The following is a 41,703-nucleotide window of genomic DNA, read 5'->3' on the forward strand; positions in this document are numbered from 1 at the left end:
ACCGACGAGACCGTCATGCCCACCGAACTCACCGCATAGCCTCAAAGACGAGATCACCTAGTGGCCGTCAATACACCACTCCAGCGGACGTGACCGGACGGCAACACCCCTTGTCCGGCGACTGTTTCGCAGGCCGAACCCCCTTGTCCCTCCGCACACTTGCTGGCCAGCGGCCGGCCGGCTGACTCCCATCCAGCTGAGGCGACGGGCCGTGGGCCTATGACGGTATACATCTTCCCCCTCGGTGTTCATCACGCGTTGGTGACGTAGAAGGCTGCAGATCACAAGGGCAGCTTTGGCCCTACTGCTGAGCGTCAGCGCCGGCCTTCCCTCCCCCGCTCCCCTCAATGCCGTGTCCGCACCGCGGCGCCCCTCTAACCCAGCCGCAGGCCTGGCTCCGGCGCGGCCAGCGACGAGGTCCAACTCCGCCACTACGTACCGCGTGGTGTCGCAACCGTGGCCGTCCACCTGTGACGGAGTGACGAGGCCTGGAGTGTTCGGTGGTCGGCTGACGGTCTTGAGCGTCAGGTCCAGGTGCTTCTTCGCCCTGGCTACAGAAGCTGTCGGCACTCAGCTACGCCTGCCTGTGATGGGGGAAGGCGGGCGATAGGGTCGAGCGGTGACCTCCGAGACACTGTTCAGCCTGCCCAGCAGCACGTTGCCCGTACCTGCTTCCCTGCAGGAAGCAGTCCAGCACGGCGAGGTCTTCACAAGGCGCTGGGTCGTGGATGCGATCTTGGACATGGTCGGATACACCGCAGAAGATGATCTTGCGGTCAAGCGCTTGGTCGAGCCGGCGTGCGGCACCGGAGCGTTCCTGGGCGCGATTGTGGAACGGCTGAGTGCTTCGTGCCGCGCGCGCGGCCGTGGGCTGCTGGAGGCAATCGACGCCATCGAGGCGTTCGATCTGGTCGAGGCGAACGTGGAGCGCAGCCGGCAGACCATCGCCGGCGTGCTGCGCGCGGACGGGTGGGGCGCTGCGGAGGCCGCGAAGGCAGTCGCTGCGTGGGTGACGCAAGGAGACTTTCTCCTGCAGGAAACCCGTGCGGAGACCGCTGATTTCGTGGTGGGCAATCCTCCCTACATCAGGCTGGAGGACGTTCCTGACGAGCGGATGGCGGCCTATCGCCGGTCCTGCTCTTCCATGGGGGGCCGGGCGGATATTTATGTCGGATTCTTCGAACTGGGAATGCGCCGTCTGAAGCCGGAGGGGCGGCTCGGCTTCATCTGCGCCGACCGATGGATGCGCAATCAGTACGGGCGCGGCCTGCGCAAACTCGTCACTCAGCGCTACAGCATGGATCTCGTGGTGACCATGCACGATGTGGACGCGTTCGAGGAGCGGGTGTCTGCCTATCCGGCCATCACCGTCGTCAGAAACGGCCGCCAGGGATCCGTCATCGCCGCCGACACGACGGGGGCTTTCGGCGCCCGGCAGGCCCGGGAACTGCATGCGTGGTCGGCCCGGAGCGACGAGGCGCTCATCACGGCGCCGGCGTTCCATGCGGCGCGGCTGCCGCACTGGTTTGCGGGTGAGGACTCCTGGCCGCAGGCCTCGCCCGCGCGTCTGGCGATGCTGGAAGATCTCAGTGACCGTTTTCCGCTGCTGGAGGACGAGTCCACCGGCACGCGGGTAGGGATCGGGATTGCCACCGGAGCGGACAAGGTCTTCCTGACCGAGGACAGAGCTGCGGTCGAAGAAGACCGTCTGCTGCCGCTGGCAATGGTCCGCGACACCACCAGCGGCGCCCTTTCCTGGGGCGGCACCTACCTGGTGAATCCATGGGGCCGCGAGGGCCACCTGGTTGATCTCAACAGCTTTCCCCGGCTTGCGAGTTACTTCAAGACGCACCGGGACACCCTCAGCAGACGCTACGTCGCAGTCAAGCAGCCCAGCCGCTGGTACAAGACGATCGACAAGGTCGACGCCCAGCTCACCGCCCGCCCCAAGCTGCTGCTGCCGGACATGAAACTGACCATCCACCCCGTCCTGGACGAGGGAGGCCACTACCCGCACCACAACCTGTACTTCATCGTGTCCAACGCCTGGGATCTGCGGGTGCTGGGCGGTCTGCTGCTGTCGAAAGTGGCAGAGGCGTTCGTCGAGGCATACGCGGTCAAGATGCGTGGTGGCACGCTTCGCTTCCAAGCACAGTATCTGCGTAAGATCCGTGTTCCGGATCCAGCGGGGATCCCGGCGGGGGTTCGCACAGCGCTGGTCAAAGCGTTCGAGGAACGGGACGTGCAGGCAGCAACGCAGGCAGCGTTGCAGGCGTACGGACTGCAGGGCCTTCCGGACTGAACGCAAGCGGGAGGGGCGCTGTGACGGTCAGCCGTCAAGAGTTCGAAGACGCCGTAGCGGCGTACTGGGGAGCCAAGGACGCCCAGCGGGAGCTGTCCGCCATCAAGGACGCCGTCGGCGCCGGCACAGCCGGCTCTGTCCGCGGCGGGAAGCACTTCGACACCATCGCCGCCCTCCTCGCCAAGTTCTTTGTCGATGCCGGCTACCCGCCCGCCGACATCCGCATCAACAAGACGCACCGCCTGGAACTGCCCGGCTACTACCGCCCGCAGAAACAGTGGGACGTGGTCGTCGCCCACGGCACCACCTTGGTCGCCGCCTTCGAGCTCAAAGCTCTCGGCGGTCCCTCCTTCGGCAACAACTACAACAACCGGATCGAAGAAGCCCTGGGAAGCGCTGTCGATCTGCAACGCGCCGCCCTCACCGAGCTTTATCCCGGCGAAAAGCCGTGGCTGGGCTACTTCTTCATCATGGAAGACCACCCCAAGTCCCGTACTCCGGTCCGTATCGCCGACGGCGCCCTCCCGGTGCACGAGATCTGGCACGGTACGTCCTACCAGGACCGCTTCGGGATCTTCTGCGAACGGCTGATGGCCGAGAAGCTCTACGACTCCGTCTGCTACATCACCTCCTCACCCGCCGACCCCACACCCGGCGAGCCCGTCAGCGGCCTGGACTGGCGCCACTTCGCTGCCGCCGTCAACGCGCGCATCTCCTACCTCGCCGACCTTGGCATCCCCGCCACTGAGACCCTCCCCCTGCCATAGGGCCGGTTGGTGCGGAAGCGAATCGCCGCCTGCCCGATCGAGCATGTCTGAAGGACAACGGACGTGAGGATCTGCAACCCGCCGTGCGGGTGCCGACACGAGCCCGCCTTGCCAGAGACAACCCATCCGGGCCAACGCCGCTGTTTGGGGCGGCCGTTGCCCGCTTCCCGACTGCTTGAGGAACAGCACACGTGAACGCAGAATTCTGGGTCGCCTTCAGCACCGGCGTCGTCGCCCTCATCGCGCTGATCACCAGCTCGGCCAGCGCCGCCAGGGCTCGCGTCAAAACTGGCTAGGGCGGCGTTCAGCGGCCCCATCAGGGCGACTCCAACTGGCTCCAGTTGGAGGGGCGTTCGGGAGTATTGAGGGGTGGTGGCGAGGCGAAGTGGCCCCACCCTGGGCCTTGCGGTGCGACGGTGGTTGTGGTCCGCCGAGGGTGGGTGCTGTGGATGTCCTTGTCCAAGCAGGAGTTGTTTGACCGGATCCGCCGGGACAGCTGGCAGTTGAAGCTGTCGGTCCGGGCGTTGTCGCGGAAGTACGGCGTCCACCGGCGTCTGGTGCGGGAGGCGCTGGCCTCACCGGTGGCGAAGCCGCGCAAGCGTCCGGTGCGGACCTCGCCGCGGATGGAGCCGTACAAGAAGACGGTCGACGACTGGCTTCGAGCGGATCTTGAGGCGCCGCGCAAGCAGCGGCACACGGCCAAGCGGATCGGCACGCGGCTGGAGGAGGAGTTCGGCGTCACGCTTCCGTACACCACGGTGCGGGACTTCGTCACCGCCCGCCGCCGGGTGATCGCTGCCGAGGAAGGGGCGCCGGTCGAGGGCTACTTGACCCGGCACAACGTGCCCGGGGCTGATGCCGAGGTTGATTTCGGGGAGGTCTGGGTCGATCTCGCCGGAGAGCGGGTGAAGTGCTTCCTGTTCGCGTTCCGGCTGGCCTACTCGGGCAAAGCGGTGCACCGTGTCTCCCGGTCGTGCGGGCAGCAGGCGTTCTTCGAGGGGCATGTGCACGCGCTGACCGTGGTGGGCGGGGTGCCGGCCGGTCAGGTGCGCTATGACAACCTCACTCCGGCGGTCAAGAAGGTGATCTTCCGCAGTCGGCTGCGGGAGGAGAACTCGAAGTGGACGGGGCTGCACGAGTTCTACGGGTTCACCCCGTTCTACTGCGAGCCGGGCCTGCGCGGAGCTCATGAGAAGGGTGGCGTGGAGGGCCAGGTGGGCTACTTCCGCCGCAACTACCTCACACCCGTCCCACGAGTTCAGACGCTGGAACAGCTCAACCAGCAGATCGGCGAGTTCGAGGAACGCGAGCTGGGCCGCCGCATCGGGTCACGGATCCGCACGATCGGCCAGGACTTCGCCCGCGAGGCACCGCATCTGCTGCCACTGCCGGCCGACCCGTTCGAGACGGCGATGACGTTCGAGCCCCGGGTCGACCGCTACAGCCGGATCACGGTGAAGATGTGCTCGTACTCCGTCCCGGTCCGGTTCATCGACCGCAAGGTCACCGTCCATCTGACCGGTGACACCCTCGTCGTCTTCGAGGGCCGGCGCGAGATTGCCCGCCATGCCCGGCTCGCCGGCCGCGGCCTGGAGCGCCTGGTCCTGGACCACTACCTGGAGGTGCTGCTGCGCAAGCCCGGTGCGCTGGATCGCTCCGAGGCTCTGCACCAGGCCCGCGCCGAGGGCACCTTCACCGCCGCCCACGAGGCGTTCTGGGCCATGGCCAAGCAGCAGCTCGGCGAGAGTGACGGCACGGCAGCCCTGGTCAGGGCCCTGCTGCTGCACCGCCATCAGCAGCACGCCGACGTGATCGCGGGGCTTCGCGCCGCCGTCGCGCTGGGCACCTGCAGCGAGGACGTGGTCGCGCTGGAGGCCCGCAAGGCCGCCCAGGCGGCCGGCCGGGCGCCCACCGTTACCGCGGCGTCGCCGTCACCGCACCGGGCGGAGCCGCCGGACCCGGAACTGCCGCAGGTCAGCCACCTCACCTTGCGTCGTCTGGCCAGGCCCCTGCCCGAGGACGCCCGCCCCCTGCCCCGCCTGGAGCAGTGGGACGAACTGCTCCGTCTTCACCGCAAGGAGTCGCCATGACCGCCGCCCATCACGCGCTCACCGCACAGGCATCCGACGCCGCGATCGACACCGCCTGCCGCATGCTGCGGCTGCCCACCATGCGGGCCCAGGCCACCGACACCATCGCCCGCGCCGAACGCGAAGGGCTCTCCTACGGCGGGTTCCTCGCCGAACTGCTGCTTGCCGAGTGCGAGGACCGCGACCGCCGCCGGGCCGAACGCCGTATCCGGGCCGCCCACTTCCCTCGGGAGAAGTCCCTGCGCGACTTCGATTACAAGGCGAATCCCAACGTCGATCCAGCGGTCGTCCACAGCCTCGCCACCTGCGAGTGGATCACCAAGGGCTACCCGCTGTGTCTGATCGGAGATTCCGGCACCGGCAAGTCCCACCTGCTGATCGGGCTGGGCATGGCGGCCGCCATGGCCGGCTACCGCGTCCGCTACACCACCGCCGCCGCCCTGGTGAACGAGCTGGTCGAAGCCGCCGACGACAAGCAGCTCGGCAAAACCATCGCCCGCTACGGGCGTGTCGACCTTCTCGAAATCGACGAACTCGGCTACCTCGAACTCGACCGCCGCGGGGCGGAGATGCTCTTCCAAGTCCTCACGGAGCGTGAGGAGAAGAACAGTATCGCGATCGCCTCCAACGAGGCGTTCACGGGCTGGAGCAAGACGTTCAGTGATCCCCGACTCTGCGCGGCGATCGTGGACCGGCTCACCTTCAACGCGGCCCTCATCGAGACCGGCACAGAGTCCTACCGCCTGGCCCGCACCAAAGCGAACAAGACCAACGGGACGAAATAGCCGGCCGCCTGAGGGATCAGGAGCTCAGATGCTCATGAAGCATCTTCCACCCGCCCTCCTGCCGCACGATGAGGTTGGTGCCCCGCCCCTGGCCAGACCGCAATGCGCCATCGACGACGCCGGTCCAGGCAAACCGATATCGGCACACCGCGACATCGGTCGTGAGGACGGGCCATTCCAGATCTCTGACTTCATACACCTCGTCGAGGATCTTCGCGAACGTCTTCTCGATCGCGGACCGGATCTCCCCGATGCCCCGATACGAGCCGTCCGAGAACCAGTACGTGGCGCCCTCGGCAATGAACGGCACGACCCGCTCGATGTCGTGGCTGTTGTTGGCCCGCTCGTACTCGCCCATGAACGACGCGAGTTCAGACTCCAAGGAAGTTCGATCCGTCACGACGGCCATCATGCCGAAACTCGCGCACGATCATCATCACGGTCCCCACCTCGCCGCCCCGGTGGTCCCAGTTCAAGCCGCCCTCCGGGGCCGCCACACGCCGCCTGATCTTCACCATTCACCCTCAAACTGAAGCCAGTTGGAGTCGCCCTGATGGGGCCGCTGAACGCCGCCCTAGCCACGTCAAAACCATCGAAGACGCCTACATCGCACGCTACTGGCAGATCCTCGACCAGTTTCCGGCCGAAGCCCTCGTCGCAGAAGAAGGCATGTCATGCGCACCGGAGGAACTCAAAGCCGCGCGCCTGTATCTGCGACTGTGTGAAGACGAGTTGGAACTGCGCCAGCTGGGCTGGGTCAGCCGCAACACCTGGCGACAATGGAGCCCCGGCATCCAGGCCCAGCTCGCCCTCTGGCCCGTCACAGACGAATGGGCTCTCATCCGCGAGGGCCAGCGCGCACCGCACCAATTCACCCTTCTGCGCCAACTCGCCACCCACAGCGACTACGACCCCTACCAGCCCCGCAGCATCGTCCACCGCCTCGCCAAGATATGGCGAGGACTGTAAAACCCGACGGGGCAGGATGCCCCCGGTCGGCCGAAACCTGGCCCCTGTGACTGAGGGCTGAGGGCTGACACAGCAAAGACATCGTCGCCACAGCCAGCGGAGCGACGCTCAACCGCTGCGGGTCAAGCCCGCGAACTGGGTGTGGAGGCGCTACTCGGGCCGCCACCAGCCCTGTCCGGCATGCCAGTCCCTCACCCAGCGCAGGAAATCGCCGCCCGGCTGATCGGACGGGCGGTCGGCGTAGGGTGCGGCGCATCCGTCTCTGAGCCACCACACCCGGCCGCGTTGCGGCCCGGTCACCACCAGCGTCCAGTACTCACCGGGTCTGTCGCTGCCCAGCAGTACCGAGCCGTGCTGGTAGGTCTGGTGCAACAGGGACGAGTGGCGGCCGTGGTCGTAGTAGTCGTACTCCCACTGCCACTCCTCCTCAAGAGGGAAGGGCTGGCCGGGCGCGCGTACGGCGGCGCCATCGAACGGCTGCGGGCTCATCCAGCAGTCCGCTTCCCAGACGTCCCAGCTGTCCGGTTTCTCTCCCAGGGGCAGCAGACCGCCCTCGTCCGGCGGACCATCGTCGGTCCCGTCCGCGATCTCGGTCACGAACGTGCGATACGGCTCAGGCAGCACCACCCCTTGCCTTCGCTCCCACACCCGCAGCTCTTCCCTGCTCAAAGGGCGGTGACGGACCTCTGCCGGAAAGGCTTCACGCAGGACAGCTATCGCACCCGACATCGCATCTTCCACGCCCTACAGGTATCACCGGCCACTGACACTTGGGCCTCGGGCCGGCTGACCCGTAGCACCCTCCACAACGCGCTCAAGGGCCGCCAGCTGCCCAGCGAGCAGATGCGGGTCACCTTCGCGGCTGCGTGCGGCGCCGGTCAGCCGACCACCGATGCGTTGCTCGACGCCCGTCGTCGCATCAAGGCCGGGCCGCGGCCGCTGCCCATGTACCCGTGCGAGTACGTCGAGCGGGCCGACGAGCGTCGCCAGCAGGACGAAGCCGCCCGCCCCTGGATCACTGTCGAACCGGAACCCGACTGGTATGACCAGCAGTTGCGGGACGAGGAAGAGGCCGAGCACCGGCGCATGACCGCCTGGGTCGACGCCCTCAGCGACGACGAGCTCGCGCAGATGCAGGCGCAGGCCGCGGCCGGTGCAGGCCGGGACCTGCGCGCCGAGCCGGCCGCGCTCGCCGCACGATCTGGGACGAGTGGCACGTCGGGCCGCTGACGACGAGGCGTCGTACGGCCGCCGTCCTGGCCGACGGCCGCAACTGATCGCCTCCATCATCGCCAAACTGGAAGGCGCCGATCCGGCGCGCGCCGCGTTCCTGGCCGTCTGGCACGACTCGCAGGAGGCCAGGACCGGCGACGTCAACCACCTCGGCAAGAAGCACGCGGGCCAGGCCGACCCGCAGGCCGTCACCGCCGACCAGGTGGCGGGCATGCCCGGCATCCTCGCGTCCGCCGTCGGGGACCTGATCGCCGAGTACGAGGCCCGCCAGTCACCCGAAGCGGTCCGCGCCAAAGACGCCGACAAACTGGAATGCATGCTGCAGGGCATCGAGTACAAAGCCCAGGGCTACGCACTCACCCAGCGATGGATCGACAACAGCCGCGCCCGCCTCGTCACCAAAACAGCCCACGAACTCGCCGACCAACTCCTCGCGATGGACCCCTTCGACTGGCTCCGCACCGTCCTCGGCGAACAACCCACCTGAGCACACAACGCCGCCCCGGACCCGGGCGGCCGCACACCCACACCACGCTTCTGCATAATGCAGGCTTCCGCTCTAGAATGCAGACATGAGTGTCCTCACCGTCCGGGATGTACCCGAAGACCAGATCCGCGTCCTCAAGACCCGCGCCGCCCAGGCCGGGAAGTCCCTCCAGGCATACATGCAGGAACTGATCGCCAGGGAGACAACCAAGCCGACCATGGCGGACATGGCCGCCCGGCTGGAACGCGAAGCCGCCGCGGAGTACACCACCGCAGACGTCCTGGCAGCGATCGACGAGGGGCGAGGAGGCCGTTGATCGTCATCGACACGTCAGCACTGGTGATCTTCCTGACCCACCACGGCGTCACCGGCAGCGCTGTCCGCAAGCGCGTCAGCGAAGCCGTCACGGCCTACGCACCCACCCTGATCGACTACGAAATCGAATCGGCACTGCTGGGAATGCAGCGCGGCGGCAAGCTCACCGAGAAGCAGGTGACCAAGGCCATGGCCGACTTCACAGCACTGCCCCTGGACAAGCACGACACTCTCGCCCTGTGGGAACGCGTTCGTGTCCTGCACACCAACCTGAGCGCCTACGGCGCCCAGTACGTCGCACTCGCCGAATCCCTCGGCGCCCCGCTGGTCACCTGCGACGCACGGATCAAACGCAGCGGCGCAGCCAAGTGCACCATCGAGGTCTTCAGCTCGAACTGACCCCAGCAGCCTGTGGACCCCCAGGCGCCGCATCGCTCAGGGGGCCCTGCCCCCTGAGCGCCTGCACCCGCCAGAAACTCTCGGCCGCCCAGCTCGCCGGGCAGTACGCCGCCGAGGCGATCGAGCGCCACGGCTACCACCCGGGGCCGGCCGCGGAACTCAGCGCGCAGCACGGCGGCCCGCAGAGGTCCTGGGAGTACGGCATCCGCAAGCTGCCGGGGCCGCAACCGGCATGCGGTCCCGGCACCATCCCCCGTGGAGGCTCACCTCGATGCCCACGCAGCGGCTCACCGACCTGCCTGACACCGTGCGCAGGCTGATCGAGAAGAACACCGGCGCCCCCGTCATCGACGTCGCCGCCATCAACGCCGGCCTCAACAGCGCCATCGCCGCCCGCGTGCGCACACCCGCCCGCACCCTGTTCGTCAAGGGACTGCCCAGCGACCACCCGCGCGTATGGACCCAGAAGCGAGAGGCGCAGATCAGCCCGCAGATCAGCGGTATCGCGCCGCGGCTGCCGTGGCATGCCGAAACCGACGGCTGGAGCCTGCTCGCCTTCGACTATCTCCAGGGCCGCCACGCCGACTACACGCCCGCGTCGGCCGACCTGCCCGCGGTCATGGCAAGCATGATCCAGCTCGCCGACATCCCGGCGCCTGCCCTTGGGCTGAAGACGATGGCGGACCGGCTGCGCGCCTACGTCGGCAATCCCGCGGACCTGGTCTGGTTTGCCGGGGACAGCCTCCTGCACACGGAATGGAACCCGCACAACGTCCTCATGACCGCAGATGACGCCCGGTTCGTGGACTGGGGGTGGGCCTCCACCGGCGCCGCCTGGATCGACCCCGCGCTGTGGCTGCTGTGGCTGATCGCCCACGGCCACACCTGCCAGCAAGCACAGGACGCGGCCACCGCGCACCCGCCGGAGGCCTCCAGGCCCTCGCCCGCGTCCAGCGGCGCCTGTGGGACTCCATCGCCACACAGAGCCAAGACGACTGGGCGACACCGATGCAGGAAGCTACCCGCGCCTGGGAGAAGCACCACGCCTAGCCGACCCCGCGCCGTGCCTGGCTCGCCGAACTGCCCAGCAGGCTACGGACATACGACCCGGCGGGAGCGACACGAGCGGCCCCTCAGAGGGCTTCCGGGAAGCCGGCCGGGGACTGCAGGCCCTCGCCGGGCCACAAGGGGGATCCTGCCTCTGCCCGGGCCAGATGCCTGCCGACCTCCACCAATACCCCCACCCGGTCCGCAGGTCCGTACACCCGCTGCCTGCCCGATGCCGGGTCGAGGGTGCGGACCTCGCTGCGAGGGCCGGCGCACACCAGGGCGCGGGCGATCTCCGGCAGACCCAGGTTCAGGGCGTCGCAGTCGTGGCCGCGGACAAGCTGCAGCAGGTCCTCGGTGACCCTCTCCCAGTCCCCCACCTCCGGCCAGCGTGTGCCGCCGTCCAGTTCGTGGGTGAGCGTGGCCAGCGGCACGATCTCGCCCACTCGGCGGCCGCGCACGAGACGGTCGTGGATGCGGGCGCCGTCCGGCTGCCGTACCCGCGGGTGCAGTAAGGAGGCTGCCACCACGACGGTGGTGTTGATCTCCTGTGCGGCGGCCGGGTAGTAGGGCTCGTGCGCGAACAACAGGTAGACGTCCAGGGTGGAGTCGGCCTGGCCGGGCTGGGGCATGGGGAAGACTTCCTTCGGCGGTAGCAGGGCCGGTACAGGGCGCAGGCGGGGATGGGCCGGCGGCTGGGCGCCGAGCGCATGCGGTCGCACCGGCCGCGCAGGACCGGGGGTCTGGTTCGTGCCGGGTGTGTGGCCGTCGGCGGTGTGCTCGACGATCTGGACGGCCTGGTGGGCGAGTTGGAGCATCAGCCGCTCGCGGGCGATGAGCTCGCCCGAAACGGCGCGGGGATCGCGGGTGTGGAGCAGGCCTGAGGCCTCCCACAGCAGGTGCCGGCCGATCTGGACCGCACGGCGCTGTTCGTGGCGGCGGCTGCCGGCGGCGTCGGTGGTGGCGGCGGCCTGGACGAGCGAGGTGTGCAGGGCGGTCTGACGCCGCAGATAGCGGCATGCCCGGTCACCTTCGACCGTGCGCACGTGTGCCCGGGCCCGGGTATCCAGCCGGCCGGGCAGATGATCGGCCAGGGCCAGGACGAGGAGCATGGCCGGTACCACGACACCGGGAGCAACCCCGCGGCCCGCGGCGATCAAGGCCGCGAGCAGGCTGACGAGGGCGACGCCTGCGGTGGACAGGCGCAGCGATCCAGGGACGTCGGCCAGGGCGGCATAGCGGGCGGGGCGCCGGGTCAGCCAGCGCACGGCCCACCGCTGCAGACAGTTCGCGTCCGGAGCGAGCACGCCGATCTGGTGGGGTATCCCGGGCCGGCTGCCATCGCCTGGGACGGTCCAGGCCAGCCATCCCCATGAGGCGCGTTCGTAGACGAGGACCGTCTCGCAGGCAGACGTGCAGGTGCTGCCCGGGATGTGGCCGGTGCGCAGGGCCCGGTCGCGTTCCTTCACCCACCGTCCGGGGCGGGCGGTGAAGGGGCGCTCGCGGTCCGCGGCTGCGGCTGCGGTTGCGGCTGCGGCCGGCGGCGATGTGCGGGGTGTGTCCGTCACAGGCTGCTTCCTTCCAGAGGGGCGGTGAGGGCGCGGGCGCAGGTGGTGCAGCGGCCGTCGCCGCCGGGGCGGGCGCGGCGGGGGGTGGGGCCCGGGCAGGTGGAGCACAGCGGCCAGCCCAGGCAGGCCGGACACAGGTCTTCGCCGGGAGCTGTTGCGGGATGGCCGCAGGCGGCGCACTCGGTAAGGGCGCGGTAGGACAGGGCCTCACCCACCGAGCGAGCGGCGGCAGACGAGCCGGGTGTGGGCGGCGCGGTGTCCCCGGCGGGCGGGTGAGGGTGGCCGGCCGCGAGGGCGGGCGGCGGGTAGAGCCGGGCGGCACGGAGGCGGGCCGCGATGATCGCGCCGACCGTGCTCCGCACCGGATGGGGCAGAGGCCGGGCAGCGATGACGTGGCGCAGCTGCTCGCGGCTCCAGCCTGTTTCCAGCATCACGCTCACGACGCGGCCCTGGTCGGTCAGCGCCTGCCCGGTCAGCAGCAGCTCGGGGCGAGCCACCCCCAGTTCGAGCAGCAGCACAATCCCCGGGTGCATCTCATCCCCTGCGGGCACCGCCGGCGAGGACCTCGCAGTGCCCGCCCCGTCCGTCCGCTCAGGTGCCCGCGACGCGTCGCGACGGCACGGACGGAGGGGGCTGGTGTTGTGCTGGGTGGTCTTCTTTCTGTTGGTGTTCTTAGTCGACCGGTCAGCCGACGTAGGGTCATCCACCGGTGGAAAACCCGACTCTGGCCCGTACCAGGTGTTTTGCAGGGCGGGCAGGTCGGTGATGACGTAGACGGCCGCTGCGAAGGTGCCGTCCTGGTCGCGTTCGCGTGCGCGGACCAGGAAGCCGCATTTCTCCAGTTCCTTCAGAGCGCCCTTGACGGCCCACTCGCCCTCGCGGCCCCGGCGGGCGATGTCAGTGACGGTCATCCGCCAGCCCTCCCGGTGCGTGGAGAGCAGCCCGAACACTCCCTTGGCCTTGAAGGACAACTGCCGGTCGCGGAACAGCGCGTTGGCGATCTGGGTGAACTGGTCGCCCGCCATCACACCCCGGCAGATCCCCGGCGCCGCCGGTCCGCAGGCCGGCCCGGGCTCGGGGACCGTGACCGCCGCGCCGGCTTCGATCAGCGCGATGTCCGCGGTGGCCGGGCGGTCGGTGATGCAGTAGACGCTCTCGCCGAGGGTGCCGTCCGGGCGGCGCAGACGCGCACGGACCAGGTAGCCGTACGCTTCCAGCTCCTTCAGGCCGGTGCGGACCGCTTCTCGTCCGTCCGGGCCCAGGCGGACGAGATCGGCGATCGTCACCTGCCAGCCGTTGCGGTGCGTGGAGACGTACCCGAAGATCCCCTTCGCCCTGAACGACAACCGGGCATCCCGGAACAAGCCGTTGGCAATCTGGGTGAACTGATCGGCCGCCATCACACCCCGGCGGATCCCGGCCCCCAAACCGCTCACCGCCCTGCCCCCGACACCGGCCGCGCGCGACGGCCACGGCAGCGCACCGGGCGCGCCGAGCAGAGGCCGGCGGCGGTCCGGGGTGGGAAGGCGGGCGGGTGTTCCATACCGCCAGCTCACCCACCGGCCCCGACCAGAACCGCAGCCACCAGCCCCCACAGCGGTCACGATCCGGCAACGCCACCGCCCAGCTGCCATGGTCGGGTTCATGGCCAGCCCGACCACGCAGTGCCCTCCACCGGCATGATGCGCAGCCCCGTTACGCATCCCGGACCGGATGGTGCGCAAAGTCTGCGCACTGGGGCGAGGCTCGTGCGCAGCCGGGCCGGGCGCAGCGACTGCGCAACAGGCGGGCGAGTCCCCGGTGTTCTGGTGCGCAGGCTCAGGGGTCCGCACTGCGCAGACGTCGGGGCCGGCCCGGGCGCATTCGGTCTGCGCATCGGTGTACCGCTGCGGCGGAAGAGCGGCACGAACACCTCGCAGCGGCCATCGGGGCCGCGCCCCTGACGGACAGGACGAACGGCCGCCCCTCTCACCGGGTGAACCGTGGTCGGGGTCATGGTCGGGCCGACCATGACCCCGACCACGGCCTTCGTGTCTCCATCGTGACCGTGGTCGGGGTCTCGTGGTCGGTGGCCGGGTCGGGGGCGCTGAGTTTCCTCAAGGTCAGCACCCCGTTCTGACCTGGGAGTTTGACCATGTCCCCTGACAAGCAGGCCTCGCAGAGCGAGTCCGGCGCCCCGACGGCAGCGGGCGCCCGGCTGGAAAGGATGCGCCGCAGCGCCCGCCTGGCCCGGCTGGCTCTGCTCACCGCGATCGCGGCCGGCCCCATCGCCCTGGGCATCGCCGTGTGGCCCGGGCCGACCACCACGGCGGCCGCCCCTACCGCGAAGCCGACCACCGAGCGCACTGCCGCGCCCGCCGCCAACCCGTCGGGCTATGCGCAGCTGTTCGTCGGCGCGTGGCTGCGCAGCAGCACGGACAACGCGTCAACTGCGCAGGCCCGGCTTGCGCAGGCGATGGCGCCGGACGTTGAGCTGCCCGGCCCGGCTGCCGATGCGCACACAGCGCCCCAGTCCGTGACGGCGGTGCGCAGTGCGCAGCGCGACGCTGGCGTGTGGTCGGTGACGGTGGCTGCGCAATACGCCGACGGACGGTTGCGGTACTACGTCGTGCCGGTGACCGCCAACTCCTCGGGCGCCTCGTTCTCAGTGACCGATGCTCCCGCCGTGGTCGCCGGTCCGGCCCGGGCCGAGACGCCCACATCGCCGTACAGCGTGACCGTCCCCGACAGTGAACTGTCCTCCGCCATCGGGCAATTCCTCACCGCCTACCTGACCGGAACCGGCGAAGTAGACCGCTACCTCGCACCCAAGGTGAAACTCACCGCCCTCTCCCCCGCCCCGTACACCTCGGCCACCGTCCAGCAGATCGTGGCCGTCGAACAGGCCGCGGCCGCCGAAGAGGTACCGGACGACGGGACCAGGGTCCGGGTGCGCGTGGCAGTGCAGGCCCGGGATGACTTCGGGCGCTGGCCGCTGGCGTACGAGCTCACGCTCACGTCCCGCTCCGACCGGTGGGAGATCGCCGCACTGCAGACCGGCACAGCCCAGAACGAGGGTGCGCGGTGAACACGGCCCACCACCTGATGCTCGCCGGACAGCTCGACGACCTCGGCAACTCGTGGATCACCATGCTGAAAAACTGGGCAACCAGAGGCCTGCAGGCCGGTCTGCTCGTCCTCGTCGTCGTCATCATGATCCAGAAGTTCAGCCTCAAGGCGGGCATCGGCGCCCTGCTCCTGATGATCATCGCGCTCGGGCTGTACGACTCCCGCGAGTCCCTGGCGGGCATGTTCCAGGACGAGGTGAAGAACCCGTCCAAAGGCGCCCCCGCAGTCCCCGGCGCCGTTCACTCCGAACTCCCGGCCTCCCCCGGACACTCACCCGACGCCGGCGGCCGGCTGTGACCGCGGCCGCCGGCCGGGTGGCCCGCTTCTACACTGCCGCCCGCCGTCACCCCTGGGTGCTGGGCAGGGTCGCCGACTGGAAGATCCCCCTCGGGCCGTACACCCCCGCACAGATCGCAGTCGCCGTCATCGGCGGCTTCCTCCTGGTGAAGACCATCAGCTGGTGGTCGTGGACGGGCCCGATCCCCATCGGCGCTTGGCTGCTCGCCATCTGGGCCGTACGCCGGCCCAAGGTCCGCGGCCGTGCCCCGATGCAGGCCGCGCTCGGCTGGGTGCTGCTGGGCCGGCAGCCCCGTGGCGGGCGCATCGGCGGCCGGGCCGCCCGCGACCGCTCCGCTCGCCCGCTGACGGGCGGCTTCACGATCGAGGACACGCCCTCCCCCGCGACACCGGCGCGGGCGGCGGGACGGTTCTTCGCCCGGGCACCGCATCGCCCCGCGTCCACCCGCCGTCGTACGGAGCCGACGGTTTCCACAGCGCCGACGGGACCGGTGTCGGGCGTCCAGCAGCTCTTGGCCATCGCCCAGCAGAGCGGGGGTGCACAGTGAGGATTCCGATCCGGCACATCGCCGGGCACCTGATCTGGTCGACGCAGGGCAGCGTGTGGGCCCTGTACCGCCTTCACCCCGGCCCGGACGCGCAAGGACAGCGCGAGGAGACCCTCCAGGGCACCTACGTGCCCGAGGCGGTCCGCGACGAAGAGCTCGCCAAAATCACGCATCTGGTGCGTTCGCTGTCCGGGGCGCCACGGCTGTTCGGACTGTGCGCGCAGGTCGACCCGGGCGAGATCGCCCTGCGCATGATCGAAGGCCTCGAACCCGACTCGCAGGAACCCGGTACGAGCCGGCACCCCTGGGTGGAAAACGTCGAGGCCACCCTGGAGTTGCTGGACGACCAGGAGATGCACCGCCGCACTCTGTGGCTGGCGGTGCCGCTGCAGACCGAGACCGGCGGTCTGCGCCTGTCGGCATCGCTCGGCGCGGCGTGGGCCGAGGTCGCGCCGGTGCTGAGCATGCAGCCGGTCCCCGTCGCCCGGCGCGAGGTAACTGCGTTCCGGGAGCAGGCCTCCCGGGTGGAGGCGACGCTCGCCGGCGGCATCGGTTTGCGCCCCGCCCGCCCTGCCGAGATCGTGTGGATGATCCAGCACGCCCTGCACCGCGGACTGGCCGAACCGCTCCTGGCCGAGGCGGAGTCCAGCCGGCTGTACGGCGCACAGATCCGGAACGGCGCACTGGTCTCCCCCAGCTACGCCGACCTCGGCCAAGTCCGCTTGCAGGAAGGCGGTATCGATCCCGAACTCGACGACGTCGACGAGCTCAAGAGTGCGGGCAGCGTCACGCGCTCGGGGCGCACGGCCTGGTGGCGGCTGAGTACCGGCTCGCCCCTGGGACGGCGCTGGCTGCAGGTCGAAACCGACGCCGGGGTGGGCTACCAGGCGCAGTTGGCGCTGGCCGAATGCCCACCCGCGGTCAGCCAGGATGCTGCGGATCTGTTCGCGCAGCTGGAACTGCTCGACTTTCCCGTCGACTACACCGTGGACCTCACCCTGGTGCCGGCGGAGAAGGCCCGCGACCAGGTGCGGCGCAAGAAGAACGAACTGATCGACCAGGCCGACCAGTACGACGCCCGCCCCACCGGCATGCCCGCCTCCCTCTCCGAGGCGGCCCGGGACCTGGGCGAGCTGGATGCCCGTCTGTCACGCACCTCGGTCGAGGTCGAGGTGCAGTCCGTCACCGTGCTGACGGTGTGGGGGCCCACCGCAGCCGTGTGCGACGCCCGCGCCCGGGCCCTGGCCGCGCTGCTGGGCGGCGCCGACTACCGCGCGGTGCGCCCGGCCGGCCTGCAGGAAGCCCTGTTCGCTCTGGGTCTGCCGGGCACCATGCGGCCCGGCGTGGCGCGCGAGTTCACCCAGCACCAGGTCTCCGAGGACTGGGCGCTGTCCGGGGCCTTCACGACAGCGGAGGTCGGCGACCCGAACGGGATGTTCCTCGGTATCGACCTGGACAGTGGCACCACTCGCCCCGTCATGATCAATGTCGCGGACGCGCCCAAGCAGAACGCGTCCGCGTCGATGGGGATCGTCGGGGATCTCGGCGCGGGCAAGAGCGTGCTGCAGAAACTGATCGCGGAGGCGGTGTGGGCGCGCGGCGGCTGCGCCATCTGCATCGACCGCACCCCCGTACGCGAGTGGGCCACCTACGCCCGCACCGCCGCGAGGGGCCGCGTCCAGATCATTGACGCCGCCCAGGCCGAAGTCTCCATCGACCCGCTGCGCATGTTCCACGGACCCGAAGGACGGCACTATGCCCTGTCCTATCTCACCCTGCAGCTCGGCATCGGTCCGATGAGCACAGGAGGTGAGGTCCTCCACCACGCCGTCGAGCAGGCCGCCGTCGGGCCAAAGCCGTCCATGCACCGCGTCCTTGAGGTCCTTGAGGGGATGGCTGCGAGCGAGGCGGGCAAGCGGCAGGACGCGGCCGCCACCCTCGCCGGCCTCATTCGCATCGTCGCCACCAACTCGCTGGCCCGGATGGTCTTCGACCCGTCGCTGCCGCCGGTCCGGCTGGACGCCTCCAGCACCTCCGACATGATCGTGATCACCACGACCGGTCTGAAGCTGCCGCCGAAGACGGCGTTCGCCAACCCGGAGATCCTTCACCAGCAGCCGCTGGAGGCGCTGATCGGCCGTGCGGTGCTCTACCTGATCGCTGCGATCGCCCGGCAGACCGCGTTCGAGGACCCGGAGCGGTTCACCGCCGTGGTCCTGGACGAGCTGTACTGGCTCACCTCGTCGGCCGAAGGCACTGCCCTCGTCCACGAGATCCTCCACGACGGCCGCAAACACGGCGCCGGGCTCCTGGCGGGCTCGCACGACGCCGACGAACTGGGCCCCGACCGCGGCCTGATGGCCTACCGCGCCCTCGCCCGCACCGCGGATCGCGAACGCGCCCGCCGCGGACTGGAATTCGTCGGCCTCGACCCAGGCGACGACACGCTGCTGCGGCTGGTGACCACCGGACTCTCCCCCGTCGGCCGCAAAGGCCGGGAGGGCGAGTTCCTGCTGACCTGCCCACGGCAGAACACCGGCCGCGTCAAAGTCTCCATCCCCCCAATCCCTCGCATCACCACCTCCATCACCACCACACCAGGACGCCGCACGACCGCCGCCACGATCTCTGCACCTGGTGCCGGAGAGCGCCTGGATGCCCGTACGAAGGAGCACGTTCGATGACCACTCCGTCCAGGGCCCGCTCGCTGCGGGTCGCCGCGGCCGCGAGCGTCCTCACCGTGATCGCTGGTGCGGTCATCCTCGCTCCCAAAGTGCGCGTGCCGCAGGGATGGTGGCCGCGCACCGGGCAGGCCTTCGCCGCTGGCGCCCATGCCGCGCACGCCGATCCCTGTGCCTTGATCGCCGGTCCGGGCAACGCCTACTGCGAGCGGGACACGACCGATGGCGCGCACAGGCTGGTGCCCGCCGGTACGGGGCCTGCGGTCCTGGTGGTATGGCAGCTGCGGTCTCTCGCAGAGCAGAGGCGGCGCTGACGTGTTGCGTCCAGACCGCGCGACTCTGCGCTCGGCCGCCACGGTCATCGTGCTCACCGGCGTCTTCCTTCTGGTCAACAGCCAGGTCGTGTATGCCGCCGGCAGCACCAGCCAGACCGGGGACCTGCTCGCCCCGCTGAACATCACCTCCTCCGAGGGGGTGTTGATCGACGGCTACGACCTCAACGCTTCAGGTGGCTCGATCGTCGACTTCAAGGACCAGGCCCTGGCTTTCGCCCTGTCCGGGCTTTTCACCCTGATCCGGCTACTGGTCGGACTCGCCGGCTGGGCGATCGAAGTCGCGCTCAGGTTCCCGCTGCTGAAGATCCTCACCCAGCCCGCACAGAAAACCGCCGACGCCTACGACCATGTCGTCGTCGACACCCTCGGGTTGAAGGGACTTCTGCTGGCCTGGGCGTTCGTCCTCGCCGGGTTCATGATCGTGCGCGGGCGGGTCGGCCGCGGTCTGGGGGAAATCTTCCTCACCCTGCTCATCGGGGCGATCGCCGCCTCGGCCCTCATCCGCCCCGACACCCTCCTCGGCACCGACGGACCGCTCGGGCAGGCCCAGCAAGTGGCCGCCGACGTCGCCCAGGAGAGCGTCAACTCCTACGCCTGGGGCGGGAAACTCGCCAGCAAGACCCCCTGCGACAGCATGGCCGCCAACGCCGAGACCAAGTGCGAGCAGACCGAGGCGGACAGGCCTGTCACTGCTGCGGATGTGGCCCGCCCCCTGCAGGACTCGATCACCAACGCGCTGATCGTCAAGCCTTACATGCTGCTGGAATACGGACGCGTCCTCGACCCCGCGAAGCCGGCCGACCGCAAGGCCTACACCGTCCACCTGAAATGGGTCACCGGCGGATACAAAGCCTCCGACCCTTCGGACGCGTCCGGGAATGCCGACTGCGACGCGCTCGCCAAGCCGATGCGCAAGACCTGCGAGGAGCAGAACAAGCAGGACAACACCTGCGACCTGATCAAGGGGCCGGGCAAGCAGTACTGCGAGCGGGACACCGGCGAACTCCCCAGCGGCGGCCTGCCGGAGCTGACGCCAGGCGGCGAACTCCTGGACGCCTCCCAGGCGATCGTCACCGACGAGGACCAGGAGTTCGCCGCCTTCCTCGCCGACCTGAACAAGGCCGGAGACGTCGGCAAAGCGTGTGCCGCCTACGCGGAGAAGCCCACCTGGTGGCGGGTCGGCGGCGCGTTCCTGCTGCTGATCGCCGCCCTGTTCATCTGCGGCATGCTCCTGTCCAGCGCGATCGTCCTGCTGGGCACCCAGGGCGTGTGCGCGGCCGCAGCGGCCGCGGGCGGGATCACGTTCGTCGCGGGCATGCTGCCCGGGCCTGCACGCCAGTCGGTGTGGAAGTGGCTGTCGTTGTGGGGGATCGCGTGCCTGGCCGTGATCGGGATCTGCGCGTTCATCCCGTTCTTCGGCATCGCCGTCGACGTCACCCTCACCAACGGCCCCGATCTGATGGTGGAACGGATCCTGCTCATCGACGTGCTGGCCATCGCGGGCGCGGCCGGGCACCGCCGCCTGCTGGCAGGGATCTCTTCCTTCGGTCAGCGCATGGTGATGCGGATGCGCTACGCCAAGGTCGGCGGCACCCACCTGCCCGGCGACACCTCCGAACTCGGCGCCGCGCTCGCCCTCAACTCCCCCACTGTGATGGGCGGATATGGCAGCGGGCTGCGCGCCTTCGCCGGCGGAGGTGTGGGCAGGTTCGGGTTGCTCGGCACCCGTCAGCGGCTGATGGGCGCACTCAATTCGCTGGTCGACGGGGCGGGCATGCCGGTGAACACTGGCGGGATCCTCGCCGACGCCACCGCCGAGGCCGGGCGCGGCCTGGCCCCCCTGACCGCGGCAACAGCCGTGGGCGGGCTGGCTGCAAGGCTCGGCGCGAAGGGGGCGTACGGGCTATTGATCGGCCGTCGCCCGGATCGAGAGCAGTTGGCCAAGTGGCGCAAGCCCACCGCCGACAGCGACCCGGACGCGGACACCGCCGGGCCGTCGGGCGACGGGAGGGGCGGTCCGGGCGGCAACGGGCCGCGCCGGCCCGGCGGTCCCCCTGACCGTTACCGCGACGAGGGCGGTCAGATCGTCGACCCCGTCTCCGGCCGGACGCTGCACGACCAGCACGCCGACCGCACGCTGCTGTCCACCCGGGCCCACAACCGGCTGGTCCGCTTCCGCGGCTACCGCATCCTCAACCGCAGCGGCCGCACCGCCTACGGGTCGACGCTCGGTCTGCCCGCAGGCGTCCGCCGGGCGCGGTCAGGGGGCTCGCGCTACGCCCAGGACGCCCGCCAGCAGGTACGGGTGTGGGGCAACACCATCCGCGAGGACAGCCGAGCCTGGGGCAACACCGGCCGGCACGTAGCCCGCGTCGTACGGGAGAACACCAACGACGCCAGTGGATCTGGCCCGTTCACCACCCGCCGACTCCCCACCGCAGCCCCAGCGCGCGCTGCTGCCAATACCTCTGCCCCTGCGCAGCCTCCTCCCACCGGCTCTCTTTCCCGCACGGCGTCGGCATCAGGGAGCAGGACGGGGGCAGCTCCTCCCCCAGTCCAACGCCAGCGCCGGGACGGGTTTGGCCCAACGCCTGGGTCCGACCTTGGCTCGGCCGTTCTTCCCGGGGGCGGGCGGCCGCGGAGCCAGGCGCGTGAGGAAGCGGCGGCCCGGATGCAGGAGCTGATGCGACGGACCGCACCTGATGCGGAACGCCTGCGGCAGGAGCGGGCCGGGCGCCAAGAACGGGCCCGGCGCCAGAACGAAGATGGTGAGGACGAATGACCGGGCCCGGCCGCCGCGTCCGGCAGTGGGGATGCGTGGTGGTACTGCTGCTGTTCGCCGCCGTGTGCAGTGCCGCACCGGTCGGGCACGCGATCAGCGCATACGTCACGCTCAAGACGGCCGCGCAGGAAACCGGCGGGATCGCCGAGGGCGGCAGTGCGGCGGACATCCCGCCGCGGATGCTGAACGCCTACAAGAAGGCCGCCGGGCAGATCGGAGAACACGCGCCGAAGTGCCGGGGCATGCGCTGGCCGATCCTCGCCGCCATCGCCGAGGTCGAGTCCCACCACGCCATCGGCCACACCATCACCGCAGCCGGCGACATCCGCCCGAAGATCTACGGAGTGCTCCTCAACGGCTCCGGTGCCGGCGGGAACACCACCGTCATCCCGGACACCGACAACGGACGCTGGGACGGCACCACAACCGGGGAACGCGCCGTCGGCCCCTTCCAGTTCCTGCCCTCCACCTGGCAGTCGATCGGGCATGACGGTAACGGGGACTCGACAGCAGATCCGCACAACGCCGACGACGCCGCCCTCGGAGCCGCCGACTACCTGTGCGGAGGCGGAGGCGGACGCGACCTGACCAAGCGGACCCAACTGAAGGCGGCGATCTGGCAGTACAACCACTCCGGCGAGTACGTGACCAACGTGCTCGGGTGGATCGACCAGTACACAGCGGCCGCCAAGGACCCAGACCTGAACAACGTCACAGGAACGGCCCGCACGGTCATCGAGGCCGCGCTCTCCCAACGAGGCGTGCCCTACTCGTGGGGCGGGGGCAACGCGAGCGGCAAGTCATACGGCATCTGCTGCTCACCGAAGGGCAAGAGCGGAACCGGCATCAAAGGCTTCGACTGCTCCGGACTCACCCAGTACGCCTACGCGCGGGCAGGTATCAGCCTGCCGCGTGTCGCGGCCGCCCAGGCCGCTGCCGGCCAGCGCATCCCCGCCAGCCTCGGCACCGGCGCACTCAAGCCCGGTGACCTGGTCTTCTTCGCCACCGCACCCAGCCACGACTCCACCATCTACCACGTCGGGATCTACCTGGGCAGCGGACAGATGATCAACGCCCCCCGCCCCGACACGGTGGTGCGCCTGGACGCCGTCAACACCATGTCCGGCTACACAGGAGGAGCACGACTGCTGTGACCACCGTCCCGCGCTCACCGCGTCTGCTGCTGCTGAGCACCGCCATGCTCACCGTCACCGGCATCGCCTTGCTGGACATGCCACACGGCCAGGAGCCGCCAACCGCGGCAACGGCTACGGCTACCGTCACGCACGCGGCCACGAATCCGTCATTTACGACCGCGGCGCCTCCGCTGAGCAAGCCGACCGCCAACTGGGCTCCGTCCACGACGCCTTCCGCATCGACGCCCTCGGTCCCCGCGTCCGCGCTGGCGCCGCATGGCGAGGGTGTCGCCGGTGACCGGGCCGTCCAGCGCAACCTGGAGACGGCCTGGCCCGCCGACCTTCCTGCCGCCGACGAGCGCGAGTTGCTCGCCGCCGGCCGGGCCTTGCTACGCGCGGACGCCACCGGCATCGGCCGCGGAAAGTGGCCCACGGTCTTTCCCACCTCGGGCGGGGCGGTGGCCCCGGCGTTCGCCACCACCCGCTTCCGTATCCAGGCCGCGATCGCCCGCCGCGACGGCAGCCCGGACAAGGCGGTGGTCCATCTGGTGTGGGCCGGCACCGACCACGGCGGCAACTTCACCGATCTGCGCATCACCGACTGGCACTTCACCCGCACCACCACGAAGGGAGCACAGACATGGACTCCGCAGCCCCGCACCTGACGGACCGGGCCGGCGAAGCAGCTGCCGGGCAGGCACTCGGCCTGCTTTCCTGCCTGGTCGACGCCGTCGACTGGCTGTACGACCGCTGGTATCTGCTCGCCGCGGCCATCGCCGTGTGCTGGGGCGTGGGCGAGATGGTGATCCGCCGTCTCGCCGCACACGCCTCGGCCCAGCGGATGGCCCTGGAACTCGTCTCAGGCCGGCACTTCGACCCAGGCCTGGAGGAGATCTTCCGGCGCGGCGTCCAGCTCGCCCGCGCCTCCACATCCATGCCCTGGTGGGCGCCGCGCCGGGCGAAGGCCGTGCAGATCCGGCTGCGCGCGGACGGCTCCAGCCCACTGCGTTACCGCGTCGAGGGCCCGGCCGGCGGTGAACGGCTGCTGTCCATCAGCCCCTTCGGGCCGGACATCACCGTCAAGCGGGCCCGGCCGATCGTCGACAAACCGCGTGAACACGTGGTGCGAGCCGAGTTCATCCTGCGGGGCAAGCTCACCGCGCCGCTGCGCGAGGTGCCGCTCTCCCCCGACCCCCTCCAGCCCCTCGTTGACGCCGTGTCCGATCTACGGGCCGAACTCGGCGACCTCGCCGAGATACGGCTGGACATCCAGCGCGCTGCGAAATGGTCGCTGCGGGCACGGCGCATGCAGCTGATGAGCGGCGCGCGCCGCTCCGAGCGCCGGGAGGCCCAGCGGGCCGCGCGCTGGCTGCGGCAGGACGCCAGCGGCATCGAGGACTCCTGGCGCGGTCAATTGCAGCAACTCCTCAGTGACCGGCCCGGCCAAGGTTCGGGTCGGCGGCTGGTGATGCCGCCCGTACCGCGTCGGGTGGAGCCGGCCGAGGCGCTGGGCAAGCTCGCCGAGGACGACCATCTGGTGCGGGTGCAGCTGCTGGTGATGTGCGCCTCGCACATCGAGGGCCGCGCCCAGGCCCGGCTCGGCCAGCTCCAGGCCGCGTTCGATGTGTTCGGCGGGCGCTCCCGGTGGGCGATGCGCGGCTGGCGGCTGGGTCCGTGGCGGATCGGCGCCGACCACTGGCCCACCCGCCGCGGCTTCGAGCGGCGCTGGGATCTCGGGCACTGCCAGCCGCCGCGCGGGAACTGGGTGAGGCTGGAGGAGCTCACCGGCCTGCTCAAACCGCCGACCGTCAACTGCCGTCTGCCGGTCCTGGCCGGGGACCTGCCGACCTTCGCCTTCGGCGACCCCACGCTGCTGCTGCAGGGCATCTACCGCAGTCCCGACGGCCGGCAGCGGCTGGTCGCCACGTACGCCGAGGAGACCTTGTTCGAGGTCGGGACGGGCAAGGCAGGCGGCGGCAAGACCGAACGGGCCCTGGCTCAGGCGATCGGCTGGGCGCACGCGGGCGGCGGGCTGGTCTTCGTCGACCCGCACCGCGACTCCTGGCCGCGGGCCACCACGTTCCTGGCGCACGAGAGCCTGATGGAGCGGATCGCACTGGTCGACCTCAACGGTCTCGGCGCCAACCCGCGGGTGAGCTCGTGGAATCCGCTGGGTATGCAGCACGGTCAGGCGGCGCACGAAGTCGTCGAGGCGATCGCCGACGCCTATGCCTCTGTCCTGGCCTGGGACGACGCGACCGCCCCGCGCGCGCTCACCATCCTGGGCGCTGCGCTCACCGTCCTGGTCGCCGTGAACGAGGCGGCCTGCCGGGCAGGCAGGCCCGAGGACCAGGCCACGATCTTCCACGTACGGGCCCTGCTCACAGACGCGTCGTTCCGCTCGGCAGCACTCGCCGCGGTGGCGGACCGGCTGGATGAAGAGACCCGCTCCTGGTGGAAGACCGTGTTCCCCACCCTGCCCACCGACTCATTCGCCGTGGTCATCAACCCGCTCGCCCGCCTGGCCTCCAACCCCATCACCCGCGCCTTCCTCGGCCAGCCCATCGGCGCCTACGACATCCGCACCGCGATGGACTCCAAGATGATCGTGTGGGTGTGCCCAGGCGGCAACGGCCCCACCGCCCGCCTACTGACCGCCTTGCTGGCCCGCGATCTGCTGCGGGCCGCACGCTCTAGGCGGGACACACCCGAGCAAAAGCGGGTGCCGTTCCGCCCCTACTTCGACGAGCTGATCACTCTCACCGGGGCAGCCCCGGAAACCATCGCCGCCATGTTCGAAGACCTGCGCAAGTACCGGTGCCACGTCCACGGCATGACACAACTGCTCTCCCGCCTGCCCACCCCAGTACGCCTGTCCCTGGTGCAAAACGCCTCCACCCTGGCCACCACCGCCGGGTCAATGTCCGCGATCGCCCCAGTCACCGCGGAATGGGGCGACAACCCAAGCCCCGACCGGGTCGCCACCATGGACCGGTTCGAACACTTCGTCTCCATGAACGTGCGCGGCCGTCGCATCGGGCCCGTCCAGCTGCACGGACCCCACCTCGACACCCTCTTCGCCGCCCAGGCCCGCCCACGAGACATCCCCGCACTGGAACGAGCCGCCCGGACGAACGCCAGGGCGGCCCCCCTCGATGAGCTCACCGAGCATGCCGCAGGACAACTCGACCGCGTCACCGCCTTCCTCACCGCACACACCCCGGCCGGCACCACCGCGGCCCGCCAGTCGAAGGAGAACGGATGGAACTGACCACCGATCCGCCCAATGCCGAGGGGCGGACGCCGGCGGGCTCCACTCCCAGCCCTACCGAGCCCCTCAAGCATCAACTCCTGGCCACGCTCGCCCAGCACCGCATGGCCTCCACCCACCAGTTGCACGTTCTGCTGCGGCCCGACCCTTCCCGCCAGTCCGTCTCCCAGCGGCTGAACCAGCTGCTCGGCGAGCACCTGGTCGACTTCGTCGTGCTGCCGCAATCCCATCGCAGCCGCGTCTGGTACCTCACGCACAAAGGTGCCCGCCTCACGCGGGACTGGCCCGCGCTGCGGGGCCGTCCGCCGTACCCGATCACCTCAGCCACGGCTGCCTCCCTCAAAACCCCGCACACCCTCACGGTCCTACGCACGCACCTGGCGTTCGTCGCGGACGCCCGCCGACACGGCGACGAACACGGTCACCTGGACTGGACCCCCGAGGTACTCCACACGATCGGCGACGGAGAGCGGGTCGTAGCCGACGCGGTCATGCACTACACACTCATCGAAGACCAACAACGACGGAAACTCAGGGCGTTCGTCGAAGTCGACCGCGCCACCATGAGCAGTGAACGCCTCGCGGCGAAACTGATCGAATACGCCCGCCTGTGGTCCTACCAGCCGCAGCCCGTCAGCCGTCAGCGCCCCAGACACACCGAGACCATCCCGGGCCCGGCGTGGCTGCGCCGGTACCCAGTCTTCCCACGCATCCTGTTCGCCCTCACCGCGGCCTCCCGGCAGGTCCTCAATGGCCGGATCAGCGATCTGCAGGCCATGGTCGCCCAACACCCCCTGGTGGCCACGATGGCCCAGCAAGTACCCCTGGGCGCCGCCGTACTGGAAGACCTCGAAGAACAGGGCCCCACCAGCGACGTCTGGACACCTCTCACCGGCGGCAAGTCGCGACCATGGACCAAGCTGTGACCCGACCCCCACACCGGACAAGGACGGCTACGGCAGGGAGACCATTCCCTCAGGCACCGGGAACACAGTTGCCCGACGGCGGGACCACTGAGCCGTGGTCTTCTTGAGGACCAGCGACTCCGGCTCACCCCCGCGTCGGCGGGGACCACTTCAACTACCTGGCCGCCGAGTGCAACGTCTCTTTCGTCTACTGCGGGACCGGCTCTCGCGAGATCGTCAACGAGGCCCGGCGCGGCAAGCGGCCCGGCCCGCCCGAAGGCGGATCAGGGGGCATCCCCCACCCTTGCCGTCAATCCGATCCCCTACAGCGCCGACGACTACGATCTGTTCCACGAAGTCGTCAAGGCCTTCGACCAGGATCTACGTCTGCACCAGCACACCCCGGGGGACCTCCTCAAGCTCGCCGAACACCTGCACCGGCGCACCGGCGGCTACATGAAGCCGCTGTCCTGTCTCGTCTGCCAGGCCGCCCAGGAAGCGATCGAGACCGGCGCAGAAGCCATCACCCCCGACCTCCTCGACAACCAGCTGGTGGGTTGCTTCGACGACGATCCGTTTCTTCAAGCCTGACGCACATCCCGTCGCTTCATCTGCTCGTTGCACTCCACGTGCTGCACCGCGTCTCGGGCCGACGCGCAGGTGACGCCGCCAACCACCGGGTCCGGACAGTTCGGCTTCCGCGCCGCCCCCTGTCAGCCTCCACCCCTGCCCCGTCCTCGGTATGCACCGCGGCTATGCGTACAGATCGGCTCCTCTCCCAGGAAGGACAGCCCATGGCTCTCTTCCACTGATGGATCGAAACTAACATGTAGCTCAACAGATACGCCCGCGCGTACATGCACACATGACTCGTTCATAACCCCCAACTAGAGTCCCTTGAGTCCCTTACGCGCGTCGTCTAGCGCCGTGACCTGTACTTTTGCTAGGGACCGAACAGCAGGGACTGAACGTGCAGAGGCCCTCCTGGCTAGGTGGGAGTCGAGTTGGGCGTAGCGGTAGGACGGCACCGTGCTGCCCTCGCCTCTAAGGCTGGGCCTCGGCGTTCGCAGGCTTCGCCGCCGCCCGCCTGGATCGTCGCCAGGTTCTTGGCGTGAGTCAGGCACGGGTCCCCTGCTGCTTCCGGGGGGTGATGCCGTACGTCGCCTGCGCGACCGGCTGCAAGCCTGTGTCTGATGTCAGTCCCTTCCGGTTCACTGTGCGCCAACACAGCGAAAGGGCAGGGATGTTGCATCTGGTGTACGACGACCCTCGCGGTTGGCTGCAGAACTACATCAAGAAGCGGCCGGTCCCCAATCGGGCTACGCAAGGCACCGGATTCATCTATGTGCTGGCGATCACCGGCGCTGTGTCCTACGTGAAGGTGGGCTCCACCGCAGGGCCGCGAGCCCGTTTCGAAGCCCTGCGCGGCGAGGCACACCGGTTCGGGTCGACGGTGACCCGTGCCTGGCTGTCGCCCGCGCACCCGGAGTACCAAACCAGCGAGGCCCGCGCTCTTGCGGCTTGCCGGCTGTTATCCGCCTCGTCGACGCCGCGCAGCGAGTACTTCCCCGAGCTCGACTTCGTCAGCGCGCGTCGCGAAGCAGTGAAGGCGGTTCTGGGGATCCGGGAACAGCCTCGGGTGTCAACGACAACGCGCGCTGCCGGTCTACACGAACCGTTCCCCAGCGCAGTACGACGCCGGCTGGCCCCGAGCCTCTACGACATCCACCGTTGGCGGAAGGACTACTTCGCCCAAGGCAGTCGGCGATATCGCTTCCAGCGTCGCCACACCAGTCCGTCGCAACGCTCGCAGGCGGACCAATTCCGCAAGACTCTCGAAGAACTTGTACGACCACGTGCTGCGGTGATCGATCTGTCGTCCCGCCGCCGAGTACACGTCGACGAGACGTCATGAGAATCTGCCCGCGGCCGGGCGCACGATCACTTCGTACGCGGACGGTACAGGTGCGGCTACTGGGCGATACCTTGGGGTGGTGGATCAAGGACTGCCCCATCCAGAGGCCGCCGAGCGGGTGACGAGCCGGGAGCAGGATGCCGTGCGGCTCCTGCTGCTCATCGACGGAGCCTGCGAGCAGGTGTCCGACGTCGAACAACGTGAGCCCGGGCTGGAATCTGCCGTAGGAGTTGTCCGCACTCAAGTGCGCTTGCAGAAGCTCGACTTCTGGCTCCGCAACCCTGACTACCTGGCAGATGAGCTGCTGACGAAGTATGAGGCGAGCGCCGAGGCCCGGCTGCTGGAGTTGGCCGCCCAGATTCTCGATTCCGAGGAACCGGAAGTGCGCTGCTACCCCATGCTGCGGCACCACTTCGGGGCCTACGAACCCTTGGACGACGCCCTCGCTGTACTACGGAGCGCCGGTCTGGTGGCGCGTCGACGCCGTGGAACCGTCGACCGGGTGCGCCAGCACGACTACTTCCTGCTGACGGCGGGACGCACCGTCGCGCGGGAGATGATCCGGCAGGCACCCGCCTTCCAGTACTACGTGGAGCGGGTCGGGCTGGTGCTCGATTTGGCTGACGGACGTGGTGGCAGCCAGCTGAAGCGACAGCAGTACCTGCAGCGTGAATACGCCGAGGCGGCCCGCGGTGATCGGATTGGCTCGGTGAGCGTGCGCGCACGGGCGCGGCTGGAGGAGCTGCGCAGGCAGGCAAGGGACGGGGAAGCAGGCGATCATGGGTGACGAGACTGCGCTGGAGGCGCGGATCGCGGCGCGCGGGCGGGTGACGGTCGAGGACGTGCGGACGGTGTTCGAGTCCCAGGGAATCCCGCTGGGAGCGCCTCCCGCCCGGCCGCGGCCCTTGCGGATCCACCGGCTGCGCGTGGCGGGGGTGCGGACCGGAGCTCTCGAACCCGGCCCGTTCGAGACCACGTTGAGGTTCGGCGAGGGGCTGACGGCCCTGGTGGCGTCGAACTTGCGGGGGAAGTCGAGTGTGCTGGAACTGGTGACGTGGTGTCTGCGGGGTACCCCTCGGGAGAAGAGCGGCGCCATCCACTGGCTGCGGGAGGTGGACCTCGACGCCACGGTCGCGGGCCAGGCCATGGGCTTCCGCCTCAACCTGGACAACGAGAAGATCACCTCCGCCGTCGCCCTGGCCGGCCCCGATCTGGACGCGCTGGAGGCCCGCCGCTCCCCCGACCCGGCGCAGCAGGTGCTGGCGCTGTTTCGCGCCGCGAGTGCGGAGAGCTATGCCGAGCAGGTGCAGGCGCTGATGATGCAGTGGATGGACCTGCACCCTCTGGTCAGTGCCAAGCAGGGGACGTCCGCGGTTGCCCACGGGTGGCCCGCGTACTTCGGGGCCCTGTATCTCCCGGCGGCCCGTTCTGCGGCGCTGCTCGGGGACGTCGTGATGGGTGGTCTGCCGGGCCGCCTCCTGCAGGTGTTCCTGGATCTGCCGGCCGCTGGTGTGCTGACCAAGGTCAAGACGCAGGCGGATCTGATGGCCGCCGCCCGCAAGCGTCGGCAGAGCGCGGCGAAAACGGCGCAGGAAGAGCGTTCAGCGCAGCGCCGGCAGACCGAGGAGGATCTTGCAGCAGCCCAGGCCCGCCTGGTCCAGCTGACGGAAGGCACGGCCGGTTCCGAGCAGGAGTCGTTGGCCGATCTGGCCGAGTCCACGATGCGTTTGGCGGCCACGGTGGTGGACCGTCAGCAGGCGTGGGATGACCTGATGCGGGTGCACCGGCAGGCCAAGGGCCAGCGTCAGCGGGACGAGAAGCTCCTCAACGATGTCCGCGAGAGCGCGATCGCACGCCGACTGTTCCACGGGCTCGACCCGACAACGTGTCCGCGGTGCGATCAGGACATCGCTGCGGACCGGCGCCAGTTGGAGCGCGAGGCACACAGCTGCGCCGTGTGTGCACGCCCCGTCGAGGGCGACGACGAGACGCCCGAGGACGTCCTGGCGGAGGCTGAGGAACGCGTACAACTCGACAATCAGGCCGAGCAGTTGGCGAAGGACGCCCTGGAGCAGGCGGAGACTGAACTCGGTCAGATGTCGCGTGACCTCAGCACGGCGCGGGAGAGGCTGCGGGGGGCGGATGCGGCCGCGCAGGTGCCGAAGTACGCCCGGGCCCGAGAGGAAGTAGTGCGCCTGGAAGGCGCGTTGAGCGTGCTTCCCGAGCTGCCTGACGCTTCCGACGATCCGGCCGAGGACCTGGCGATCAAGGTACTGCGTGCCGGCGCGAAGACCCTGGAGAACGACCACGCGAAGGAAGCGGACAAACTGTTCGCGGACCTCAACACGTCAATCGCCGACCTCGGGCGCAAGTTCGGCTTCGCCGCGCTGGAGTCGGTGAGTATCGACCGAGCCGCGCACCTCAAGGTGATTTCGGACGGCGGGCATGAGCGCAGCTTCACCGACCAGGTACCCGGGGAACGGCTCCGGCTTCGGATCGCCGTGATCGTGGCACTGCTGCGCGTGGGTGCGGCACACCAGGTGGCCACCCACCCGGGTCTGCTGCTCATCGACAGCCCCAAGGCGGAAGAGATCCAGAACGTCGACATCCACCTCCTCCTGGAGGAACTCCACGCTGTGGCGGAGGCAAACCAGCTGCAGGTACTCGTCACGACCGCGGACTTCGGCCTGGCCCATGATGTTCTGCCGCCTGACAGCATCAAGGAAGCGGCAGAAGGCAAGCCCCTGTGGTGACGCGAATATGACGCGGAGGGAGAGGGGACATGACGCAGCTCGCCGACCGCCTCAGCGACCTGGCCACCACCGGAGTCCGAGGGATCACGTTCCAGGACATCGGGCTGCCCGCGGACACGGTCCGCACCCAGGTGCCGGACGTTGCGGCCGGCCCGCTCGCCCCCCTCCTGGCCGAGGCGATCGTCCACACCTACGACGCTGCGGACGCTGCATGGAAGCAGGCGGCAGCCGCATTCCCCGCGGGATTCGCCCAGCAGAGCAGCGTCCTGGCCCTCACCTCGTCGCTGGAGACACTCCTGGGCAGCGCTGCCACCACGAAGGCGCTCGCCAAGTCCCTGAACGGAGCGCTCCTCGACGGGTTCACCGAACAGGTCGAGGAAGGCCCGCTCCTTGCCGCCGCCCGCCTGGAGGGTGCCATCAGGCTCGCCGCCTCCGATGCGGTCAGCCCCTACCAGGTCTGGGACATCCTCGAGGAACTGTCCGCCGACGGCCCGGAGGACTTCCTCGAGCGTCTCCCCCGCCTCCTGGGCGTCGCACTGGACTGCTGGGCGCAGCAGGAAACCCGCGTCTCCACCGCCGTGCGGGAGCTGCTGCAGCACCTGTCCGTCGACGAGGCCGCCGACGTCGAAGCCATGTTCGAACTCGGCTGCGACCGCCTGCGCACCGCCCTGTCCTCGACCGACCTGCCCGACGTCAGCCGCCTCATCAGCGAGGCACGCTCCCTCTTCGCCACAGTCGAAGCGGCAGAGGAAGCCCGCGATGACGCCTCCGCCTACCTCGCCGTCTGCGACTCCGTCCTCGGCTTCACCGCCCACAACGCCGAACAAGTGGCATCCGCTGCCGACCGGATCGAACAGGCCCTGGAACGCCGCCGGGCCTGGCTGCACGGCACCCACCAGCCCGCATGGCTCCAACCCCGCCAGGCCGCCGAGATCGCCTGGTCCCAACTCCTCATCCAACTACGGGCCGCCACGCAACTGTTCGCGGCCGACGTATGGATGGACTCCTGGCAGGCCATCGACGCGGTCCTCACCGCCTACCGAGCCGCCCGCACCATCCAGCCCCTCGGCACCACCCAGGACACCCCTGGACTGGCCTCGCTGGTCGAACCGGCCGTCGAGGACGGCTTCCTCCGCAAAGAGCACTTCCTCAGCGCCCTGCGGTACGCCGCAGCCCACCCCGAAGACTCCCCACGCCCCGGCTTCGACACCGCCACCGCGGCCGCCGTCCTCGCACGGATCGGGGCCCGGGTCCCCCACAGCCCAGCCGGCAGCGACCCAGACGGCTCAGACGACGAAGACCCCGACGCCGAGGCCGGCAGAGAACGCCTATACCGCATCGCCCCGACCGTCGTACGCCAACTCGGCGAGAAGGACGCTCGCCACCTCGCCTCGAACCTCGACGACACCGGACTCGCAGCCGTCGAGAGCCTCGCCCACGACAATGACGTCGCACGCCTCAACGCCGATGACCCCCTCATCATGCCGCTGCTCGACGGCTTCCTGGCCCAGATGTCCGAGCATGATGCGTTCACGGGCGCTGTCCGCCGGACATTCAGCGTGCTGGCCACCCAGACCCTGCTGTTCCTCAAAAGCCGCTCCGACCTGAACCGCACCAGCCTGGTCGGCCCCGGCAAAAAGGACGACCCTCCCTTCGACTACCGTCGCAAACCCGAGAAGGGGCATCGCGACGCCAACGAAGGCGATCTGCAGCGCGACTTCCACCAGTGGCTGCTGGCCGGCCCGCTGCACAGCGTCGTCCAAGTCGAGCCCGTCAACGTCGGCATGGGCCGCGCCGACGTCATGGTCCACTTCGGACCGCTGCGCTACCTCACCGAGATGAAACAGGACAGCGACGACAACAGCCGTGCGCACATCGAGGGGAAATACCTCACTCAGGAAGCCGAGTACACCAACACCAACGCCCCCTTCGGCCAGCTCCTCGTCCTCGACCTCACACCCAAGACCACCAGCGGCGGCACCCTGCGCATCGACGAACTCGCCTGGCTCGCTACTCACCGTCCCCGCGACGCCACCACCGACCGGCTCGTCCTCGCCGGAATCGTCACCGGCAATCGCATCACCCCATCTGCCTACTCGCGCTGATCGAGGCAGCCAGCCCAAGCCCAGACTCGTAGTACAGGAAGAGCATGAACGAATCATCATCGCCTCCCGGAGCCCCCGAGAGTAGAGCGAGCAATCCAGAGGACATCGCCGAGAGAGACGAAAGCGACCAAGAGAACCGCCCAGCCGTCGCGGCCGCCAAGGCCGTAGCTGCCTCTCAGATCGAGAAAGCAAAAAACGCCCGTCGAGCATCCGCTCACATAGACAATTGGCGAGTCGGGCTTCCCGCACTGTTGTCCCTCGCAGTGGCCATCGGAACCGCTCTCTACCTGGTCTACGACGCCGACGAACGGGAAATGAAAGGTGATGAATCCGGCGCTCCGTACAGCTGGTGGTGGCCTGTCGCATGCTTCGGCCTCGCGATCCTCCTCGGCGTAATCCACCAAGTACGCGAGACGAGTAGGGCGGCCGCCTACGACGAGGCTGTGCGCGCCGAAGAGTTCAACGTACGGATGGTCGAGCTTGACTACGTGCCCGAGACGGACGCACCGCTGTCGGCCAACCGAGCCCTTCTCCAGGAGTACCACCGCCTTTCGACCGGCCAGGCGAATGCCGCCTTCAGAGTTGCGGTATGGGTGATGACAACCACGGCCGTTCTCGTCCTCGCCGGGGCCGTCACCGTCGTCCTGACGCACAACACTGCCACCGCCATCACTCTCGCCTCACTGACTGCTTTCATCTCCGCGCTCAGCGGATACGTCTCGGCGACCCTCCTTGCCACCTACCGCGTCTCTGTTGAACAGGCCCGCTTCTACTTCCGTGAACCCCTTGCAGGCGGCTATCTCCTCGCGGCCGAGCATCTCGCCAAACGAGTTCCCGCCCCCGAGCACGTCCCCGCCCTCCACCGCGTCGTCGACGGCTTCATCCAGGCAGCCGTCAACATCCCCGGAGCCACCCCGGAGGCAACGCCACCGCAAGACCCCCCGCAGACCCCCTCGGCGATCGCGTAGTACCCGGACTCCCTCGGCTGGACAGACGCCCAGGAGCACGTCCAGGGCGAGGCGGCCGGCGGCGGCGATCTGCTGGGCCCACAGGGCACCGGGGGCACCGCTGGTCAGCGGGTTCGCCCAACCAGGTGCGGACGGCATCCGAGTTGGCGGCGGCGACGTGGTCGAGGAACGGGGCGGTCAGCCACCGTCCGCCAGCCGCTCCGTCCGGCACCAGCAGGTACGGCGCATGCTCCTGCAGCTCGTTCAGCCACGCCGCGGCCAGCCCGGAGTGGGAGAAGAAGCCGATGGCGCGCGGGTCCGCCCAGCCGGCGAGCTCCTTCGCCTATCCGGCACTCGGATGCGAATCGCTGCAACCCGACCGTCCCGAGACCCGACAGAGCGAGCAGCCGTCTCCCACCGACGAAAAACCCAGAGAAGTGGCACTTCGACCCGCAGTCTCCGCAGCCAGAGCACATGCTGACGCAAATATCGAGAAGGCGAAGGGTGACCGCAACGCGACTGAGGAAAAGGACATCTGGATAATTGTGCTCCCCGCAGTATTGACCGGCATGGTCACTGTTTCCCTCTTCGTGGCGTGGCAACTTAGTCAGAAGGCGTCCGACGAGGACAAGGTGGGCCCGGGCAGCGGATGGTGGGCCTTCGCGTGCCTGGCCCTCACTACCGTCCTCGTCGTGGTCTACCGCGTTCGCGCTGTCAATAGGGAGGCGGCGTACCAGGAATTCGTGCGCGTTGAGGAACTCAACGTACGGATGGCCGAACTGGATTACGTGTCCGAAACCGACGCGCCGCTATCAGCGAATCGCGAGCTCCTCCAGGAGTACCACCGGCTGTCCACCAGCCAGGCGCGCGCGGCCTTCCGACTCGCCACGTGGGTGCTGGGAACAGCCACCATCCTCATCCTCGCCGGTGCTGGCGCCGTGGTCTTGGCACACAACACGGCCACCGCAGTCACCCTGGCCTCACTGACGGCCTTCACTTCCGCGCTGAGCGGCTACGTCTCCTCAACCCTCCTCACCACCTACCGAGTCTCGGCAGAACAAGCTCGCTTCTACTTCCGTGAACCCCTCGCAGGTGGCTACCTCATGGCAGCCGAACACCTCGCCAAACGACTCGACCCACCGGAGCACACCGCCGCCCTCGGACGCGTCGTGGACGGCTTCATCCAGGCGGCCACCAACGTCCCCGGAGCGGCGGCCGACACCGCACCTGCCCAAGACGTCCCTCAAGACCCCAGTACGGCCCCCTGATCGATATCCACCAGATACCGCACAACCGCGCCCGACCTCTGTGTGAGCAGCGTCACAAAAATGGATTGCCGGTGTGCGCGTCGGCCAGGACCGAGAAGCGAAGTATTCCTCTCGGGTAAGGAGCAGCACACGGTGGAACGCACGTGGACCTATGAGCCCCATGTCCCCGTCATGGGGCACCGGGTCAGCGACGGAGCCGAGTTCGTCACTGTGACGGAGAGCGGTGTCCGGCTGGCAAGCCGCGAGGAGTTCAGCCGCAACTTCCAGGCCGCGGCCGCCCACAGAATCCGCAACGGGATCCTTCCGCCTCTGTATCTTCGTCCGCTTCCGGGGAAGACGCCGGACATCGTCGAGGCCCTCACGGTCCGCGCTGCCGTCTGCGGCGCGCGGCAGGCCGCGCGCATTGCCCGCGCCGACGGCACCGCCGGCGTCGACCGCATTGCCGCCAAGGTGCTTGTCGTGCCCCGCAGCGACCGGTGGCAGGAGGCTGTGTCCACGGCCCTGGCCGGACCGTGGTGCGACCCCCTGTGGGCCACCGGGGAGCTGTCGAGCACTGCGCTGGACTTGCTGAGGGCGGAGGCCCGTGCTCTGCACCGGCAGCTGGTGCCGATGTGGCGCCGCCGCACGCGGCACGGACGAGTGCTGTCCCTCGACGCCGACCTCGGCGGACTGACCCTGCACGACCTCGTTGCCGCCGAGACCGGCTACCTCGCACACACAGCAGGCGGGGTGTTCGAGGACGAACGACTCAACCGCGTGCTGAGCGCACTCGATCCAGTGGAGCGGCAGGTGATCTTCGCGTACGCCGAGGGCGAGGGCACCACCTGGACCGAAGCCGCGGCCGCCGCCGGGGCCGCCGACCCCGACGCCTTCGGCGAACGCGTACGGCGCAAGGCCAAACGGCTCGCCGCGGAACACACACGCCGCCTCACGCAGCGCCGCAGGGACCTGGCATGACCGATCCGAAGTCGACAGCCGTCTTCCGCCTGTGTGCGAGGAAGGGTGTAGAGCCTCTCGAAGTGATCGCCGTTCCGCTGCAGGACGTCGCCGTCCCCCTCGACGACTTCGACGTGCCCCTTGTGGGCGCTCGCGAGGACGGGGGGCTGTACGTGGTCCACGAGCGCACCTTCGACGGGGCCCAGCACACCTCCACGCTGCTGTGGGCGATGCTCTGGCGCCGAAGTATCGTCCGGCCCTCACACGGCACTCTCCTGCAATTGGCTGCCCGCGACCTCGTCCTGCCGTACGGCCCTCAGTGGGGCGAAGCCATCTCCACCACTCTGCTCGGACCCTGGTGCGACCCGCTGACCGCTACCGGACACCTGCCCGCGACAACCGTCGGAGCCCTGCGAGCTGAAGCCCGCACGCGGCACCGGCAAGCGGTACCCCTGTGGCGCCGCCGCACCCGACACGGGCGCGTCCTCTCCCTGGACGCCGACCTGGGCGACGGACTGTCGCTGTACGACCTCGTCGCCGCCGACACCGGCCTCCTGGCGGGTACTTCGGGCGGGGTGTTCGAGGATGAGCGTCTCAACCGCGTGCTGCGGGGTCTCGATCCGGCTGAACGGCGGGTGGTGTTCGCGTACGCCGAGGGCGCGGGCACCACCTGGACCGAGGCGGCAGCCGTCGCCGGCGCCGCCGAGCCGGAGGGCTTCGGTGAACGCGTGCGACGCAAGGCCCGGCGGCTCGCCGCCGAGCAGGTGCGCCGTATCGCGCAGCGACAGAGCCAACGGTAGTTCCAAGATTCTTTGCTGGTGAGGCCGGACGCCGAGACCGAGAGGTGAGCCCCTCTCGTCAAAGGAACCCCACCACCATGATCGTTCTGATTGTCCTTGCCCTGGTCATCCTCGCGTCGATCGTCTGGCGCGCCATGGACAACGTCCAGGAGGCCGATGTTCCCGCAATCGTCAGGGGCGCTCTCGTCGCGATCGTGACACTCGTCCTCACGTATGTGGCCATGCGCATCGTGCCACCCGAGGCCGTTCCCGACCTGCTGAACATCGCCCTCAAGGCCCTCAGGGCGGCATGAGCCGCGAGCACCTGATCGATCGACACCAAGGCAGCCGGGGCAGCCCAGTGGACGGCTGCGGTGCGCACCTCCGCTTGGCTGTCTGGCGCTGGACGGAACCGACTCCCGGTGCCGTTGTTCAGCACTCCAAGGGGGAACGACTCGGCCGGCGTGACGAGCAGGAGATGTTCGTCCTGTGCCGGCGCATCCTCCAGACCGCCCTGGTGTACGTGAACACCCTGATGCTCCAAGACGTCCTGGGCGAGCCGGAGTGGGCCGACCCCCTCACACCTGCCGACCGGCGCGGCTTGACCCCGCTGTTCTGGTCCCACGTACGTCCGTACGGGGAAGTGAACCTCGACATGGACACCCGCCTGCACCTCACCGCAGTCACCGTGCCAGGCCCTCGCATACCGGCAGACGCCGACACCGAGCAGCCAGCCGACCGAGCCTGAGTCCGCGGACAGCCGAGAAAGCCCGTTCTGGGGTGCCGGGGAAGCTTCAAGAGGGTTTCTACGAGATGGGTGCGAGGGCCCGGCATGCGGCGTTACCGTCCCCCTTAACACTGTGATTTAGGGGGAGGTCGGGATGCTCGACCCGGCATTGATCGCACTGGCCGCGTCCGGCGGCACGGCGCTGGTTACGGCGGCAGGGACGGATGCATGGAGGGGTCTACGCCAGGCGGTGGCGGGCTGGTTCGGCCGGGGCGATGCGCGGCGTGAGCAGGCCGAGCTAGACCGTCTGGACCAGACCGCGGCCGCCGTGCAGGCCACCGACTCGGCGGAGGTGGAGCGGGCCCGCAACCGCCAAGAGGCCGTCTGGCAGACCCGCATCGAGACCCTGCTGGAAAGCCTGGACGGGACCGAGCGGGAGCGGGCGGCCGAGCAGCTGCGCAGCCTGCTCGCACAGCATGCCCCGCAGGGCGGCGTGGTCGCCGGACCGGGGGGGTTGGCCGCGAACGCGGTAGACATCCACGCCGAGCAGGGCTCGATCGCGGCTGGTGTGATCCACGGAGGGGCCCAGATCGGCACCCCTCCCATGCCGGTTCCGCCCCAGGGCTGAGCGGACCGGCCACCACAAGCCCACCCGAAGTCCCACACCACCCCATCGGCGACGGCACCAGGAGCATTACCGCGACCGGCGGCGGCTTCGCCGTCGGCAGTGTCAACGGGGGAATCCACCAGCATCGGCATTCCTCCCCGCGGCGCGAGCCCGCAGCGTGGCCGTACCAGGTCGGGGTCATCCCCTCCCGGGCACAGTCCTTCCAGCACCGCGACGAGGCGGACCGGCTGCAGCCGACGGTCGACGGCGGTGGCACCGCGGTCTTGCGCCAGGTGCTGACCGGCATGGGCGGGGTGGGCAAGACCCAGCTCGCCGCCAACTACGCCCGCACCGCCTGGGACACCGGCGGTCTCGATGTCCTGGTGTGGGTCACCGCGAGCGCCCGCTCGCCCGTGATGACCGGATACGCGCAGGCCGGCGTCGACCTGTGCCGAGCCGACCCCGACGATCCGGAACAGGCGGCCCGCTCCTTCCTGGCCTGGCTGACCCCCAAGGCCGGCCAGCGGCCGTGCCGGTGGCTGATCGTCCTGGACGACGTCGCCGACCCCGAAGATCTGCACGGCCTGTGGCCGCCGGACAGCCCGTTCGGCAGGACCCTGGTCACCACCCGTCGCCGTGACGCCGCCCTGACGGGGGAGGGACGCCGCCTGGTCGAGGTCGGCCTGTTCACCGAGGCCGAAGCCGTCGCCTACCTCGCCGCGTCTCTGGCTGCGCACGGACGAACCGAGCCCGCCGAACAGCTCACCGCCCTGGCCACTGATCTCGGGTACCTGGCCCTGGCCCTGGCACAGGCCGCCGCCTACCTCATCGACTCCGGCGAGACCATGGCCGCCTACCGCGACCTGCTGGCCGACCGCGCCACCGCGCTCGCCGACCTCGCTCCCGACGCACTGCCTGACGAGCAGGCCGTCGCCCTCGCCGCCGCTTGGTCCCTGTCTATCGACCGCGCCGACCGACTTCGCCCCGCAGGCCTGGCCCGGTCCATGCTCCAACTGGCCGCCCTACTCGACTCCAACGGCATCCCCCACGATGTGCTGACCGGCGAGGTGGCCCGCGTTCACCTCGCCTCGCACCGCACCGGCCAGCATCCCACCGAGGAACCGGCTCCCCTCGCCCGCCGCGACCCGGTACGCGCCCTGCGCGCCCTGGACCGGCTCAGCCTCATCGACCACACCCCTGACACCCCCCACCAGGCCGTCCGCGTCCACCAACTCATCCAGCGTGCCACCCGCGACACCCTCACCCCCGACCAGCGAGAGCAGTACGCCCGCACCGCCGCCGACGCCCTCATAGCCGCCTGGCCCGACAACGAACGCGACAGAGACCTCGCCCAGGCCCTGCGCGCCAACACCGACGCCCTCACCCGCCACGCCGAAGACGCCCTGTACCGGCCATACGCCCATGGCGTGCTCTTCCGCATCGGCCAAAGCCTCGGCGACAGCGGCCAAGCCCGAGCCGCCACCACCCACTTCCATCAGATGGCGGACACCAACACCCGCCACTTCGGCCCCGACGACCCCGACACCCTGACCGCCCGGAACAACCTGGCCTTGTGGCGGAGGGAGGCGGGGGACGCGGCGGGTGCCGCGGTCGCCTACACCGAGCTGCTGGCGGATCTGGTGCGGGTGCTGGGCCCTGACGACTCTCGCACCCTGACCACCCGCGGCATCCTGGCCAAGCTCCGGGGGGAGGCGGGGGAAGCGGCGGGTGCCGTGGCCGCCCTCGTCGAGCTGCTGGCGGACCGGGTGCGGGTGCTGGGCCCTGACGACTCTCGCACCCTGATCACCCGCGGCAACCTGGCCGACTGGCGGTGGAAGGCAGGGGACATGACGGGTGCCGCGGTCGGCTACACCGACCTGCTGGCGGACCAGGTGCGGGTGCTGGGCCCCGACCACCCCGACACCCTGACCACCCGGAACAACCTGGCCGGTTGGCGGGGGGAGGCGGGGGACGCGGCGGGTGCCGCGGTCGCCTACACCGACCTGCTGGCGGACCTGGTGCGGGTGCTCGGTGAGGACCATCCTGAAACTCTCACTGCCCGCTCCAACCTGGCCCACTGGCGGGGGGAGGTGGGGGACGCCGCAGGCGCCGCGGCCGCCTACAACGAAGTGCTGGCGGACCGGGTACGGGTGCTGGGCCCCGACCACCCCGACACCCTGGCCACTCGGAACAACCTGGCCAACTGGTGCGGGGAGCTGGGGGACGCGGCGGGTGCCGCGGCCGCCTACACCGACCTGCTGGCCGATCAACTACGGGTGCTGGGTGAGGATCACCCCCTCACCCTGCACACCCGGAACAACCTGGCCTACTGGCGGGGGGAGGCGGGTGACGCGGCGGGCGCCGCAGCTCTCCACGCCGAACTGCTGGTCGACCGGGTGCGGGTACTTGGCCCCGACCATCCCGACACCCTGACCACCCGGAACAACCTGGCCGACTGGCAGGGGTGGGCGGGGGACGCGGCGGGTGCCGCGGTCGCCTACACCGAGCTGCTGGCGGACCGGGTGCGGGTACTTGGCCCCGACCACCCCGACACCCTGACCACCCGGAACAACCTGGCCGACTGGCAGGGGTGGGCGGGGGACGCGGCGGGTGCCGCGGTCGCCTACACCGAGCTGCTGGC

At 69.6% G+C, this 41,703-nt stretch carries 36 protein-coding genes; 32 read left to right on the forward strand and 4 right to left on the reverse strand.

Annotation, left to right across the window (positions count from 1 at the left end):
• Nucleotides 1-619 precede the first annotated feature (619 nt).
• From ACIP6U_RS46360 to istB, 4 genes are all read left to right on the forward strand, one after another.
• The gene (locus ACIP6U_RS46360) at nt 620-2,302 is read left to right on the forward strand and encodes an Eco57I restriction-modification methylase domain-containing protein (protein WP_401729323.1); all 1,683 of its coding nucleotides are present in this window, start codon (nt 620-622) and stop codon (nt 2,300-2,302) included.
• A 20-nt stretch (nt 2,303-2,322) separates the two neighbouring features.
• Nucleotides 2,323-3,069, forward strand: a complete 747-nt coding sequence (locus tag ACIP6U_RS46365; RefSeq protein WP_401729325.1) for a PaeR7I family type II restriction endonuclease — start codon at nt 2,323-2,325, stop codon at nt 3,067-3,069.
• Between the two features lie 449 nt (nt 3,070-3,518).
• The gene (gene istA, locus ACIP6U_RS46370) at nt 3,519-5,159 is read left to right on the forward strand and encodes an IS21 family transposase (protein ID WP_401729327.1); all 1,641 of its coding nucleotides are present in this window, start codon (nt 3,519-3,521) and stop codon (nt 5,157-5,159) included.
• Nucleotides 5,156-5,944 (forward strand): IS21-like element helper ATPase IstB, encoded by a 789-nt coding sequence (gene istB, locus ACIP6U_RS46375; RefSeq protein WP_401729328.1) that lies wholly within the window; start codon nt 5,156-5,158, stop codon nt 5,942-5,944. The genes istA and istB overlap by 4 nt, the downstream gene beginning before the upstream one ends.
• A gap of 16 nt (nt 5,945-5,960) precedes the next feature.
• Here the strand turns inward: istB and ACIP6U_RS46380 are convergent, their stop codons facing one another.
• Nucleotides 5,961-6,344, reverse strand: coding sequence for a YybH family protein (locus ACIP6U_RS46380; RefSeq protein ID WP_401729330.1), 384 nt, complete (start codon nt 6,342-6,344; stop codon nt 5,961-5,963).
• A 269-nt stretch (nt 6,345-6,613) separates the two neighbouring features.
• Between ACIP6U_RS46380 and ACIP6U_RS46385 the strand changes: the two genes are divergently transcribed.
• Nucleotides 6,614-6,913: a hypothetical protein gene (locus ACIP6U_RS46385; RefSeq protein WP_401729331.1), complete on the forward strand. Its 300-nt coding sequence runs from the start codon at nt 6,614-6,616 to the stop codon at nt 6,911-6,913.
• A gap of 150 nt (nt 6,914-7,063) precedes the next feature.
• Here the strand turns inward: ACIP6U_RS46385 and ACIP6U_RS46390 are convergent, their stop codons facing one another.
• Nucleotides 7,064-7,642 (reverse strand): SMI1/KNR4 family protein, encoded by a 579-nt coding sequence (locus tag ACIP6U_RS46390; RefSeq protein WP_401729332.1) that lies wholly within the window; start codon nt 7,640-7,642, stop codon nt 7,064-7,066.
• Between ACIP6U_RS46390 and ACIP6U_RS46395 the strand changes: the two genes are divergently transcribed.
• The 4 genes from ACIP6U_RS46395 (at nt 7,589) to ACIP6U_RS46410 (ending at nt 9,347) form a co-directional block, all read left to right on the forward strand.
• Nucleotides 7,589-8,143, forward strand: coding sequence for a hypothetical protein (locus tag ACIP6U_RS46395; RefSeq protein ID WP_401729410.1), 555 nt, complete (start codon nt 7,589-7,591; stop codon nt 8,141-8,143). The two genes, ACIP6U_RS46390 and ACIP6U_RS46395, sit on opposite strands and share 54 nt — an antisense overlap.
• The gene (locus tag ACIP6U_RS46400) at nt 8,124-8,633 is read left to right on the forward strand and encodes an HD domain-containing protein (RefSeq protein ID WP_401729333.1); all 510 of its coding nucleotides are present in this window, start codon (nt 8,124-8,126) and stop codon (nt 8,631-8,633) included. The genes ACIP6U_RS46395 and ACIP6U_RS46400 overlap by 20 nt, the downstream gene beginning before the upstream one ends.
• 85 nt (nt 8,634-8,718) lie before the next feature.
• Nucleotides 8,719-8,949, forward strand: a complete 231-nt coding sequence (locus ACIP6U_RS46405) for a FitA-like ribbon-helix-helix domain-containing protein (protein ID WP_401729335.1) — start codon at nt 8,719-8,721, stop codon at nt 8,947-8,949.
• Nucleotides 8,946-9,347, forward strand: a complete 402-nt coding sequence (locus ACIP6U_RS46410; RefSeq protein ID WP_401729336.1) for a type II toxin-antitoxin system VapC family toxin — start codon at nt 8,946-8,948, stop codon at nt 9,345-9,347. The genes ACIP6U_RS46405 and ACIP6U_RS46410 overlap by 4 nt, the downstream gene beginning before the upstream one ends.
• A 1,133-nt stretch (nt 9,348-10,480) precedes the next feature.
• Here ACIP6U_RS46410 and ACIP6U_RS46415 read toward each other — a convergent pair.
• Together ACIP6U_RS46415 and ACIP6U_RS46420 are read right to left on the reverse strand one after the other, a co-directional pair.
• The gene (locus tag ACIP6U_RS46415) at nt 10,481-11,962 is read right to left on the reverse strand and encodes a hypothetical protein (protein ID WP_401729338.1); all 1,482 of its coding nucleotides are present in this window, start codon (nt 11,960-11,962) and stop codon (nt 10,481-10,483) included.
• Nucleotides 11,959-13,362 (reverse strand): hypothetical protein, encoded by a 1,404-nt coding sequence (locus tag ACIP6U_RS46420; protein ID WP_401729339.1) that lies wholly within the window; start codon nt 13,360-13,362, stop codon nt 11,959-11,961. The genes ACIP6U_RS46415 and ACIP6U_RS46420 overlap by 4 nt, the downstream gene beginning before the upstream one ends.
• 734 nt (nt 13,363-14,096) lie before the next feature.
• On the opposite strand from ACIP6U_RS46420, the gene ACIP6U_RS46425 reads away from it, so the two are divergent.
• From ACIP6U_RS46425 to ACIP6U_RS46535, 23 genes are all read left to right on the forward strand, one after another.
• On the forward strand, nt 14,097-15,029 hold the full coding sequence (locus ACIP6U_RS46425) for a conjugal transfer protein (protein ID WP_401729341.1): 933 nt from the start codon (nt 14,097-14,099) through the stop codon (nt 15,027-15,029).
• Nucleotides 15,026-15,367 carry a hypothetical protein gene (locus ACIP6U_RS46430; RefSeq protein ID WP_401729342.1) on the forward strand — a complete coding sequence of 114 codons (342 nt, stop codon included), beginning with the start codon at nt 15,026-15,028 and terminating at the stop codon, nt 15,365-15,367. The genes ACIP6U_RS46425 and ACIP6U_RS46430 overlap by 4 nt, the downstream gene beginning before the upstream one ends.
• Nucleotides 15,364-15,915 carry a hypothetical protein gene (locus tag ACIP6U_RS46435; RefSeq protein WP_401729344.1) on the forward strand — a complete coding sequence of 184 codons (552 nt, stop codon included), beginning with the start codon at nt 15,364-15,366 and terminating at the stop codon, nt 15,913-15,915. The genes ACIP6U_RS46430 and ACIP6U_RS46435 overlap by 4 nt, the downstream gene beginning before the upstream one ends.
• Nucleotides 15,912-18,599 carry an ATP-binding protein gene (locus ACIP6U_RS46440; RefSeq protein ID WP_401729345.1) on the forward strand — a complete coding sequence of 896 codons (2,688 nt, stop codon included), beginning with the start codon at nt 15,912-15,914 and terminating at the stop codon, nt 18,597-18,599. The genes ACIP6U_RS46435 and ACIP6U_RS46440 overlap by 4 nt, the downstream gene beginning before the upstream one ends.
• Nucleotides 18,596-18,910 (forward strand): hypothetical protein, encoded by a 315-nt coding sequence (locus ACIP6U_RS46445; RefSeq protein ID WP_401729347.1) that lies wholly within the window; start codon nt 18,596-18,598, stop codon nt 18,908-18,910. Before ACIP6U_RS46440 ends, ACIP6U_RS46445 begins: the two co-directional genes overlap by 4 nt.
• A gap of 1 nt (nt 18,911) precedes the next feature.
• The gene (locus ACIP6U_RS46450; RefSeq protein ID WP_401729349.1) at nt 18,912-21,713 is read left to right on the forward strand and encodes a hypothetical protein; all 2,802 of its coding nucleotides are present in this window, start codon (nt 18,912-18,914) and stop codon (nt 21,711-21,713) included.
• A complete protein-coding gene (locus ACIP6U_RS46455; protein ID WP_401729351.1) occupies nt 21,710-22,867 on the forward strand; it encodes an NlpC/P60 family protein in 1,158 nt (385 codons plus the stop codon). Before ACIP6U_RS46450 ends, ACIP6U_RS46455 begins: the two co-directional genes overlap by 4 nt.
• Nucleotides 22,864-23,514, forward strand: coding sequence for a hypothetical protein (locus ACIP6U_RS46460; RefSeq protein ID WP_401729352.1), 651 nt, complete (start codon nt 22,864-22,866; stop codon nt 23,512-23,514). The genes ACIP6U_RS46455 and ACIP6U_RS46460 overlap by 4 nt, the downstream gene beginning before the upstream one ends.
• Nucleotides 23,490-26,120, forward strand: coding sequence for an ATP/GTP-binding protein (locus ACIP6U_RS46465; RefSeq protein WP_401729354.1), 2,631 nt, complete (start codon nt 23,490-23,492; stop codon nt 26,118-26,120). Before ACIP6U_RS46460 ends, ACIP6U_RS46465 begins: the two co-directional genes overlap by 25 nt.
• Nucleotides 26,111-27,046 (forward strand): replication-relaxation family protein, encoded by a 936-nt coding sequence (locus tag ACIP6U_RS46470; RefSeq protein ID WP_401729356.1) that lies wholly within the window; start codon nt 26,111-26,113, stop codon nt 27,044-27,046. Before ACIP6U_RS46465 ends, ACIP6U_RS46470 begins: the two co-directional genes overlap by 10 nt.
• 435 nt (nt 27,047-27,481) lie before the next feature.
• The gene (locus tag ACIP6U_RS46475; RefSeq protein ID WP_401729358.1) at nt 27,482-27,616 is read left to right on the forward strand and encodes a hypothetical protein; all 135 of its coding nucleotides are present in this window, start codon (nt 27,482-27,484) and stop codon (nt 27,614-27,616) included.
• Between the two features lie 652 nt (nt 27,617-28,268).
• The gene (locus ACIP6U_RS46480; protein ID WP_401729359.1) at nt 28,269-28,940 is read left to right on the forward strand and encodes a hypothetical protein; all 672 of its coding nucleotides are present in this window, start codon (nt 28,269-28,271) and stop codon (nt 28,938-28,940) included.
• Nucleotides 28,941-29,019: 79 nt separating this feature from the next.
• Complete coding sequence (locus ACIP6U_RS46485; protein WP_401729361.1) at nt 29,020-29,727, forward strand: hypothetical protein; 708 nt, start codon at nt 29,020-29,022, stop codon at nt 29,725-29,727.
• A 250-nt stretch (nt 29,728-29,977) separates the two neighbouring features.
• Complete coding sequence (locus ACIP6U_RS46490; RefSeq protein WP_401729362.1) at nt 29,978-31,693, forward strand: hypothetical protein; 1,716 nt, start codon at nt 29,978-29,980, stop codon at nt 31,691-31,693.
• A gap of 29 nt (nt 31,694-31,722) precedes the next feature.
• Complete coding sequence (locus tag ACIP6U_RS46495; RefSeq protein WP_401729363.1) at nt 31,723-33,798, forward strand: hypothetical protein; 2,076 nt, start codon at nt 31,723-31,725, stop codon at nt 33,796-33,798.
• 44 nt (nt 33,799-33,842) lie between these two features.
• Entirely contained in the window at nt 33,843-34,766 is a 924-nt protein-coding gene (locus ACIP6U_RS46500; protein ID WP_401729365.1) for a hypothetical protein, read from the forward strand.
• 284 nt (nt 34,767-35,050) lie between these two features.
• Nucleotides 35,051-36,013, forward strand: a complete 963-nt coding sequence (locus tag ACIP6U_RS46505) for a hypothetical protein (RefSeq protein ID WP_401729366.1) — start codon at nt 35,051-35,053, stop codon at nt 36,011-36,013.
• A gap of 132 nt (nt 36,014-36,145) precedes the next feature.
• Entirely contained in the window at nt 36,146-36,970 is an 825-nt protein-coding gene (locus ACIP6U_RS46510) for a hypothetical protein (protein WP_401729367.1), read from the forward strand.
• The gene (locus tag ACIP6U_RS46515; RefSeq protein WP_401729368.1) at nt 36,967-37,749 is read left to right on the forward strand and encodes a hypothetical protein; all 783 of its coding nucleotides are present in this window, start codon (nt 36,967-36,969) and stop codon (nt 37,747-37,749) included. Before ACIP6U_RS46510 ends, ACIP6U_RS46515 begins: the two co-directional genes overlap by 4 nt.
• A 77-nt stretch (nt 37,750-37,826) precedes the next feature.
• Nucleotides 37,827-38,042, forward strand: coding sequence for a hypothetical protein (locus ACIP6U_RS46520; RefSeq protein ID WP_401729369.1), 216 nt, complete (start codon nt 37,827-37,829; stop codon nt 38,040-38,042).
• Nucleotides 38,043-38,116: 74 nt separating this feature from the next.
• On the forward strand, nt 38,117-38,476 hold the full coding sequence (locus ACIP6U_RS46525; RefSeq protein WP_401729370.1) for a Tn3 family transposase: 360 nt from the start codon (nt 38,117-38,119) through the stop codon (nt 38,474-38,476).
• A gap of 133 nt (nt 38,477-38,609) precedes the next feature.
• Nucleotides 38,610-39,083 (forward strand): hypothetical protein, encoded by a 474-nt coding sequence (locus tag ACIP6U_RS46530; RefSeq protein WP_401729371.1) that lies wholly within the window; start codon nt 38,610-38,612, stop codon nt 39,081-39,083.
• A gap of 272 nt (nt 39,084-39,355) precedes the next feature.
• Nucleotides 39,356-41,703, forward strand: a 2,348-nt coding sequence (locus ACIP6U_RS46535; protein WP_401729403.1) for a tetratricopeptide repeat protein, incomplete at its 3' end; no start/stop codon positions are given.

Source organism: Streptomyces sp. NPDC088794 (assembly GCF_044750545.1).
Lineage (GTDB): Bacteria > Actinomycetota > Actinomycetes > Streptomycetales > Streptomycetaceae > Streptomyces.

Bases quoted from the DNA above. Each gene is read 5' to 3' on its own strand.
- istA (WP_401729327.1), top strand. From the start codon at position 3,519: ATGTCCTTGTCCAAGCAGGAGTTGTTTGACCGGATCCGCCGGGACAGC.
- istB (WP_401729328.1), top strand. From the start codon at position 5,156: ATGACCGCCGCCCATCACGCGCTCACCGCACAGGCATCCGACGCCGCG.
- ACIP6U_RS46385 (WP_401729331.1), top strand. From the start codon at position 6,614: ATGTCATGCGCACCGGAGGAACTCAAAGCCGCGCGCCTGTATCTGCGA.
- ACIP6U_RS46390 (WP_401729332.1), bottom strand. From the start codon at position 7,642: ATGTCGGGTGCGATAGCTGTCCTGCGTGAAGCCTTTCCGGCAGAGGTC.
- ACIP6U_RS46405 (WP_401729335.1), top strand. From the start codon at position 8,719: ATGAGTGTCCTCACCGTCCGGGATGTACCCGAAGACCAGATCCGCGTC.
- ACIP6U_RS46420 (WP_401729339.1), bottom strand. From the start codon at position 13,362: ATGGCGGCCGATCAGTTCACCCAGATTGCCAACGGCTTGTTCCGGGAT.
- ACIP6U_RS46425 (WP_401729341.1), top strand. From the start codon at position 14,097: ATGTCCCCTGACAAGCAGGCCTCGCAGAGCGAGTCCGGCGCCCCGACG.
- ACIP6U_RS46445 (WP_401729347.1), top strand. From the start codon at position 18,596: ATGACCACTCCGTCCAGGGCCCGCTCGCTGCGGGTCGCCGCGGCCGCG.
- ACIP6U_RS46455 (WP_401729351.1), top strand. From the start codon at position 21,710: ATGACCGGGCCCGGCCGCCGCGTCCGGCAGTGGGGATGCGTGGTGGTA.
- ACIP6U_RS46465 (WP_401729354.1), top strand. From the start codon at position 23,490: ATGGACTCCGCAGCCCCGCACCTGACGGACCGGGCCGGCGAAGCAGCT.
- ACIP6U_RS46470 (WP_401729356.1), top strand. From the start codon at position 26,111: ATGGAACTGACCACCGATCCGCCCAATGCCGAGGGGCGGACGCCGGCG.
- ACIP6U_RS46475 (WP_401729358.1), top strand. From the start codon at position 27,482: ATGAAGCCGCTGTCCTGTCTCGTCTGCCAGGCCGCCCAGGAAGCGATC.
- ACIP6U_RS46480 (WP_401729359.1), top strand. From the start codon at position 28,269: ATGTTGCATCTGGTGTACGACGACCCTCGCGGTTGGCTGCAGAACTAC.
- ACIP6U_RS46495 (WP_401729363.1), top strand. From the start codon at position 31,723: ATGACGCAGCTCGCCGACCGCCTCAGCGACCTGGCCACCACCGGAGTC.
- ACIP6U_RS46500 (WP_401729365.1), top strand. From the start codon at position 33,843: ATGAACGAATCATCATCGCCTCCCGGAGCCCCCGAGAGTAGAGCGAGC.
- ACIP6U_RS46505 (WP_401729366.1), top strand. From the start codon at position 35,051: ATGGCGCGCGGGTCCGCCCAGCCGGCGAGCTCCTTCGCCTATCCGGCA.
- ACIP6U_RS46515 (WP_401729368.1), top strand. From the start codon at position 36,967: ATGACCGATCCGAAGTCGACAGCCGTCTTCCGCCTGTGTGCGAGGAAG.
- ACIP6U_RS46520 (WP_401729369.1), top strand. From the start codon at position 37,827: ATGATCGTTCTGATTGTCCTTGCCCTGGTCATCCTCGCGTCGATCGTC.
- ACIP6U_RS46530 (WP_401729371.1), top strand. From the start codon at position 38,610: ATGCTCGACCCGGCATTGATCGCACTGGCCGCGTCCGGCGGCACGGCG.